At 60.5% G+C, this 54,732-nt stretch carries 62 protein-coding genes (2 of these 62 cut by a window edge); 33 read left to right on the top strand and 29 right to left on the bottom strand.

The genetic code is table 11. From position 1 onward, the window contains the following. The 3 genes in view from E0D86_RS14160 to purT are tightly spaced (at most 57 nt apart) and all read left to right on the top strand, a layout consistent with a single transcriptional unit that may run on beyond the window. Positions 1-290, top strand: partial view of a gamma carbonic anhydrase family protein gene (locus E0D86_RS14160; RefSeq protein WP_131650949.1) — the 3' portion only. Its footprint begins 235 nt before the window's first position; 290 of the gene's 525 nt are visible here — the last part of the coding sequence; the start codon falls outside the window, past its left edge; the stop codon is at positions 288-290. Beyond that, positions 287-478 (top strand): DUF1289 domain-containing protein, encoded by a 192-nt coding sequence (locus E0D86_RS14155; protein ID WP_131650675.1) that lies wholly within the window; start codon positions 287-289, stop codon positions 476-478. Before E0D86_RS14160 ends, E0D86_RS14155 begins: the two co-directional genes overlap by 4 nt. Positions 479-535: 57 nt before the next feature. Next, positions 536-1,717, top strand: a complete 1,182-nt coding sequence (purT, locus tag E0D86_RS14150) for a formate-dependent phosphoribosylglycinamide formyltransferase (RefSeq protein WP_131650674.1) — start codon at positions 536-538, stop codon at positions 1,715-1,717. A gap of 26 nt (positions 1,718-1,743) precedes the next feature. Here purT and E0D86_RS14145 read toward each other — a convergent pair whose 3' ends face one another. Together E0D86_RS14145 and E0D86_RS14140 are read right to left on the bottom strand one after the other, a co-directional pair. After that, positions 1,744-3,030 carry an HlyC/CorC family transporter gene (locus E0D86_RS14145; protein WP_131650673.1) on the bottom strand — a complete coding sequence of 429 codons (1,287 nt, stop codon included), beginning with the start codon at positions 3,028-3,030 and terminating at the stop codon, positions 1,744-1,746. A 9-nt stretch (positions 3,031-3,039) separates the two neighbouring features. Continuing rightward, complete coding sequence (locus E0D86_RS14140) at positions 3,040-3,840, bottom strand: inner membrane protein YpjD (protein WP_131650672.1); 801 nt, start codon at positions 3,838-3,840, stop codon at positions 3,040-3,042. Positions 3,841-4,082: 242 nt separating this feature from the next. Between E0D86_RS14140 and ffh the strand changes: the two genes are divergently transcribed. From ffh to thrC, 11 genes are all read left to right on the top strand, one after another. Next, complete coding sequence (gene ffh / locus E0D86_RS14135; RefSeq protein WP_131650671.1) at positions 4,083-5,459, top strand: signal recognition particle protein; 1,377 nt, start codon at positions 4,083-4,085, stop codon at positions 5,457-5,459. 187 nt (positions 5,460-5,646) lie between these two features. Further along, the gene (gene rpsP / locus E0D86_RS14130; protein WP_009867795.1) at positions 5,647-5,898 is read left to right on the top strand and encodes a 30S ribosomal protein S16; all 252 of its coding nucleotides are present in this window, start codon (positions 5,647-5,649) and stop codon (positions 5,896-5,898) included. 5 nt (positions 5,899-5,903) lie between these two features. Further along, positions 5,904-6,440: a ribosome maturation factor RimM gene (gene rimM, locus E0D86_RS14125; RefSeq protein ID WP_131650670.1), complete on the top strand. Its 537-nt coding sequence runs from the start codon at positions 5,904-5,906 to the stop codon at positions 6,438-6,440. A 5-nt stretch (positions 6,441-6,445) separates the two neighbouring features. Then, complete coding sequence (trmD, locus tag E0D86_RS14120; RefSeq protein ID WP_131650669.1) at positions 6,446-7,198, top strand: tRNA (guanosine(37)-N1)-methyltransferase TrmD; 753 nt, start codon at positions 6,446-6,448, stop codon at positions 7,196-7,198. A gap of 45 nt (positions 7,199-7,243) precedes the next feature. Continuing rightward, on the top strand, positions 7,244-7,594 hold the full coding sequence (gene rplS, locus E0D86_RS14115; protein WP_131650668.1) for a 50S ribosomal protein L19: 351 nt from the start codon (positions 7,244-7,246) through the stop codon (positions 7,592-7,594). Positions 7,595-7,764: 170 nt separating this feature from the next. Beyond that, a complete protein-coding gene (locus E0D86_RS14110; protein ID WP_131650667.1) occupies positions 7,765-8,175 on the top strand; it encodes an acyl-CoA thioesterase in 411 nt (136 codons plus the stop codon). Between the two features lie 63 nt (positions 8,176-8,238). After that, the gene (xerD, locus tag E0D86_RS14105; RefSeq protein WP_131650666.1) at positions 8,239-9,135 is read left to right on the top strand and encodes a site-specific tyrosine recombinase XerD; all 897 of its coding nucleotides are present in this window, start codon (positions 8,239-8,241) and stop codon (positions 9,133-9,135) included. Positions 9,136-9,372: 237 nt separating this feature from the next. Further along, on the top strand, positions 9,373-10,098 hold the full coding sequence (locus tag E0D86_RS14100; RefSeq protein WP_131650665.1) for a thioredoxin fold domain-containing protein: 726 nt from the start codon (positions 9,373-9,375) through the stop codon (positions 10,096-10,098). A gap of 99 nt (positions 10,099-10,197) precedes the next feature. Then, positions 10,198-10,695, top strand: coding sequence for a GFA family protein (locus E0D86_RS14095; protein ID WP_131650664.1), 498 nt, complete (start codon positions 10,198-10,200; stop codon positions 10,693-10,695). A 117-nt stretch (positions 10,696-10,812) separates the two neighbouring features. Next, positions 10,813-12,117: a homoserine dehydrogenase gene (locus tag E0D86_RS14090; protein WP_131650663.1), complete on the top strand. Its 1,305-nt coding sequence runs from the start codon at positions 10,813-10,815 to the stop codon at positions 12,115-12,117. A gap of 88 nt (positions 12,118-12,205) precedes the next feature. Then, positions 12,206-13,615, top strand: coding sequence for a threonine synthase (gene thrC / locus E0D86_RS14085; protein ID WP_131650662.1), 1,410 nt, complete (start codon positions 12,206-12,208; stop codon positions 13,613-13,615). Between the two features lie 217 nt (positions 13,616-13,832). Here thrC and rnt read toward each other — a convergent pair whose 3' ends face one another. From rnt to E0D86_RS14050, 7 genes are all read right to left on the bottom strand, one after another. Next, positions 13,833-14,507 carry a ribonuclease T gene (rnt, locus tag E0D86_RS14080; RefSeq protein WP_131650661.1) on the bottom strand — a complete coding sequence of 225 codons (675 nt, stop codon included), beginning with the start codon at positions 14,505-14,507 and terminating at the stop codon, positions 13,833-13,835. Then, positions 14,504-15,547, bottom strand: coding sequence for a dihydroorotase (pyrC, locus tag E0D86_RS14075; protein ID WP_131650660.1), 1,044 nt, complete (start codon positions 15,545-15,547; stop codon positions 14,504-14,506). The genes rnt and pyrC overlap by 4 nt, the downstream gene beginning before the upstream one ends. Before the next feature lie 117 nt (positions 15,548-15,664). Next, positions 15,665-16,282 carry a membrane integrity-associated transporter subunit PqiC gene (locus E0D86_RS14070; RefSeq protein ID WP_131650659.1) on the bottom strand — a complete coding sequence of 206 codons (618 nt, stop codon included), beginning with the start codon at positions 16,280-16,282 and terminating at the stop codon, positions 15,665-15,667. After that, positions 16,279-17,955: an intermembrane transport protein PqiB gene (locus E0D86_RS14065; RefSeq protein WP_131650658.1), complete on the bottom strand. Its 1,677-nt coding sequence runs from the start codon at positions 17,953-17,955 to the stop codon at positions 16,279-16,281. Before E0D86_RS14065 ends, E0D86_RS14070 begins: the two co-directional genes overlap by 4 nt. Then, the gene (locus E0D86_RS14060) at positions 17,945-18,562 is read right to left on the bottom strand and encodes a paraquat-inducible protein A (protein WP_131650657.1); all 618 of its coding nucleotides are present in this window, start codon (positions 18,560-18,562) and stop codon (positions 17,945-17,947) included. Before E0D86_RS14060 ends, E0D86_RS14065 begins: the two co-directional genes overlap by 11 nt. Beyond that, positions 18,559-19,167 (bottom strand): paraquat-inducible protein A, encoded by a 609-nt coding sequence (locus E0D86_RS14055; RefSeq protein ID WP_131650948.1) that lies wholly within the window; start codon positions 19,165-19,167, stop codon positions 18,559-18,561. Before E0D86_RS14055 ends, E0D86_RS14060 begins: the two co-directional genes overlap by 4 nt. Before the next feature lie 71 nt (positions 19,168-19,238). Then, positions 19,239-20,813, bottom strand: a complete 1,575-nt coding sequence (locus E0D86_RS14050) for a phospholipase D family protein (protein WP_131650656.1) — start codon at positions 20,811-20,813, stop codon at positions 19,239-19,241. A 157-nt stretch (positions 20,814-20,970) separates the two neighbouring features. Between E0D86_RS14050 and E0D86_RS14045 the strand changes: the two genes are divergently transcribed. The 3 genes from E0D86_RS14045 to gloA all read left to right on the top strand — a co-directional run bounded on the left by E0D86_RS14045 (position 20,971) and on the right by gloA (position 23,669). Then, the gene (locus E0D86_RS14045) at positions 20,971-21,864 is read left to right on the top strand and encodes an OmpA family protein (protein ID WP_131650655.1); all 894 of its coding nucleotides are present in this window, start codon (positions 20,971-20,973) and stop codon (positions 21,862-21,864) included. A gap of 85 nt (positions 21,865-21,949) precedes the next feature. After that, entirely contained in the window at positions 21,950-23,167 is a 1,218-nt protein-coding gene (locus tag E0D86_RS14040) for an argininosuccinate synthase (RefSeq protein WP_131650654.1), read from the top strand. Between the two features lie 109 nt (positions 23,168-23,276). Next, positions 23,277-23,669, top strand: coding sequence for a lactoylglutathione lyase (gene gloA, locus E0D86_RS14035; protein WP_131650653.1), 393 nt, complete (start codon positions 23,277-23,279; stop codon positions 23,667-23,669). A 50-nt stretch (positions 23,670-23,719) separates the two neighbouring features. Here the strand turns inward: gloA and E0D86_RS14030 are convergent, their stop codons facing one another. The 8 genes from E0D86_RS14030 to rsxA all read right to left on the bottom strand — a co-directional run bounded on the left by E0D86_RS14030 (position 23,720) and on the right by rsxA (position 30,672). Further along, positions 23,720-23,899 (bottom strand): PA3496 family putative envelope integrity protein, encoded by a 180-nt coding sequence (locus E0D86_RS14030; protein ID WP_131650652.1) that lies wholly within the window; start codon positions 23,897-23,899, stop codon positions 23,720-23,722. A 108-nt stretch (positions 23,900-24,007) separates the two neighbouring features. Further along, positions 24,008-24,646, bottom strand: coding sequence for an endonuclease III (gene nth, locus E0D86_RS14025; RefSeq protein ID WP_131650651.1), 639 nt, complete (start codon positions 24,644-24,646; stop codon positions 24,008-24,010). Between the two features lie 2 nt (positions 24,647-24,648). Then, a complete protein-coding gene (locus E0D86_RS14020; RefSeq protein ID WP_131650650.1) occupies positions 24,649-25,362 on the bottom strand; it encodes an electron transport complex subunit E in 714 nt (237 codons plus the stop codon). Continuing rightward, positions 25,359-26,129 (bottom strand): electron transport complex subunit RsxG, encoded by a 771-nt coding sequence (rsxG, locus tag E0D86_RS14015; RefSeq protein WP_131650947.1) that lies wholly within the window; start codon positions 26,127-26,129, stop codon positions 25,359-25,361. Before rsxG ends, E0D86_RS14020 begins: the two co-directional genes overlap by 4 nt. 2 nt (positions 26,130-26,131) lie before the next feature. Beyond that, on the bottom strand, positions 26,132-27,160 hold the full coding sequence (locus tag E0D86_RS14010; protein ID WP_131650649.1) for an RnfABCDGE type electron transport complex subunit D: 1,029 nt from the start codon (positions 27,158-27,160) through the stop codon (positions 26,132-26,134). 79 nt (positions 27,161-27,239) lie between these two features. Then, a complete protein-coding gene (gene rsxC / locus E0D86_RS14005) occupies positions 27,240-29,519 on the bottom strand; it encodes an electron transport complex subunit RsxC (protein ID WP_131650648.1) in 2,280 nt (759 codons plus the stop codon). Further along, on the bottom strand, positions 29,516-30,091 hold the full coding sequence (gene rsxB, locus E0D86_RS14000) for an electron transport complex subunit RsxB (RefSeq protein ID WP_131650647.1): 576 nt from the start codon (positions 30,089-30,091) through the stop codon (positions 29,516-29,518). Before rsxB ends, rsxC begins: the two co-directional genes overlap by 4 nt. Then, positions 30,088-30,672, bottom strand: coding sequence for an electron transport complex subunit RsxA (rsxA, locus tag E0D86_RS13995; protein ID WP_131650646.1), 585 nt, complete (start codon positions 30,670-30,672; stop codon positions 30,088-30,090). The genes rsxB and rsxA overlap by 4 nt, the downstream gene beginning before the upstream one ends. Before the next feature lie 224 nt (positions 30,673-30,896). Between rsxA and E0D86_RS13990 the strand changes: the two genes are divergently transcribed. Continuing rightward, positions 30,897-31,343 (top strand): hypothetical protein, encoded by a 447-nt coding sequence (locus E0D86_RS13990; RefSeq protein WP_256681223.1) that lies wholly within the window; start codon positions 30,897-30,899, stop codon positions 31,341-31,343. Between the two features lie 76 nt (positions 31,344-31,419). Here the strand turns inward: E0D86_RS13990 and E0D86_RS13985 are convergent, their stop codons facing one another. Together E0D86_RS13985 and E0D86_RS13980 are read right to left on the bottom strand one after the other, a co-directional pair. Then, complete coding sequence (locus E0D86_RS13985) at positions 31,420-32,241, bottom strand: enoyl-CoA hydratase (RefSeq protein ID WP_131650644.1); 822 nt, start codon at positions 32,239-32,241, stop codon at positions 31,420-31,422. A gap of 245 nt (positions 32,242-32,486) precedes the next feature. Next, positions 32,487-33,731 (bottom strand): ABC transporter substrate-binding protein, encoded by a 1,245-nt coding sequence (locus tag E0D86_RS13980; protein ID WP_131650643.1) that lies wholly within the window; start codon positions 33,729-33,731, stop codon positions 32,487-32,489. A 211-nt stretch (positions 33,732-33,942) separates the two neighbouring features. On the opposite strand from E0D86_RS13980, the gene ung reads away from it, so the two are divergent. Further along, positions 33,943-34,638, top strand: coding sequence for a uracil-DNA glycosylase (ung, locus tag E0D86_RS13975; RefSeq protein ID WP_131650642.1), 696 nt, complete (start codon positions 33,943-33,945; stop codon positions 34,636-34,638). Between the two features lie 36 nt (positions 34,639-34,674). Here ung and E0D86_RS13970 read toward each other — a convergent pair whose 3' ends face one another. From E0D86_RS13970 to E0D86_RS13960, 3 genes are all read right to left on the bottom strand, one after another. Next, complete coding sequence (locus E0D86_RS13970) at positions 34,675-35,187, bottom strand: DUF4142 domain-containing protein (protein ID WP_131650641.1); 513 nt, start codon at positions 35,185-35,187, stop codon at positions 34,675-34,677. A gap of 200 nt (positions 35,188-35,387) precedes the next feature. Next, positions 35,388-36,224, bottom strand: coding sequence for an HDOD domain-containing protein (locus tag E0D86_RS13965; protein WP_131650640.1), 837 nt, complete (start codon positions 36,222-36,224; stop codon positions 35,388-35,390). 45 nt (positions 36,225-36,269) lie between these two features. Next, the gene (locus E0D86_RS13960; RefSeq protein ID WP_131650946.1) at positions 36,270-37,217 is read right to left on the bottom strand and encodes a folate-binding protein YgfZ; all 948 of its coding nucleotides are present in this window, start codon (positions 37,215-37,217) and stop codon (positions 36,270-36,272) included. A 152-nt stretch (positions 37,218-37,369) separates the two neighbouring features. Here E0D86_RS13960 and E0D86_RS13955 point away from each other — a divergent pair, with 152 nt between their 5' ends. Together E0D86_RS13955 and E0D86_RS13950 are read left to right on the top strand one after the other, a co-directional pair. Continuing rightward, entirely contained in the window at positions 37,370-37,624 is a 255-nt protein-coding gene (locus tag E0D86_RS13955; RefSeq protein ID WP_131650639.1) for a succinate dehydrogenase assembly factor 2, read from the top strand. Beyond that, positions 37,608-38,063, top strand: a complete 456-nt coding sequence (locus tag E0D86_RS13950) for a protein YgfX (protein ID WP_131650638.1) — start codon at positions 37,608-37,610, stop codon at positions 38,061-38,063. Before E0D86_RS13955 ends, E0D86_RS13950 begins: the two co-directional genes overlap by 17 nt. On the opposite strand, the gene nadB is transcribed toward E0D86_RS13950, so the two are convergent. Then, positions 38,032-39,645: an L-aspartate oxidase gene (gene nadB / locus E0D86_RS13945; RefSeq protein ID WP_131650637.1), complete on the bottom strand. Its 1,614-nt coding sequence runs from the start codon at positions 39,643-39,645 to the stop codon at positions 38,032-38,034. The two genes, E0D86_RS13950 and nadB, sit on opposite strands and share 32 nt — an antisense overlap. 463 nt (positions 39,646-40,108) lie before the next feature. On the opposite strand from nadB, the gene rpoE reads away from it, so the two are divergent. The 12 genes from rpoE to pdxJ all read left to right on the top strand — a co-directional run bounded on the left by rpoE (position 40,109) and on the right by pdxJ (position 50,625). After that, positions 40,109-40,690: an RNA polymerase sigma factor RpoE gene (gene rpoE, locus E0D86_RS13940; RefSeq protein WP_131650636.1), complete on the top strand. Its 582-nt coding sequence runs from the start codon at positions 40,109-40,111 to the stop codon at positions 40,688-40,690. Between the two features lie 31 nt (positions 40,691-40,721). Continuing rightward, a complete protein-coding gene (locus tag E0D86_RS13935) occupies positions 40,722-41,321 on the top strand; it encodes a sigma-E factor negative regulatory protein (RefSeq protein WP_131650635.1) in 600 nt (199 codons plus the stop codon). Between the two features lie 8 nt (positions 41,322-41,329). Next, entirely contained in the window at positions 41,330-42,274 is a 945-nt protein-coding gene (locus E0D86_RS13930) for a MucB/RseB C-terminal domain-containing protein (RefSeq protein ID WP_131650634.1), read from the top strand. Continuing rightward, positions 42,271-42,777 (top strand): SoxR reducing system RseC family protein, encoded by a 507-nt coding sequence (locus E0D86_RS13925; protein ID WP_131650633.1) that lies wholly within the window; start codon positions 42,271-42,273, stop codon positions 42,775-42,777. The genes E0D86_RS13930 and E0D86_RS13925 overlap by 4 nt, the downstream gene beginning before the upstream one ends. Beyond that, positions 42,755-44,167: a DegQ family serine endoprotease gene (locus E0D86_RS13920; RefSeq protein WP_131650632.1), complete on the top strand. Its 1,413-nt coding sequence runs from the start codon at positions 42,755-42,757 to the stop codon at positions 44,165-44,167. Before E0D86_RS13925 ends, E0D86_RS13920 begins: the two co-directional genes overlap by 23 nt. A 192-nt stretch (positions 44,168-44,359) precedes the next feature. After that, positions 44,360-46,159: a translation elongation factor 4 gene (gene lepA, locus E0D86_RS13915; protein WP_131650631.1), complete on the top strand. Its 1,800-nt coding sequence runs from the start codon at positions 44,360-44,362 to the stop codon at positions 46,157-46,159. A gap of 1 nt (position 46,160) precedes the next feature. Further along, positions 46,161-47,018 carry a signal peptidase I gene (lepB, locus tag E0D86_RS13910; protein WP_131650630.1) on the top strand — a complete coding sequence of 286 codons (858 nt, stop codon included), beginning with the start codon at positions 46,161-46,163 and terminating at the stop codon, positions 47,016-47,018. A gap of 89 nt (positions 47,019-47,107) precedes the next feature. Next, a complete protein-coding gene (locus E0D86_RS13905; protein ID WP_131650629.1) occupies positions 47,108-47,485 on the top strand; it encodes a DUF4845 domain-containing protein in 378 nt (125 codons plus the stop codon). Beyond that, positions 47,482-48,171, top strand: coding sequence for a ribonuclease III (gene rnc, locus E0D86_RS13900; protein WP_131650628.1), 690 nt, complete (start codon positions 47,482-47,484; stop codon positions 48,169-48,171). Before E0D86_RS13905 ends, rnc begins: the two co-directional genes overlap by 4 nt. Further along, a complete protein-coding gene (era, locus tag E0D86_RS13895; RefSeq protein WP_131650627.1) occupies positions 48,164-49,075 on the top strand; it encodes a GTPase Era in 912 nt (303 codons plus the stop codon). Before rnc ends, era begins: the two co-directional genes overlap by 8 nt. A 109-nt stretch (positions 49,076-49,184) precedes the next feature. Continuing rightward, a complete protein-coding gene (recO, locus tag E0D86_RS13890) occupies positions 49,185-49,886 on the top strand; it encodes a DNA repair protein RecO (RefSeq protein ID WP_131650626.1) in 702 nt (233 codons plus the stop codon). Next, positions 49,879-50,625: a pyridoxine 5'-phosphate synthase gene (gene pdxJ / locus E0D86_RS13885; RefSeq protein WP_131650625.1), complete on the top strand. Its 747-nt coding sequence runs from the start codon at positions 49,879-49,881 to the stop codon at positions 50,623-50,625. The genes recO and pdxJ overlap by 8 nt, the downstream gene beginning before the upstream one ends. A gap of 41 nt (positions 50,626-50,666) precedes the next feature. On the opposite strand, the gene E0D86_RS21980 is transcribed toward pdxJ, so the two are convergent. From E0D86_RS21980 to lon, 6 genes are all read right to left on the bottom strand, one after another. Then, entirely contained in the window at positions 50,667-50,777 is a 111-nt protein-coding gene (locus E0D86_RS21980) for a DUF2905 family protein (protein WP_256681220.1), read from the bottom strand. Positions 50,778-50,900: 123 nt separating this feature from the next. Continuing rightward, positions 50,901-51,794 (bottom strand): LysR family transcriptional regulator, encoded by an 894-nt coding sequence (locus E0D86_RS13875; RefSeq protein WP_131650945.1) that lies wholly within the window; start codon positions 51,792-51,794, stop codon positions 50,901-50,903. A 467-nt stretch (positions 51,795-52,261) separates the two neighbouring features. Further along, positions 52,262-53,224 carry a tRNA 5-methoxyuridine(34)/uridine 5-oxyacetic acid(34) synthase CmoB gene (cmoB, locus tag E0D86_RS13865; protein WP_131650624.1) on the bottom strand — a complete coding sequence of 321 codons (963 nt, stop codon included), beginning with the start codon at positions 53,222-53,224 and terminating at the stop codon, positions 52,262-52,264. After that, positions 53,221-53,961 carry a carboxy-S-adenosyl-L-methionine synthase CmoA gene (cmoA, locus tag E0D86_RS13860; RefSeq protein ID WP_177493060.1) on the bottom strand — a complete coding sequence of 247 codons (741 nt, stop codon included), beginning with the start codon at positions 53,959-53,961 and terminating at the stop codon, positions 53,221-53,223. The genes cmoB and cmoA overlap by 4 nt, the downstream gene beginning before the upstream one ends. 106 nt (positions 53,962-54,067) lie before the next feature. Further along, the gene (locus E0D86_RS13855) at positions 54,068-54,460 is read right to left on the bottom strand and encodes a protease inhibitor I42 family protein (protein WP_131650622.1); all 393 of its coding nucleotides are present in this window, start codon (positions 54,458-54,460) and stop codon (positions 54,068-54,070) included. Between the two features lie 190 nt (positions 54,461-54,650). Continuing rightward, positions 54,651-54,732: the 3' portion of an endopeptidase La gene (lon, locus tag E0D86_RS13850; RefSeq protein ID WP_131650621.1), read on the bottom strand. 2,300 nt of this gene lie beyond the right edge of the window; 82 of the gene's 2,382 nt are visible here — the last part of the coding sequence; the start codon falls outside the window, past its right edge; its stop codon occupies positions 54,651-54,653.

The following is a 54,732-nucleotide window of genomic DNA, read 5'->3' as shown; positions in this document are numbered from 1 at the left end:
TTGGGCATAACGCCATGCTGCACGGGTGTACTGTCGGCGATTACAGCCTGGTCGGGATCAACGCGGTGATCCTCAACGGGGCGAAGATCGGCAAGTACTGCATCATCGGCGCCAACACATTGATTGCCGAAGGTAAGGAGATCCCCGATGGCTCGCTGGTGGTGGGGTCGCCCGGCAAAGTGGTTCGCGAGCTGACCGAACAGCAGAAGAAGATGCTCGAAGCGAGCGCTGCGCATTACGTACACAACGCCCAGCGCTACGCGCGAGATCTGGCGGAGCAAGACGATTGATTGCTGACGATAAGCCGGTTGCGTCTCCTTGCGTCAGCATCTGCGCGCTGGACGAAGACGATTTCTGCACCGGCTGCCAGCGCAGCATCGACGAAATCCGCCGCTGGAGCCAGATGGGCAATCCGGAGCGGCGGCAGGTGCTGCTGCGTTGTCACGAGCGGGCACGCGTCAGCGGGCTGCTGTTCTGACGCCGAAGCGCAACGCGTCGGCGCGACTTTATTAGTGTCTGCATAACGAGGACTTCCATGCCCCGAATAGGTACTCCGCTGTCGGCCAGCGCAACCCGTGTGCTGCTCTGTGGCTCCGGTGAGCTCGGCAAGGAGCTGGTCATCGAGCTTCAACGCCTGGGCGTGGAAGTCATTGCGGTGGACCGTTACGCCAACGCTCCGGCCATGCAGGTGGCGCATCGTCATCATGTCGTCGATATGCTCGACGGCGCTGCGCTGAGGGCGATCATCGAGCAGGAAAGACCACATTTCATCGTGCCGGAAATCGAAGCGATCGCCACCGCGACGCTGGTGGAGCTGGAGCGCGAAGGTTATACGGTCATCCCTACCGCGCGGGCCGCGCAGCTCACTATGAACCGCGAAGGTATTCGCCGCCTGGCTGCTGAGGAGCTTGGTCTGCCGACTTCGCCGTACCGTTTCGCCGACTCGCTGGAGGAATGTCGCGCGGCGGCTTCCTTGCTCGGCTTCCCCTGCCTGATCAAGCCTGTCATGAGTTCGTCCGGCAAGGGGCAATCGGTCCTGCGAAGTGAAGCCGATATCGTCACGGCCTGGGACTATGCGCAAGCTGGCGGTAGAGCCGGGAAAGGGCGGGTGATCGTCGAAGGTTTCGTCGATTTCGACTATGAAATCACGCTGCTGACCGTTCGGCATGCAGCTGGAACCGCCTTCTGCCAGCCGGTTGGGCATCGTCAGGAAAAGGGTGATTATCAGGAATCCTGGCAGCCGCAGCCGATGACTGCAGGCGCAATGGCCGAGGCTGAACGCATTGCGCTGGCGGTCACCGACGCGCTGGGTGGACGCGGTATTTTCGGTGTCGAACTTTTCATCAAGGGTGACAAGGTCTGGTTCTGCGAGGTTTCACCCAGGCCGCACGATACGGGCCTAGTGACCCTTGTCTCCCAGGATCTTTCCGAGTTTGCGCTGCATGCCCGGGCGATCCTTGGACTACCGATTCCGGCGATCCGTCAGTTTGGACCATCGGCTTCGGCCGTGGTGCTGGTGGAGGGTGAGTCCGAGCAGGTGAGCTTCGGCAATCTGGCCGCCGCGATGGTCGAGCCAGATACGGCACTGCGTCTGTTCGGCAAACCGGGCGTCAGCGGGCAGCGGCGAATGGGAGTGGCCCTGGCTCGCGACGTGTCGATCGAGGCTGCGCGTGCCAAGGCGATGCGGGTGGCCTCGGCTATCGATATCGAATTCTGAAAGGCGGGACCGGGCGACGCAACGAATTATGGCGTGTCGCTCGGTTCTTCCTGGATATCTTCGGCCACCCAAGCGCGCACGCTTTTGACGCGATTGTCTGCGGCCTGCAAGACTTCGAATCGATACTGCTTGATCTGCAGGCAGATACCGCTATCTGGAATATGCTCAAGCGCTTCGGTAATCAATCCATTAAGCGTCTTCGGCCCGTCGCAGGGTAATTGCCAGCTCAGCGCTCGGTTTACTTCGCGTAGATAGGCGGCGCCGTCTATCACCAAGGTGCCATCGTCCTGGGGGTGTATATCCGGGCTGCGCAAGGCATCCTGGTTGCTGAACTCGCCAACGATCTCTTCGAGAATATCTTCCAGGGTAACGATCCCCAGTACATCGCCATATTCATCCACCACGATGCCGATGCGGCGCTTTTGTTTTTGAAAATTGAGCAACTGGGTAGAGAGCGGGGTGTTTTCGGGGACGAAATAGGGCTCGTTGCAGGCTTCTAGCAGACTGTCCTTGGTTAGTTGGTCGTGACTGAGCAGGCGGGCGATCTGCCGCATGTGCACGATACCTTCGATCTGGTTGATGTCCTTGCGGAACACTGGCAGACGGGTGTGCGGTGTGGTGCGTAACTGGCCAACAATGGTTTCCAAGTCATCCTCAAGATCAATGCCGGCGACTTCGTTGCGCGGGATCATGATGTCGTCGACAGTCACCCGTTCGAGGTCAAGAATGCCGAGCAGCATGTTCTGTCGATTCAGCGGCAGATCGCTACCGGATTCACGCACCACGCTGCGTAGCTCTTCGGTGGACAGGCTATCGGTGCCTTTCTTGGACGGGTCCACACCGAGCAGCTTGAGCAGTCCATTGCTGATCCAGCCGAGCAGTGCGACCAGCGGATACAGCACCTTCTGCAGCAGCATCAACGGCAGGCTGACTGGATAGGCGACCACCTCTGGGCGCAGGGCCGCTAGTGTCTTGGGAGTGATCTCACCAAAGATCAACAAGATGATTGTCAGGCCGATGGTGGCAATGGCAATCCCGGCCTCGCCCCATAATTGCATCGCCAGAACTGTCGCGATCGAAGAGGCGAGGATATTGACGAAATTGTTACCTACAAGAATGGTGCCCAGCAGGCGGTCGGGCCTGGACAGCAATTCGATGGCTCGTTTGGCTCCGGAGTGACCTTCTTTTGCCTGATGGCGCAAGCGATAGCGGTTGAGGCTGAGCATTCCGGTTTCGGAACTTGAAAAAAAAGCTGAGCACAAAAGCAGGAAGACCAGCAGGCCAACCAGAAAGCCGGGATGTAGATTTTCCACGTGGTGGCCCTAGATGTGCAGGATGAATTCGCGGACCAGCTTGCTGCCGAAATAGGCCAACATCAGCAGACAGAAGCCCGCCAGCGTCCAGCGAATGGCCTTGTAGCCGCGCCAGCCAAGCTGATGGCGCCCCCACAGCAATAGGCCGAAGATTACCCAGGCGATGACTGATAGCAGTGTTTTATGCACAAGATGCTGGGCAAACAGATTGTCGAGGAACAGCCAGCCGGAAATCAGTGATGCCGATAGCAGCAGCCAGCCGGCGAGGAGGAAGCCGAACAGCAGGCTCTCCATGGTTTGTAGGGGCGGGAAGTTCTTGATCAGGCCGGACGGGTGTTTGTGCTTGAGGTGGTGGTCCTGCAGCAGCAGCAGCAGTGACTGAAAGACCGCAATCGTAAGCATCCCGTAAGCAAGAATGGAAAACAGGATATGCGCCAGTATCCCTGGCTCCTCGCTGATGGCCGGCGCGGTGCCGGACGGCGCGAACTGGGCGAAAAGCACTGTCAGACAACCGAGCGGAAAAAGAAGCAGCAGAAGATTCTCGACTGGCATGCGATGAAGCGCGAGCAGAATCAGGAGAATCACGGCTGCGGCAATCAGGCTCGAGGCCGTGAAGAAATCCAGGTGCAGTCCGCTCGGCGACAGCAGTTGGATGAACAGGCTCACCCCGTGCGCAACGAGCGCCAAGGCGCCCAGGACGATAAGCAGGCGCTTATTCGGCACGGTGCGTTGCGCCAGGCGTAGGCCTTGGTATCCGGTGACGCCAGCATAAAGGCAGGCGGCAGCTAGGCTCGGTAGCAGAGGGTGCATAGGTCTGTTAACAGGCTCGAAAGGCGCTGAGTGTGGCATAAACACTCAGCGCAAAAAAGCGTGCAGGCGAGCGGTATGGTGCCGCGTAGCTCGGTGTGTGGGCGCGTTATCGGATGATGCGGTGCCCAGTTGTTGGCGCTGGTTGGCCTGTGACGATGAAAAGCATGGTCGGCGGGGTACCGGCCCGAGGCTTGCAGCTTCTATAATCGCTGCCTTAACCACATCCAGCGTGGAAACGGCACATGTTTGAAAACCTAACCGACCGCCTCTCCCAGACGCTTCGCCATGTTACCGGCAAGGCCAAGCTGACCGAGGACAATATCAAGGACACCCTGCGTGAAGTGCGGATGGCGCTGCTCGAAGCTGACGTCGCACTGCCGGTGGTCAAGGATTTCGTCGCCAAGGTCAAGGATCGAGCTGTCGGAACGGAAGTATCAAAGAGCCTGACCCCGGGCCAGGCATTCGTGAAGATCGTCCGCGCCGAGCTGGAAGAGCTGATGGGGGCGGCCAACGAAGATCTGGCACTGAGCGTGGCGCCGCCCGCCGTAGTGCTGATGGCCGGGTTGCAGGGTGCGGGCAAGACCACTACGGTGGGCAAGCTTGCGCGATTCCTCAAAGAGCGTAAGAAGAAATCCGTACTGGTGGTGTCTGCCGACGTCTACCGTCCCGCGGCAATCAAGCAGCTCGAGACCCTGGCCGCTGAAGTCGGGGTGACCTTTTTCCCTTCCGACACCAGCCAGAAGCCGGTAGAGATCGCCCAGGCCGCGATCCGCGAAGCCAAGCTGAAGTTCATCGACGTGGTGCTGGTGGATACCGCCGGTCGCCTGGCCATCGATGCCGAGATGATGGCTGAGATCCAGGCTGTGCATGCCGCCATCAACCCGGCTGAGACGCTGTTCGTGGTCGACGCCATGACCGGTCAGGACGCCGCGAACACAGCCCGCGCCTTCGGTGAAGCATTGCCGCTCACCGGCGTGGTGCTGACCAAGGTCGATGGTGATGCTCGTGGTGGTGCCGCGTTGTCGGTGCGTCACATTACCGGCAAGCCGATCAAGTTCCTCGGCATGGGCGAGAAGAGCGATGCGCTCGAACCCTTCCATCCGGATCGCATCGCTTCGCGCATTCTCGGCATGGGCGACGTGCTCAGCCTGATCGAGCAGGCCGAGCAGACCCTCGACCGCGAGAAGGCCGAGAAACTCACCAAGAAGCTGAAGAAGGGCAAGGGGTTCGACCTCGAAGACTTCCGCGATCAACTGCAGCAGATGAAGAACATGGGTGGCCTAGGTGGGCTGATGGACAAGCTGCCCTCGATCGGTGGCATGAATCTATCCCAGATGGGTAACGCCCAGGGCGCTGCGGAAAAGCAGTTCAAACAGATGGAAGCCATCATCAACTCAATGACGCCCGTCGAGCGTCGCAACCCCGACATCATCAGCGGCTCGCGCAAGCGCCGCATCGCCATGGGGTCGGGCACGCAAGTGCAGGACATCGGGCGGCTGATCAAGCAGCACAAGCAGATGCAGAAGATGATGAAGAAGGTTACCGGCAAGGGCGGCATGGCCAAGATGATGCGCGGCATGGGCGGCATGTTCCCCGGCGGCGGGATGCCGAAATTCTGAACGACAGCTGCAAGCCCCGGGCTGTCAGGCAATGAGTAAATGATCCGGCGCGTTCGGGTTTTGCATTTACTTGTAGCTTGCGGCTTGAAGCTTGCTGCTTTTACTCGTAAAATGCGCGGCCTTTCGGGCCCAGGCCCATTTTAAGTGTGTGCCTTAAGTTAGCACCGACTACAGGAACGATGTTCACATGGTAACTATTCGTCTCGCCCGTGGCGGCTCCAAGAAGCGCCCTTTCTACCACCTGACCGTGACCAACAGCCGCAATGCGCGCGACGGTCGCTTCGTTGAGCGTATCGGTTTCTTCAACCCGATCGCTTCGGGTGCGGAAGTGAAGCTGTCTGTAAACCAGGAGCGTGCCGCTTACTGGCTGAGCCAGGGCGCACAGCCGTCTGAGCGCGTTGCTCAGCTGCTGAAGGAAGCTGCCAAGGCCGCTGCCTGAATCGCATGAACGCAACGTCTGCTCCGGCCGAAGATCTGATCGTAATCGGCAAAATCGTTTCGGTGCATGGCGTGCGTGGTGACGTAAAGGTCTATTCCTTTACCGATCCGATCGACAATCTGCTGGATTATCGTCGCTGGACGCTCAGGCGAGGTGACGAGGTCAAGCAGGTCGAGCTGGTTAGTGGGCGTCTCCAGGGCAAAATCCTGGTGGCTACGCTGAGAGGGTTGACCGATCGGGAAGTTGCGCGAACCTACGCCGACTTCGAGATCTGCATTCCTCGTAGTGAGCTTCCGCCACTGACCGGAGAGGAATACTACTGGTATCAGCTTCAGGGCCTGAAGGTCATCAACCAGCTCGGGGAAGTGCTCGGACGGGTTGACCATCTGCTCGAAACCGGTGCCAACGATGTCCTGGTGGTCAAGCCGTGTGACGGCAGCCTGGACGATCGTGAGCGGCTGCTGCCTTATACCGATCCTTGCGTGTTGAAGGTCGATCTAGAAGCAGGCGAGATGCATGTCGAATGGGACGCGGATTTCTGAGCGACATGTCCAGCTTTCGTGTTGAAGTGATCAGTCTGTTTCCAGGCATGTTCGCTGCCATCCGTGACTACGGTATTACCAGTCGCGCGGTGAAGCAGGGGTTGCTCCAGCTGCGATGCTGGAACCCGCGTGCCTATACCGAAGATCGCCACCAGACGGTGGATGATCGCCCTTTCGGTGGTGGCCCCGGCATGGTGATGAAGATCAAGCCGCTGGAGCTTGCCTTGGCAGATGCCAGGCAGACCGCCGGCGAGAAGGCGAAGGTGATCTACCTTTCGCCGCAAGGACGTCAGCTGAAACAGACCGATGTCCGTGAACTGGCGAGGGAGGAGGGGCTTATCCTCATCGCCGGGCGCTACGAAGGTATCGACGAGCGTTTTATCGAAACGCATGTCGACGAAGAATGGTCGATTGGCGATTACGTGCTGTCCGGTGGCGAACTGCCGGCCATGGTGCTGATCGATGCGGTGACCCGATTGCTTCCTGGAGCGCTGGGTCATGCTGATTCTGCCGAGGAGGATTCGTTTAGCGACGGCCTGCTCGACTGCCCGCATTACACGCGACCGGAAGTGTATGCGGATAAACGTGTTCCAGAGGTGCTGCTCAGCGGCAATCACGAACACATCCGGCGCTGGCGTTTGCAGCAGTCCCTCGGAAGGACCTGGGAACGCCGTGCCGATCTTCTGGATGGCCGCTCGCTTTCTGGAGAAGAACAGAAGCTGCTGAAGGAATACATCCATCAGCGGGACGATAGTTAACGTATCGATGGCAGGCTACAAGGGCTTGTCTCAGGAGCACACAGCATGACCAACAAGATTATCCAGGCGATCGAAGCCGAGCAGATGACCAAAGAACTGCCTCCGTTCGCCCCCGGCGACACCGTGATCGTTCAGGTCAAGGTAAAGGAAGGCGAGCGTGAGCGTCTGCAGGCCTTCGAAGGCGTCGTGATCGGCAAGCGTAACCGCGGTCTGAACAGTGCCTTCACCGTGCGCAAGATCTCCAACGGTGTGGGTGTGGAGCGTACCTTCCAGACCTACAGCCCGATGGTTGACAGTCTCAGCGTCAAGCGCCGCGGCGATGTTCGCAAGGCCAAGCTGTACTACCTCCGCGCGCTGTCCGGCAAGGCAGCCCGTATCAAGGAAAAGCTGTCCTGAGGACTGCGCTCCTTGTAAGAAAAAAGCAGCCTTCGGGCTGCTTTTTCGTTATTGCGATGTTTTTTGAAGTTTCGTTAAACCCTGATTCCGTTCCCTGCCGGCGTGCCTGGTAGCGTGACAACAAAGACAAGATTCGCAGCACGGTGGCCACACTACTTGCGAGAAGTGGCATGACCCCAAGAGATATTGAAGTTCAGCGTCGTACCGATCTGTCCGTCACGCATGTGACCAAGGCGGTGTTCCCACCGACCACCAATCATCACAACACTTTGTTCGGCGGCACCGCACTGGCCTGGCTGGACGAGGTTTCGTTCATTACTGCGACACGCTTCTGCCGGCTGCCACTGGTTACCGTGTCTTCCGATCGAATCGATTTCAATCACCCGATTCCCGCTGGCTCCATCGTCGAGCTGATTGGTCGCGTGGTTAAAGTGGGCAATACCAGCCTGAAAGTGGACGTCGAGGTGTTCGTCGAGAGCATGTATCACGACGGACGCGAGTTGGCCATCAAGGGCACCTTTAGCTTCGTCGCAGTGGGCGAAGACAACCGGCCGGTGCCGGTATTGCCTGATCACGTCTGACCACGCTGGCTGTTTGCTGGCGCCTTGTGAAACACTGCCGCGTCGAGTCTTTCGGATACTGCCATGCCTGCCTTGGATGCTCCTGTAATTGACCGTTTTCTGGATGCCTTGTGGCTGCAGAAGGGACTGTCGGACAACACGCGGGATGCCTATCGCAGTGACCTGGCGCTGTTCAACGGCTGGCTGGCCGAGCGTGACCTGAAGCTGGAAGATGCCGGGCGCGTGATCATTCTCGATCATCTCGCCTGGCGTCAGGCCAACGCCTACAAGGCGCGCTCCACCGCGCGCTTTCTATCTGGCCTACGTAGCTTTTATCATTTTCTGCTGAGCGAGGGATCGATCAGTGTCGATCCGACCTTGCAGGTCGATCTGCCGCAGCTGGGGCAACCCTTGCCCAAGACGCTGTCTGAGGCGGATGTCGAAGCGTTGTTGGCCGCCCCGGATCTTGGCGACCCTCTCGGCTTGCGTGATCGGGCGATGCTGGAAGTGCTTTATGCCTGCGGGCTGCGGGTGACCGAGCTGATTTCGCTGAGCCTCGACCAGATCAACCTGCGTCAGGGGGTGCTACGGACTCTCGGCAAGGGCAACAAAGAGCGTCTGGTGCCGCTGGGAGAAGAGGCCTTGCACTGGATCGAGCGTTACCTTCGTCAGGCTCGTGGCCTGTTGCTGGGCGACAAGCCAAGCGATGTGGTGTTTCCAAGCCAGCGTGGCACTCAGATGACTCGTCAGACCTTTTGGCACCGGATCAAACTGCATGCCTCGGTGGCAGGTATCAGCGCGGCGATATCTCCGCATACGCTGCGCCATGCGTTCGCCACGCATTTACTCAACCATGGTGCTGACCTGCGCACCGTACAGATGCTGCTGGGTCACAGCGATCTGTCGACCACCCAGATCTATACCCATGTCGCCCGTGCACGCCTGCAGGAGCTGCACGCCCGCCATCATCCGCGAGGCTGATCGGACTCGAGTAAGGGGGCAGTAGCATGCGAACATCGGTCGAATGAAGTCCCTATCTGCTGGCCGAATTGAATGTTTGAGCACAACGTGTATGCCGAGCTTGTTGAGTCAGCGGCCACTATCGAGGTGCGCTGTAGCCCACAAACCCACCATGCAAGACCGTCCCGGCAGTTGCTTGGATGGTGGCTATGATAATCTTCGCGCCCACCCCCTTGATCGATGTCGCCAGGAGTTTCCATGCGCGTGATTCGTCTGTTCGCTGCCGTGGCTTTGGGCCTGGCCAGTTCCTTTTCCATGGCTGCCGATCCGGACAAGGCGATCCGTCAGTCGTTGCAGTCCATCCAGCCCGATATGCCGATCGAGGCCATCGCCGAAAGCCCCATGCCCGGTGTCTACCAAGTGCAGCTCAAGGGCGGTCGCCAACTGTATGCCAGCGCCGATGGGCAGTTCATCATTCAGGGCTATCTGTTTCAGTTCAAGGATGGTCAGGCGCGGAATCTCACCGAACAGGCTCAGAGCCAGTCGGTCGCCGCAGCCATCGATGCGATTCCGCTCAATGAGATGGTGATCTTCGCGCCGGAAAAACCCAAGACCCACATCACGGTGTTCACCGACACCGATTGCGGCTACTGCCAGAAGCTGCATAGCGAAGTGCCGGAACTGAACCGTCTGGGAGTGGAAGTTCGATACATGGCGTTTCCGCGCCAGGGAATGGGTAGCCACGGCGCCAATACGCTGACCAGCGTCTGGTGCGCCAAGGACCCGCAAGAGGCGATGAACAAGGCCAAGGCCCGTCAGGAGCTTTCCGCAGCCACCTGTGACAATCCGATCGCCGAGCAGTACGAGCTGGGCCAGCTCATAGGTGTGCAGGGCACGCCGGCCATCGTGCTCGCCGATGGGCAGATCATTCCCGGCTACCAGCCAGCGCCCCAGTTGGCTGAAATCGCTCTCAAGGCCAAGTGATCGCACGAGGCGGCGTCTTCCTGGCGACGTCCGTCGGCCCAAACTGAACTGTCTCGCTCCCAGCGCTCAAAGTCTGCAATACCGACGGAGGGCGCGATCATGAAGCTTGAAGGTTCCTGTCACTGCAAAGCCGTGCGTTTCTCGCTGGAGTCGGCTACGCCTTACCCATTCATGCGCTGCTACTGCTCCATCTGTCGCAAGACGGCAGGTGGTGGCGGCTATGCGATCAACCTGGGCGGCGATCACCGTACGCTGAACGTCGAAGGGCGCGAGCACCTGAGCGTCTATCGGGCGCGCATGGCCGATCCGCAGTCCGGTGCAGTTCGTGTCAGCGACGGTGAGCGTCATTTCTGCAAGCACTGCGGCAGCGCGCTCTGGTTGTGGGATCCCAACTGGCCGGAGCTGGTGCACCCCCATGCATCGGCTATCGACACCGATCTTCCCACGCCCCCCGAGCATACTCACCTGATGCTTGACTCGAAGGCGAGCTGGGTCGAGCCGCAGGTGTTCGATACCGACAGGTGTTTCGCCGACTATCCAGACGAGTCGCTGGCTCAGTGGCATGAGCGCCTGGGCTTGGATGGGGCAAAGGACTAGCGCTTCGCCAACCCGCCGCTCGCGCAGCGATTTGACTAAAACCCCGCCGATTCGTAATGTGCGACTCTTTTGTTCGGCTGGTGCATCCGGCCGTTCGCTGGGAATGGGGAGTGCAGCTTGAAACCGGTGAAAGTTGGCATCTGTGGGCTGGGAACCGTCGGTGGCGGAACCTTCAATGTGCTCAAGCGCAACGCCGAGGAGATTGCCCGCCGTGCCGGGCGTGGAATCGAGGTTGCGCAGATCGCAACCCGGCAGCTCAACCCCAAGTGCGACACCGGCTCCATTTCCATTACCGACGATGTTTTCGCCGTCGCCAACAATCCTGAAATCGACATCGTCGTCGAGCTGATCGGCGGCTACACCCTGGCGCTCGAGCTGGTGCTCAAGGCCATCGAGAACGGCAAGCACGTGGTCACGGCCAACAAGGCGCTGATCGCCGTGCATGGCAACGAGATCTTCGCCCGTGCCCGCGAGCAGGGCGTCATTGTCGCCTTTGAGGCTTCAGTTGCGGGCGGCATTCCGGTAATCAAGGCGATCCGCGAAGGTCTGGCGGCCAACCGTATCAACTGGCTGGCCGGTATCATCAATGGCACCGGCAACTTCATTCTCACCGAGATGCGCGAGAAGGGCCGGGCCTTCGAGGATGTGCTCAAGGAAGCGCAGGCGCTGGGTTACGCTGAGGCCGACCCGACCTTCGACGTAGAAGGCATCGATGCCGCGCACAAGCTGACCATCCTCGCCTCCATCGCCTTCGGCATCCCACTGCAGTTCGACAAGGCTTATACCGAGGGCATTTCGCGTCTGACTACAGCCGACGTGAATTACGCTGAGGCGCTGGGCTATCGCATCAAGCACCTGGGCGTCGCGCGCCGGACCGACGCGGGTATCGAACTGCGCGTACATCCGACACTGATCCCCGCTGATCGCCTCATCGCCAACGTCAATGGCGTGATGAATGCGGTGATGGTCAATGGTGATGCGGTGGGCTCGACGCTTTATTACGGTGCAGGCGCCGGCATGGAGCCAACCGCCTCGGCAGTGGTTGCCGACCTGGTGGACGTGGCGCGAGCGCTGACCACCGACCCGAACAACCGTGTGCCGCACCTGGCGTTCCAGCCCGATTCCCTGTCGGCTCATCCGATCCTGCCGGTCACCGCCTGCGAGAGCGCCTACTATCTGCGCATCCAGGCCAAGGATCATCCAGGCGTGCTGGCCCAGGTCGCGACCATCCTGTCCGAGCGCGGCATCAATATCGAATCGATCATGCAGAAGGAAGCGGAAGTCCATGACGGGCTAGTGCCGGTCATTCTAGTGACCCATCGTGTGGTCGAGCAGCGCATCGATGAAGCCATATCGGCACTCGAGACGCTTGATGATGTGGTCGACAAGGTCGTGCGGATTCGTGTGGAACAGCTGAATTAACCAGAGCTGGAAGCTGGAAGCCGGAAGTCAGAGCGAATCGCCGGGCTTCAAGCTTCAGGCTTCAAGCTCAAATCGAAGGTTTGACGATATGCGCTACATCAGTACCCGTGGTCAGGCTCCGGCCCTGAATTTCGAAGACGTGCTGCTGGCTGGGCTGGCCAGCGACGGCGGCCTCTATGTGCCGGAAAACCTGCCGCGCTTTACTGTCGAGGAAATCGCTTCCTGGGCCGGCCTGCCATATCACGAGCTGGCATTCAAGGTGATGCGCCCGTTCGTGGCTGACAGCATTCCTGACGCCGACTTCAAGCAGATTCTCGAAGAAACCTATGGCGTATTCGCCCATAGTGCCGTGGCACCGCTGCGCCAGCTGGATGGCAACGAATGGGTGATGGAGCTGTTCCACGGCCCGACCCTGGCCTTCAAGGATTTCGCCCTGCAACTGCTCGGTCGCCTGCTCGACTACGTCCTGGCCAAGCGCGGCGAGCGCGTGGTGATCATCGGCGCCACCTCGGGTGACACCGGCTCGGCGGCCATCGAAGGTTGCCGCCGTTGCGATAACGTCGACATCTTCATCCTGCATCCGCACAACCGCGTTTCGGAAGTGCAGCGTCGGCAGATGACCACCATCTTCGGCGACAACATCCACAACATCGCCATCGAAGGCAACTTCGACGACTGCCAGGAGATGGTCAAGGACAGCTTCGCCGACCAGGGCTTTCTCAAGGGCACCCGTCTGGTGGCGGTGAACTCGATCAACTGGGCGCGGATCATGGCCCAGATCGTCTACTACTTCCATGCAGCCTTGCAGCTGGGCGGTCCGGCGCGCTCGGTGGCGTTCTCGGTGCCGACCGGCAACTTCGGCGACATCTTCGCCGGCTACCTGGCGCGCAACATGGGCCTGCCGATCAGCCAACTGGTGGTGGCCACCAACCGCAACGACATCCTGCACCGTTTCATGAGCGGCAACCGCTACGACAAGGACACCTTGCATCCCTCGTTGTCGCCGTCCATGGACATCATGGTCTCATCCAACTTCGAGCGATTGCTGTTCGACCTGCACGGCCGCAATGGCGCTTCCGTGGCCGAGCTGATGAGCGCCTTCAAGGCCAGCGGCAAGCTGTCGGTCGAGGAAGCGCGCTGGACCGAAGCACGCAAGCTGTTCGATTCCCTGGCCGTGGACGACGAGCAGACCTGCAAGACCATTGCCGAAGTGTTTGCCAAAACGGGCGAATTGCTCGACCCCCACACTGCAATTGGCGTCTACGCCGCCCGTGAATGCCGTCGCAGCCTGTCGACGCCGATGGTGACCTTGGGCACTGCACATCCGGTGAAATTCCCCGAGGCGGTGGAGAAGGCCAGTGTCGGCAAGGCGCTGGAATTGCCGGCGCACCTGGCCGATCTGTTCGAGCGTCCTGAGCGTTGCACCGTGCTGGCGAACGATCTCAAGGCCATGCAGGCTTTCGTGAGCGAACACGGCAATCGCGGCAAGCCGCTGTAAGCGGACCCCGATGCAAAAGGCCAGTCACGTGACTGGCCTTTTCGTTTGTAAGGGTAGGGTGGGCTTTAGCCCACCAAGGCGGGATAGCAACCGTGTCGACCGCGGGGTTTGGTGGGCTGAAGCCCACCCTACGGGCTGGAGGCGGGAAAGCTGGGTGAAAGGGCCGCTCCGAGTCGCTTTTTCGTCCAGCCTCACGCCTCCAGCGCTCTTGTCGGCTTCACTCGTCGAACTCTTCCCAGCCACCCATTTCCTTCCAGCGATTGACGATGCCGCAGAACAGCTCGGCGGTCTTTTCGGTGTCGTAGCGGGCCGAGTGAGCCTCTCGACCGTCGAAGTCGATGCCCGCGGCCTGGCAGGCCTTGGCCAGGACGGTCTGGCCGTAGGCGAGGCCGGCAAGCGTCGCCGTGTCGAAGCTGGAGAAGGGGTGGAAGGGGTTGCGCTTGATGTCGCAACGGGCGATCGCCGCGTTGAGGAAACCCAGGTCGAAGCTGCTGTTGTGGCCCACCAGGATGGCGCGTTTGCAGCCGGCCGATTTCACCGCCTTGCGGACGCTGCGCAGGATCTCGCCCATCGCGTGGGATTCGGCGACGGCCATGCGCAGGGGGTGATCTAGCTTGATTCCTGTGAACTCGAGCGCGGCGGCTTCGATATTGGCGCCAGCGAAGGGCTCGACCCGGAAGAACATGGTTTCCTGCGGATAGAGCAGGCCCTGTTCATCCATGCCGATGGTCACCGCAGCGATTTCCAGCAGGGCGTCGGTGGCGCAGTTGAAGCCGCCGCATTCGACGTCGACCACCACCGGCAAGAAACCGCGGAAACGCTGCGCCATGGGCGAGCGCGGTTTGCCCGAGAGGTTGTTCTCCAATTCGTCGTCGAACGAATCCTCGCTCATGCGCTTGCCTCCAGACGCCATTGCAGAGTTTCGCCCGCGCGCAGGGGCACGACGTTGTGCTCCCCGAAGGGCAGGTGGCCAGGCACGTTCCAAGGTTCGCGCACCAGCGTGATCTGCTCGGTGTTGCGTGGCAGACCGTAGAAATCGGCGCCGAAATGGCTGGCGAAGGCTTCCAGGCGATCCAGTGCGCTGCGCTGCTCGAATGCCTCGGCATAGAGCTCGATCGCCGCATAGGCGGTGTAACAGCCGGCACAGCCGCAGGCGTTTTCCTTGGCATGCTGGGCGTGAGGTGCCGAGTCCGTGCCGAGGAAGAATTTCGGGCTGCCGCTGGTTGCGGCGTCGAGCAGGGCTTCCTGATGGACGTTGCGCTTGAGGATCGGCAGGCAGAAGAAGTGCGGACGAATCCCGCCCACCAGCATGTGGTTGCGGTTGTAGAGCAGGTGATGTGCGGTGATCGTGGCGCCTACGTTGCTGCCGGCGGCCTCGACGAATTGCACCGCATCGCGCGTGGTGATGTGCTCGAACACCACCTTCAGCGTCGGGAAGCGCTCGGTGATCCGACTCAGCTGCTCTTCGATGAAGTATTTCTCGCGATCGAAGATGTCGATTTCCGAGCGAGTTACCTCGCCATGGACCAGCAGCGGCAGGCCGACCTCGGCCATGGCTTCCAGCACTGGAAAGATATTGTCGATGCGGGTCACACCGGACGCCGAGTTCGTCGTCGCGCCAGCCGGGTAGAGCTTGGCGGCATACACATAGCCGCTGGCCTTGGCTGCGCGCACGTCGTCAGGCTGCGTGCCGTCGGTCAGGTAGAGCACCATCAGCGGCTCGAAGGCGCTGCCCTTCGGACGGGCGGCTATGATTCGCTGGCGATAGCTATCGGCTTCGGCGGCGTTGCGCACCGGCGGCACGAGGTTCGGCATGATGATCGCGCGAGCGAACTGGCGCGCGGCGTCCGCCACGGTGTGCGACAGCGCTGCGCCGTCGCGCAGATGGATGTGCCAGTCGTCGGGACGAAGAAGGGTGATACGGTCGGACATGCAGATTTCCAGGCGGATCGAACGTGCGCGAATGCTACCGGAAAATCCTCTGGCCCGCTTCCGACCGGAAGACTATTAGCTCGATTGGATGGAGCGGGCCTCGGGCGGTACCGGCAGCTATGGCTGCGGGCAGCCGCTGTCGGGATTCGCTGCCCATTGGCGTGCCGTTCGGGCGATGGTAGCCGCCAGCCCGGCGATGGCACGCTGGTGGGCCAGTACCAGGCTGTCCACCTCGCTGCCGGCCTGTTCATGGATCACGCTGGCGCAGGTCAGTGCCCGGCTCTGCCGGCCGCGCTCGCTCATTTCCAGGCTCCACATTACGTCCAGGGCAGCATGCCGGCCGGGCAGCGAATCGAAGCGACGAACGTCGGTGCGCAGGCTCAACACTGGAACGTTCGTCCGGCCAGGCAGACCTGCCAGGTCACGCACGCCGAGGCGCTGTTCCAGTTCGATCGCCAGCGCATCGTGAAATTCGTCTGCAGGGGGCGAGGCCCAAAGCGCGGTTTCCAGGATCGCCAGGCGGCCATCGCTTTCGCGCACCACCAGGCTCGGCTGGTCCGTCTGTACCGGAATGCGCACCGGTAGCACCTGCAACTGGAATCCGGCCGCTTCGGCTGGCGCTTCGGTCATGTGCGGCTGGGCGGCGATGAGTGTGTGATAGCGCGTCGGGGTCGAGCTGCAGGCGCTCAGGACGAACGCGCCGGCGAGCATGAGCAGAGAGGGGCGCAGGTTCATGGCTGGTGCTCCGAATTCAGTTCTCGCGAGGTGGCTTGGCCTTTGTAGTTCGCCGGTGTTTCGTCGCCGCTGCGGCCGCGGATCAGCGATTCGGGGTGACGGCTGATGTAGTCCGACAGTGTCCGCACGGAGCGCACGGCGCGCTGGACTTCATCGAGGGTATCGCCTAGTTGTTGGCGCTGTGGCGAGTCTTCAGCAAGCGCCTGGTTGGCGTTCTGCAGGGTCTGTTCCGATCGCTCCAGGGTGCGCTGCAGTTGCGGCAGGACATCGCCGTTGACCTGCTTCAACGTTTGGCGCAGCTCGTCGAGACTGCCATTCAGGTTGTCGGCCAGCGATTCGATGGGCAGCTTGCTGAGCTTGTCGACCATGGCCTGCAGTTGCTCCTGCAGTTTGTCGAAGCTGCCGGCGATGGTCGGGATGACCATGGGCCGGGCATGCTGATCGAAGGCGACCTTGGGCGCGCGCGGGTCGAAATCCAGTGAGATGTACAACTGGCCGGTGAGCAGATTGCCGGTGCGTGCCTGCGCCCGCAGGCCGCGGTCGACGAACATTTGCATGAGGCGGGCGGTGTGTTCTTCAGTATCGCCGCCCAGGGTCTGGGACAGTTTGTCATGCGCGGCGCCCAGCCGACTGGGGTAGATCACCGCGCCGACCACCGCAGGGAAGCTTTTGTTCTTTTCGTCATAGTCGAGTTTGACTGAAACCACGCGGCCGATGGGCACGCCGAGAAACTCCACCGGCGCATCGACGTTCAGCCCGCGCAGCGTCTGGTCGAAGCGCATCTGCACATAGCGCGGCGGGCCGTCGGCGGGCGCCATCGCCTGGCGCACGTCGGCAAACAGCGTGAACTCGCTGTCCGGCGCGGCCGGGCTGGCGTCGGGGCTGTAGTTAGGGGCGCGGAAGGCGATGCCTCCGGCGAGTATGGTAGAGAGCGATTCGGCGTTAACCCGCAGGCCATCTGCAGCGACGGAAACATCTACGCCACTGGCGTTCCAGAAGCGCGTGTCGTCGGTGACGAAGCGATCGTAAGGGGCGTTGACGAATACTTGAACCTGGACGCCCTTGCCATCGTCGGCCAGCCCGAACGAGATCACCTGGCCGACCTGAAGGCGGCGGAAGTACAGCGGCGAGCCGACACCGAGCGAACCGAGATTATCGCTGCGCAGGGTGAACTGCTTGCCTTCGGCGCCGAAGGTCACCGGTGGCGGTGCTTCCAAGCCGAGGAATTCGCGACGGGTTTCCTCTGCGCGCCCGGCATCGGCCCCAATGAAGGCGCCGGACAGCAGGGTGTCGACGCCGGATACACCACTGGCGCCGATGCGCGGCCGCACCACCCAGAATTTGGTGTCTTCACGAGTGAAGGGCTCGGCGTGCTGATCCAGTTCGACCGTGGCGATGACACGGGTGTGATCCTCGCTGAGGTTGATGGCGGTGACCTGGCCGATGACCACGTTCTTGTACTTGACCTGCGTCTTGTTGGCTTCGAGCCCTTCGGCGGTCTCGAAGCTCACGGTGATTTGCGGCCCGGCAGAAAGCCAGTTCTGCATGACCATGGAAAAGCCCACCAGCGCGGCGGCGATGGGCACCAGCCAGACCAGCGAGACGCGGACCGGCCGATGCCTGATCTCGGGCGTGCCGGCAGGTGATTCGGTGTGGTGGGGGTTATCTGACATCGTCTTTCTCTGCATCCCAGATCAATCGCGGATCGAAGCTCATCGAGGCCATCATCGTCAGCACCACGACCAGGCCGAAGAACAAAATACCCAGGCGCGGCTCGATGGTGCTCAGCGCGCGGAATTGCACCAGTGCCGCGACCAGCGCGACCACCAGCACATCGAGCATCGACCAGTAGCCGATGATTTCGATGAAACGGTACAGCCGCGCGCGTTCGCGCATGGCCCAGCGGCTGCGCCGCTGGGCGCTGATCAGCAGCATGCCGAGCACGAAGAACTTCATGCAGGGCACGCCGACGCTGGCAATGAAGATCAGCAGCGCGATGTCCCAGGAGCCGTCTTTCCAGAACTCGATCACGCCGCTGAGAATGGTGTTTTCGCTGCCGTTGCCAAACATATCGGTGTACATCACCGGCAGCGTGTTGGCTGGTACATAGAGGACCAGCGCGGCGACCAGCAGCGCCCAGGTGCGCGGAATGCTGTTCGGTTTGCGTCGATGCAGTGGCGCGTCGCAGCGTGGGCAGTCGCCATCTTCCGCGCGGCATGCCAGGCCGCAGTCGTGGCACAGCTGCACGCCCAACTCCGAGGCGTAGGGAGGTTGTGTCATCGTATCGGCACCTGCAGGTCGTCCCACAGGCCGCGCACGTCGCGGCCGGCTATCAGCAGGATAAGGATGGTCAGAATGGCCATGGCCCAGAGGCCGATACCGGGATGCACGTCGAGCATGCCGCCGAGCTTGATGATGGCGACGAGAATCCCCAGCAGGCACACCTCCAGCATGCTCCAGGGCCGCAGATGTTCCAGCGCCCGCATGCAGGTTCGGAAGCCCGGTGCGATCTGGCCGCTACGTGCATGTACCAGCACCCAGGCCAGCAGGATGATCTGCAGGCCCGGCGCGAAGATGATGCTCAGGCCCGCGACCAGCGCGATGGGCGTGATCTGCCCTTGGGCTAGCGCTTCGACGGTCCCCCATAGGGTTGCTTCGTTGCTGAGTCCTTGCATGCCTATCTGCATGATGGGAAAGGCGTTGGCGAACAGGAACAGGATCGCGGCAGCCAGCGTGAGCGCCAGCAGTTGATCGGCGTTCAGATGTCGGGCTTTTTCCAGTAGCGCGCCGCAGCGCTGGCAATGGGCTGTCTGCCGGCGTGCCAGGGTAGGGCGCTGGTACACCGAATCGCAGTGTTCGCAAATGATCAGCGACGTCCCGACCAGCGCGCTCGGGCTTGGCGCCGAGACGCGTTCGGGGGCCTCGGCTGTCTGGCGGGGTGATGCGCTGTTCGGCTTCAAAGCATCCACTCGATGGGAAGAATCGACAGAAACGATACGCCAGCTCTTTTCCAGACGCTCGTTTCCGGCTCGCTATCATGGCGCAACTGCTGACCATCGCGTTGCTCCAGCCAATAAAGTTCGGCTGATTCGCTTAGCCTGACTTCATAAGAGCTGGCAGGGATGGTTTTGTCGAATGCCTGTTCGATGGCCAGCGCCATGCTCGGGCTTTCGATCACGAAGCCCAGCTCGGTGTTGAGGTTGGCCGAGCGTGGATCGAAATTGAACGAGCCCACGAATACCCTCGTCTGATCCACGGCAAAAGTCTTGGCATGCAAGCTGGAGGCGGAGCTGCCGAATGGGCCGCGGCCTTCGATGTGGTCGTTTTTCGGCGATGTGCGGCGCATCTCGTAGAGCCGAATGCCCGCTTCGAGCAGATCCTTGCGGCGCTTGGCATAACCGGCATGCACGGCCGCAACATCCGTGGCCGCCAACGAGTTGGTGAGCACGCGAATTTGCACGCCGCGATCGGCCATCTGTACGAAGGCCTCGGTACCGGCGGCGGTTGGTACGAAATAGGGCGAGACCAGTTCGATGTGCCCTTGCGGCTCGCCGAGGATTTCGCCGAGCTGGTGGGTCAGCAGCCCATCGGGTTCGCCCTGGCCGAGGCCTTTGGCCGGGTCGTCGCTGACCATCCGGGTAGCGGCCCACTCGAATGCCAGATCACCGCGTAGCATGTGCGCAATGAACGCCGAATCGCGGATCGCCCGGACATACTCGGTAGCGGCAGAGGCACTGGCCATGCTGGCGGCTGCATCGGCGAAGTGCTGTAACTGTTGCGCGCCTGCTTCGGGCAGGATCAGGTCGACCGGGTACGAGGAGTCGCTGGCCCAGTAGCGGTCGAAGTCGCTGGAGACGTCAGCGACCACCGAACCAATGGCCAGCACATCCAGATCAGCGAATAGAACGCCATCGGTCGCCCCGAAGTACTCGTCGCCGACGTTGCGCCCGCCAATGATGGTGGCCTGGTTATCAGCGGTGAACGACTTGTTGTGCATGCGGCGGTTGGCTCGCATGAAATCGGTCAGGTAACCGATCGCCTTGGGCGTGCGAATCACGAAGGGATTGAACAGCCGGATTTCGATATTGGGATGACTATCGAGCGCCGCTAGCTCGGCATCGAGCCCGGCAGTGCCGTTGTCATCGAGCAGCAGGCGGACCCGCACCCCTCGCTCCGCGGCGGCACGCAGCTCATCGAACAACAGGGTTCCGGTGATGTCGCCGCGCCAGATGTAGTACTGCACGTCCAATGTCTTTTCAGCGCTTCTGGCCAGTAACGCCCGGGCGGCGAAGGCGTCGTGCGGGTCAATCAGCGCATGAATGCCGGTCTTGCCCGGATGGGCCTGCCCGCGCGGCGATATCGCGCGGCCGAGCGCCGTATCTGCACTTTCGCTCTGGTTCAGCGCGGACGAGGCGATGCGACCGTCGAGATCAGGCAAGGTGCATCCGCCCAGGAAGCCGCTGAGCAGCACGAGCGCAAAAGCCCAGCTGATGGGGGAGCTCCTGGCGCAGATTTTCGGGCGGACGATCATTCGGCTTACTCATGTTGGTTCGGAGGTGAATGCTAACGGATGCGTGTTGCGCCGTGCGATACCACGATTTGGCCCAGCCACGTCGCCGGCCCCGGCGCCTCAAGTTTCCCCGACCCGGTCCGATACCCATGAGACTGCTTTGCCCCTGGAGTCCATCGTGCGACTGCGCCTTCTTATCCTGGCTTGCCTGTTGGCCTCGCCGGCCAATGCCCTTACTTTCCAGACCCGTCTGGAGAGGGTGGAGTGGCAGGTCGAGGGCGATCAGTTCGAATGCCGGCTGGTACAGCCGATTGCCGGTTTCGGCACCGGTGAGTTCGTCCGCCGGGCAGGCGAGCAGGCTGTTTTCCGTCTGCAGTCGCCGGATCGCTGGTTGGGCAACGGCTCGGCGACGTTGTTGGCGGCAGCGGCACCCTGGCATCCCGCACGCAGCGATATCAACCTGGGAATGGTGTCGGTGGGCGGCGGCGAGATTCCGTTCAACAGCTCGCACCTGCAAGCTGGGCAGCTGCTCAGTGGCCTGCTGGAAGGGCGTAGCCCGGTGGTGCGCCATCACACGCGTCATGGTGGTGAAGCGCTCGAGGTGCGTCTGTTGCCGGCGCGTTTCGGCAAGGCGTATGAAGACTACCGCGCTTGTACGGCCAAGTTGCTGCCGGTCAACTTCGATCAGATTCGTCAGTCGCAGGTCGGTTTCCCCACCAGCGATGTGGCGCTGGATGACGTGGGGCGTGCCAAGCTCGACATCATTCTGCAATTTCTCAAGGCCGACCCGAGCGTCAATCGCATCCAGCTTGATGGTCATTCGGACAACAGCGGCAATCGGCTCACCAACCGCGACCTTTCCCGTCGCCGTGCGCTGGCTGTCGAGGAGTATCTGATCGCCAATGGCGTGCCGAAAGAGCAGATCACGGTGCGTTTCCATGGCGAGCGCTACCCCCTGGTGGCCAACAACGGACCGGCCAATCGTGCGAAGAACCGCCGGGTGGCCTTGCGCCTCGAGCGTGCGCCGGTCACCACGACCGCAGCGGCCGAGCAGGCTACTCCGTCGTCCTGAGCCGCAGCGACGCTCGCGCCCCTATAAAACCCGCGTCGCGACCAGTAGAATTGCCGCTTTCCTTCAATCCCGGGAGTGGATGGCAATGGCCGACGTAAAGAAGGTAGTCCTGGCGTATTCCGGTGGCCTGGACACCTCGGTGATTCTCAAGTGGCTGCAAGATACCTATAACTGCGAAGTAGTGACCTTCACCGCCGATCTTGGCCAGGGCGAGGAGGTCGAACCGGCTCGCGCCAAGGCCAAGGCCATGGGCGTCGAGGAAGTCTACATTGATGACCTGCGCGAAGAGTTCGTCCGCGATTTCGTCTTCCCGATGTTCCGCGCCAACACCGTTTACGAAGGCGAGTACCTGCTGGGTACTTCCATCGCCCGTCCGCTGATCGCCAAGCGCCTGATCGAGATCGCCAACGAGACCGGTGCCGACGCCATTTCCCACGGCGCCACCGGCAAGGGCAACGACCAGGTGCGTTTCGAGCTGGGCGCCTATGCGCTGAAGCCGGGCGTGAAGGTCATCGCGCCGTGGCGCGAGTGGGATCTGCTGTCGCGCGAGAAGCTGATGGACTACGCCGAGAAGCATGCCATCCCGATCGAGCGCCACGGCAAGAACAAGTCGCCGTACTCCATGGATGCCAACCTGCTGCACATCTCCTATGAAGGCGGCGTGCTGGAAGACACCTGGACCGAGCACGAAGAAGACATGTGGCGCTGGACCAAGTCGCCGGAAGCCGCGCCGGATACACCGACCTACATCGAGCTGACCTACCGCAACGGTGACATCGTCGCCATCGACGGCAAGGAGCTGAGCCCGGCTACCGTACTGGCCGAGCTGAACTGTATTGGCGGCGAGAACGGCATCGGTCGCCTGGACATCGTGGAAAACCGCTACGTAGGCATGAAGTCCCGCGGCTGCTACGAAACTCCCGGCGGCACCATCATGCTCAAGGCCCACCGCGCCATCGAGTCCATCACCCTGGACCGCGAAGTCGCTCACCTGAAAGACGAGCTGATGCCCAAGTACGCCAGCCTGATCTACAACGGCTACTGGTGGAGCCCGGAGCGTCTGATGCTGCAGCAGATGATCGATGCTTCCCAGGCCACGGTGAACGGCGTGGTACGCCTGAAGTTGTACAAGGGCAACGTGATCGTCGCCGGTCGCAAGTCCGACGAGTCGCTGTTTGACGCCAATATCGCCACTTTCGAGGACGATGCTGGCGCGTACGACCAGGCCGACGCCGCGGGCTTCATCAAGCTCAACGCACTGCGTCTGCGCATCGCCGCCGGCAAGGGTCGTTCGCCGCTCTGAGACCTTGTAGGTGCGGGGCTGCTCGCGCCTACAGAAACACCGCAACCCCGGCCACGAGCCGGGGTTTGCGTTTAGATCGTGAACAGGTTGTTAGACGAGGAGAAACCTGATGAGACTACTCCACACCATGCTGCGCGTCGGCGATATGGACAGATCCATCGCCTTCTACACTGAAGTGCTGGGCATGACCCTGCTGCGCCGCAAGGATTACCCCGACGGCAAGTTCACCCTGGCGTTCGTTGGTTACGGTGATGAGGCACACAACAGCGTGCTGGAGCTGACCCACAACTGGGGCGTCGAGAGCTATGAGCTGGGCACCGGCTACGGGCACATCGCCCTGGAAGTGGAAGACGTCTACAAGGCGTGCGAAGACATTCGCAGCCGTGGCGGCAAGATCACTCGAGAACCGGGGCCGATGCTGCATGGCAGCAGCATCCTGGCATTCGTCGAGGATCCGGATGGCTACAAGGTCGAGCTGTTGTCGCCGACCCGCGGGGACTGACTCTTACGATCTGACCGAACGAAGAAAGCCCCGAAGTCGGGGCTTTTTGCTTACAGATCGAAGTCGAACTCGTTGAGTTGCTTCTGCAGGCGGCGTTCCTCGAGCAGATTGTCGATGATCCGGCGCTTGGTCAGGTTGGTCTTGGCCACTTCCACCGGGGCCTCAGCGGTATCGTCTTCGTCTTCACCGGCGAAGTCGTCTTCAATCTGGATATCTTCTTTCTCGGACACTTGTTCACTCCACGGCTAAGGCGCGTTGTTGGCGCACCTTATAGCGACAAAAAACAAGGCAGTAAAAAAGATTTTTTCAATCGCCCGATAGGTTTTGCACTTGCTCGCTCAATCGTCGGAAGTCTTGTGCTTGTATTCGCACAGGTCTTCGATTCGGCAGCTGCCACACTGCGGTTTGCGCGCCTTGCAGACGTAGCGCCCATGCAGGATCAGCCAGTGGTGGGCGTCGAGCAGGTAGTCCTTGGGCACGAACTTTATCAGCTTGCGTTCGACCTCCAGCACGTTGTTGCCAGGTGCGATGTTGGTGCGGTTGGATACGCGGAAGATATGGGTATCGACGGCCATGGTGAACTGCCTGAATGCCGTGTTGAGCACCACGTTGGCGGTCTTACGACCGACGCCGGGCAGGGCTTCGAGGTCTTCTCGATTATCCGGGACCTGGCTGCCGTGCTTCTCCATCAGAATGCGGCAGGTCTCGATGACGTTCTTCGCCTTGCCCCGGTACAGGCCGATGGTCTTGATGAACTCCGACAGCCCCTCGACGCCCAGCGCGTAGATCGCCTCCGGTGTGTTGGCGACCGAGTAGAGCTTGGCCGTGGCCTTGTTGACGCCGACGTCGGTGGCCTGCGCCGAGAGGATCACCGCGATCAGTAATTCGAACGGCGTGCTGTAGGCCAGCTCGGTCTTGGGCTCGGGGTTGTCCTCGTGGAAGCGACGAAAGATCTCCCGGCGTTTTTCGGCGTTCATGGTTACTCGATCACTCCGGTTACCCGCACCCGGCGGCTCTGCACTTGTACTTCCGGCTGCTGCGCCTTGGCCCGTTCGGCCAATTGGAAATCGATGCGGTTCTTCAGGGCAATCAGCAGACCGAGCACGATGAACGCGCCCGGTGGCAGGATCGCCAGCAGGAAGCCCTTGTAGTCGCTGATCACGGTGATCTGCCAGTCGGCGGCGATGGGGCCGAACAGCAGGTGCATGTTGGCGAACAGCGCACCGGTGCCGAACAGTTCGCGCAGGCCGCCCAGCACCAGCAGCACCAGAGCGAACCCCAGTCCCATGACCAGGCCGTCGAAGCTAGCGATCAGCGGATTGTGCTTGGCGGCGAAGCCGTCGGCGCGACCGAGGATCACGCAGTTGGTGGTAATCAGCGGGATGAAAATGCCGAGGATCTGGTACAGCTCGTAGGTGTATGCCTGCATCAGCAGTTCGATACAGGTGGTCAGCGCCGCGATGATCATCACGAAGGCCGGCAGGCGGACCGCCGTGTTGACCACACCGCGCACCAGCGACACGCCGAGGTTGGAGCAGGCCAGCACCAGCGCTGTGGCAAGGCCAAGGCCAAGGGCGTTGACCGCTGAGTTGCTGACCCCGAGCAGCGGGCAGAGGCCCAGCAGCTGCACCAGCGCCGGGTTGTTCTTCCACAGACCGTTGATGCTCAATTCGCGATAGCTGGGCGTGCTCATGGCGTGTCACCTGTCTGCTCGGGCTGTGGATCAGTGATCTGCATGTCATCACGGGTTGCAGCGCCGCCAGCGCGGGTATGACTGGTCGTTTCGTCGGGCTCGCTCAACTCCGGCAGCGCCTGCCCGGGCTCAACCGGGTGGGTACTGGCGCCGAGCAGTTCATCCTTGTGCGCATCGAAATACTGCAGAGCGCGGTGCACGGCGCCGACCACGGCACGCGGCGTGATGGTGGCGCCGGCGAACTGGTCGAACTCGCCCCGATCCTTCTTCACGGCCCAGCCGGATGACGCGGGGTCGGTCAGTGAGCGATTCTCGAAGCTGCGTATCCACTGACTCTTGGCCAGCTCGATCTTGTCGCCCAGGCCGGGCGTTTCGCGATGCCGGACTACTCGCACACCAGCGACGCGGCCATCGGCGAGTACGCCGACCAACAGGTGGATCGCGCCGCTGTAGCCATCCGGCGCGATGGCCTGCAGGATCACTGCGGCGGGTTCACCGTTCTTGCGGGCGATATAGGCCGCAAGCGGTTGTCGGGAACCGAGCAGCGGATGCTGGATATCGACACTGCTGTCGAGCAACTGGTTGTCGTAGCTGCCACGAGGCAGAATTTCGTTCAGCGCTCGAAGTTGCGCCGCACGCTCGGAAGCCTGGATGCGTTCGGCGGTGAACTGTTGCAGCAACGTCACCGCGCCCACGGTGACGACCGCGAACAGCCCCAGCACCAGAGCGTTCTTGAACATCGAGCGGCTGAGTTCGGGAAGGATCATTGTCATTCGCCCAGCTTGAAGCCGCGCTCGGCCTTGCGGTGGCCGTAGGTGCGCGGGCGGGTGTAGTAGTCGATGGTCGGCGCCGCCAGGTTCATCAGCAGCACGGCGAAGGCGACGCCGTCCGGATAGCCGCCCCAGGCGCGAATCACATAGACGAGGATGCCGACGCCGGCGCCGAACATCAGCCTTCCCAGGTTGCTGGTAGCGCCGCTTACCGGGTCGGTAACGATGAAAAAGGCGCCGAGCATGGTGGCGCCGCTGAGCAGGTGAAACAGCGGCGAGCCGTGGCTGTCGGAGCCCGAACCGTTCCAGAACACCAGGCTCATCACCGCCAGCGCCGCGAGCATGCCCACTGGTGCGTGCCAGCTGAACAGCCGCTTGTGCAGCAGGAACAGCCCCCCAGCGAGGAACGCCAGGTTAACCACCTCCGAGCCGATGCCGCCGAAGTGCCCGAACGCCGGGTTGGCCCAGAGCTCCTCGACGGTCAGGCTTCTGTTCAGCTTCATCACGTCCAATGCTGTGGCCTGGCTCCAGCCATCGGGCAGTGCGGCGATGCCGAGGATATGCTGCAAGCCGGCGCCCAGGCCGACGCTGTGGGGTACGGGCCAGGTGGTCATTTCCACCGGGAAAGAGATCAGCACCACCACGTAGCCGATCATCGCCGGGTTGAACGGGTTCTGCCCCAGTCCGCCATAGAGTTGCTTGCCGAAGACGATGGCGCTGCCGGTGGCGATCAGCGTCAGCCACCAGGGCGAGTAGGGCGGCAGCGCCAGTGCCAGCAGCACGGCGGTAACCAGGGCGCTGCCATCGCGCAGAAAGAACTGCACAGGACGTTGCCGAACCTTGAGCAACAGCGCTTCGAAACCCAGCGCGACGGCGCTGGCCCAGCACAGGTTGATCAGCGTGCCGGCGCCATAAAGCCAGGTGAGGACGATCACGCCGGGCAGGGTGGCAGCCAGTACCAGCAGCATGACCCGCTGGGTGCGGTTGCTGCCGGTGGCGTGCGGTGAAGTGATGCGTGGCAGGGCCATTGGCTCTCCGGTCGAATAGGTGCAGGGTGCGGTTTCACGAATGGCCGCTCCCGGATAGTTGCGCCTGGAGCGCCGCTACTTATGAGTCGGTGTATTCCTGCAATTTGCGTTCGGCCTCGTTCAGACGCTGGCGCGCGGCCTCGACACGGGTGGCGTCGCTGTCGGAGTCGCGCTCCAGCTTGCGCAGGTCGGCGCGGGCGAAGGCTACTTCGGTTTTCAGCGCGCGGGCCTGCTCGTCTATCGGGCGCTTTTCGGTACGAACCAGCTCCGGTGCGGGCTTGGAGGATTTTTCTTCGGCCGCATGCAGGGCCTGTTCGGCGCTGGCCAAGCCATCGCGCAGCTTGCTGAGCTCAGCTTCGTCGGCACCGGCTTTCTCGGCCTTCTTCAGTTCGGCGCGCTTCATCGCCAGTTCGATCTTGGCTTTCTTCAATACCTCGTCGCCGGCCGGTTTGCTCGGGGCGGTGGGTGCGCCTTGCTGCGCGCCGGCCAGTGCTTGTTCGGCTTCGGTCAGTTGGGCTTGCAGGCGGGTCAGTTCGGCCTGCTGCTCGTCATCGCGGGTTTCGAGTTTTTCCAGCTTGCGTACTTGGGCCCGCAGCATGGCGGCTTCGATCTTGGCCTTCTTGGCCGCTTCGTCGTTGGCCGGGGCGGGTGTGGCTTGCGCAGGCGGAGCGGCGGCATTGGCAGCGTCCAGCGCCTGTTGAGCGCTGCTGGCGGCGATGCGCAGTTCGGCGACCTGTGCTTCCAGCTCGGGCGTGGCATGGGCGGCGAGCTGCTTTTCGGCTTTCTTCAAGGCGACCTGGGCCATGCTGGCTTCGATCTTGAGCTTCTTCTGTTCTTCGGACAGGCCAACCTTCTGCGCCTGGACTCGGGTAACCGGGTCGTCCTGGCTGGCGGTTTGCGCCTGGGCTTCCTTGGCACGCGCGGCGCGTTCGGCGCGGGCCTTGCGATCGGCTTCCTTCTGCTCTTCTGCGCGGCGCAGACGTTCCTGGCGCAGTTCGAAACGTTGTTTGGAGTGCTCGGCTTTCTGTTGTTTCTGTTCCAGCGCGCGGATCTCACCTTTGGCGGCGCGGTAGTACTGCACCAGCGGAATGCTCGAGGGGCAGACGTAGGCGCAGGCGCCGCATTCGATGCAGTCGAACAGGTTGTAGGCCTTGAGCTGCTCGTGCTCCTGGCCCAGGGCGAAGAAATGCAGTTGTTGCGGCAGCAGGCTGGCCGGGCAGACCTCAGCACATTCGCCGCAGCGGATGCAGGGCAGGGCCGGCGGCGGTGGCGGCAGCTCGGCCAGGGTGCTGGCCAGCAGGCAGTTGGTGGTCTTGATCAGCGGCACGTCCATCGACGGCAGGGTAAAGCCCATCATCGGGCCGCCCATGATCAGGCGGTTGAGCTTGCCGCTGTCGAGGCCGGTGAAGTCCAGCAGTTCGGCCACTGGCGTGCCGATCAGCGCCTCGATGTTCATCGGCCGGACGAGCGCTTCGCCGGTCAGGGTGGTAATGCGCGAGATCAGCGGCTTGCCTAGCAGTACGGCATCGTGGACGGCGACGCAGGTGCCGACGTTCTGGCAGAGCATGCCGATATCAGCCGGCAGGCCGCCACTGGGCACTTCCTCGCCGGTGAGGATCTGGATCAGCTGCTTCTCGCCACCGGAGGGATACTTGGTGGGAAAGACCTTAACCACATAGGGTCGATTGGCGACGGCAGCGCGCACGGCGGCAATCGCCTCGGGTTTGTTGTCTTCTATGCCGATCAGCACTTCCTGCGGCTGGATCAGGTATTCGAGGATCTCGATGCCCGCGATCAGTTCGGCGGCCTTCTCGCGCATCAGCAGGTCATCGGCGGTAATGTAGGGCTCGCATTCGGTGCCGTTGATGACCAGCGTGCGAATCGTCTGCGTGGGCGGTGCGGTCAGCTTCACCGCGGTGGGGAAGCCGGCGCCGCCAAGGCCATTGATACCTGCCTGGCGGATGATGTCCAGCAGCTCGGCAGGGGGCAGCTGGCGATAATCGGTATGCGGCTGCAGCTCGATCCACTGGTCGCGGCCATCGCTGTCGATGACGATGGCCGTGGCGGTCATCCCCGAGACGTGCGGGTAGGGCTGCGGGCCGATGAAGCTGACGGTGCCCGAGGTGGGGGCATGCACCGGCGCGCTGACGAAGCCGCTGGCCTCGGCAATCTTCTGGCCTTTGAGCACCTGCTCGCCGAGCGCCACGCAGGGCTCGGCCGGGGCGCCCAGGTGCTGGGCGAGCGGTACGATCAGCCGCGCAGGCAGTGGCATCCGCTGGATCGGCGCGCGGTTGGACAGATCCTTGCACTCCGGTGGATGGATGCCGCCATGAATGTCCCAGACGTTCAGCGAGGTCATGCGGCCTGCTCCCGGTCACTGGCGATCAACTGGCCTGGTGCCAGCGGCTGGTCCCACTTCCAGCTCTGCAGGTTACTGCCCAGTTCGATCATGTCGATGCAGTCCACTGGGCAGGGCTCGACGCAGAGGTCGCAGCCGGTGCATTCAGAGACGATCACGGTGTGCATCTGCTTGGCGGCGCCGACGATGGCATCCACCGGACAGGCCTGGATGCACTTGGTGCAGCCGATGCACTCGGCCTCGCGGATGTAGGCGACGCGTGGCGGTACTTCGCCTTCCATGGCATCCAGCGGCTCCGGCTCGACATCCAGCAGGTCGGCCAGCGCCTGGATGGTGGACTCGCCGCCTGGCGGACACTTGTTGATTTTGTCACCGCCAGCGATGGCTTCGGCGTAGGGCTTGCAGCCCGGATAGCCGCACTGGCCGCACTGGGTCTGCGGCAGCAGGGCGTTGATCTGCTCGGCGATCGGGTCGCCTTCGACGCGGAAGCGCACCGCCGCAAACCCCAGGATCGCACCGCACACCAGGCACAGTGCCAATAACGCCAGCACGGCGATCAGAACCAGGCTCATAGCTTGATCAACCCGGTGAAGCCCATGAACGCCAGCGACATCAGGCCGGCGGTGACCATGCCGATGGCCGCGCCCTGGAACGACTTGGGAACGTCGGCGATGGCGATGCGCTCACGCATGGCGGCGAACAGCACCAGCACTAGGGAAAAGCCCAGGCCGGCGGCAAAGCCATTGGCGGTCGCGGTGATGAAGGTGAATTCGGACTTGTTGGCATTGAGCAGGGCGACACCGAGCACGATGCAGTTGGTGGTGATCAGCGGCAGAAAGATGCCCAGCACGCGGTATAGAAGAGGACTGGTCTTGTTCACCACCATTTCGGTGAACTGCACCACCACGGCGATCACCAGGATGAAGCTGATGGTGCGCAGGAACTCCAGGTCCAAAGGCTTGAGTACGTACTGCTGCACCAGATAGCTGCACATCGCGGCCAATGTCAGCACGAAGGTAGTGGCCAACGACAGGCCGATGGCGGTTTCGATCTTTTTCGAGACGCCCATGAACGGGCACAGGCCGAGAAACTGTACCAGCACGAAATTGTTGACCAGGATGGCGCTAACCATGATCAGGGCGAGTTCGGTCATGCGGGTTCCTGTGGTGCTCTGCACGAGCCCGAGCTAAAAGGCCGCTATTATCGGGAAGCGATGGCGGCCATACAAGGCCGCGACTGCCCGGACCCCGCTCGAACCGGGGCCATGACATATATGGAAATGCGCCAGCTGTCAGGTCACTCGTCAGCCGTTCCTCTGCTGTGGTCTGATGTGACATGGTCGCAACGTTCAAGCAGAGCGGCTGCTGGAGGTATTCGATGAAGATTCCATTGGTGATCTTGCTGCTTGGTCTGGGCTTCGGGACCCAGGCATGCGCGCAATCACGAGGTGGCGTGTGGGTGTATCAGCCGGATGGCGGCAGCTATCGCGTCGAAAACCGCGCCTACCAGTACGACCCGCGCAGCCCGTACTCGCAGCACCGGCAATATCCGCAGAATTTGCCGCCGCGCTATCAGGGTCAGCTACCGCCGCAGTATTACGATCGACATCGGGGAACGGACCGGCAGCGCTGGAGCCATGAGCGCCGCGGTGAGATTCATCGGCCGCAACGTTGGAATGATGGACGCAAGTCAGGGTTCGACCGTCCTCAACGTTGGCATCGCGAACACCCCCAACGCTTTGGTCGGTCTCCGATGATTCGTGACGGGCGTGACTACCGGATGCATCAGCGTCGTGATTTCAACGGCCGGCATCATCGGCGTTGAGAGGTTGACCCGCTTTTTCGGCACGCTCGGGTGCGCCCAAGCCTGGGCGTGACCGAGCCGTTGCGGTGATAACGGGCTAACGATTTCTCCAGCGCGGTTCGCGCTTCTCAAGAAAGGCGTTGACGCCCTCCAGGGTATCTTCGGCTTCGAACAGATCGACGAAGGCTTCGCGTTCGGCAGCTGCGAGCATTACTGGTCCGCGGCTGCGCATGGAATCTATCAGTGGTTTGATCTTGCGTATGGCCACAGGGCTCTGACTTGCCACGCGGGAGGCTAGCAGCAGCGCATGCCCGCGAGCCTCGCCAGGTTCCACCACTTGTTCTACCAGACCGATACGCATCGCCGTTTCCGCTGTTATCCGTTCACCACAAAGAATCATCCGCTTGGCCCAACCTTCACCCACCAGCCAGGCAAGCGCCTGTGTGCCTCCGGCGCATGGCAACAGGCCGACCGAGGCTTCCGGTAAACCGAGTTGTACGTGCTGTTCGGCAATGCGGATATCGCAGGCCAGTGCACATTCCAGCCCACCGCCGAGAGCGAAGCCGTTGATGGCGGCTATCGATACCCCGCGAAATTCGCGTAGAGCCTCGAAAGCCTCACCGAAGCGTCTCGCCATTTCTCGAGCGCGGGTTCGATCGCCATCAGCGAAGAGTTTGAGGTCGGCGCCAGCGCTGAAGAATTTCTCACCCTGCCCGCAAATGACGAGCGCGTACACGTCGTCGTCATGATTCAGGTGTTCGACGACCTGTTTGAGGCCGATCAGTGATTCGCGGTCCCAGGTATTGGCGGGTGGGTGGTTGATGGTGATCAGTGCGGTATGCCCATGCTTTTCTACGGTCAGCTTGTGGGTCAGATCGAAGACCCCAGACTTGTAAGGTTCAACTGCGGTGCTGCTCATGATGGACGTCCTCGTCGGAATCAACTACGTGCGACTTGTCTGCATCAGATACGCGATTGAGCCGCGTGTTGCAGAACGATGGTCATGACGGAAACCGTTAGATGAAGTCTAGGCGCGATCCGTCCAGGTATGACCAGAACGATTGGAATAGCCGCTGAGACCAAATAGGACAGTGCGCGCTCTGATGCGCGCAAGGAGAGAACGTCGGAGCGGCTTGGGCTGGACAGCGCCGCTCCGGCTTCAAGCTATTGCAGCGCCAGCGTCTGATTGCCAGAGCGGCGTTCGGCCTGCCATTCGGCAAGGGTTGGCGCAGCCTGCTCTCCGGTCAGGCGATGAACGATTTCGAAGTAGTCCTGCTTGAAGCGGTCCTTGAGCACTTCCTCGCGCGGCTTGACCTTCACCGCGTACACCGTCTGAGCGTTCTGATGATCGAAGGCCCGCCATTGCTGCTCGTCCTTGAGCAGGGTGTAACGATGACCTTCGAGCGCCGCGATGATTCGCTCGCTGTCGAGGCTGCGTGCGCGATTCGCGGCGTCGGCCCACTGGTAAACGATGCTGTAGGCCGAGGCTGCGGAACTGGATGGATGGGTCTGGTAACGCTCGTCGAAACTTTTGACGAACTGCTTGCCAGCGACCGACCCCTCCAGCTCTGGTACGCGCCAGGTCCACGGCTCTGTGCCCAAAACGCCGCGCATGATGTCCGGCCCGGCCGTTTCGACCATGCTCAGCGTCAGGTTGGGCACCGCGACCTGCATTCTCTTGTTCAGGCCGAGTTCATCGGCGATCCGCATCGCGCGGACCAAGTCTTCCCCGAACAGCACCAGCACGAGTACCTCGGCCTCGCTTTTGGCTACTTCGGTCAGGGCGGCACGATAGTCGGAAAGGCGTGCGCCGGGAAAAGCCGTGCTGATGCTGGGATGTCGGCTGCTGTCCTGCGTGCCGGTTGCCTGGCGCAGAGAGCTTTCGCTGGTATGGCCCCAGGTGTAGTCGGAGGTGATGTAGAAGTAGCGCTTGTTGGGCAGGTGCTGGTTCAGATACTGGCCCAGCACCTTTGCGCTCATCCAGGCGTTGTTGCACTCGCGGAACATGTAGCGATGGGCATCCTTCCCGGTCGTGTCGTTGGAATAGGTGAGGGTGCCGAAATAGAGCAAACCGCGTTCCTTGGCACGCTTTCCGGCGGCAATGGCGACAGCACTCGAAGCGCCACCAAACAGCATGGCAGCCCCCTCGTCGGCTAGCTTGTCGACGTTGGCTACGGCTTTTTCCGGGCGCGACGCGGAGTTGCGGGTGGACAGCTTCAATGGGCGGCCCAGTACGCCGCCGTTGGCGTTGATTTCATCGATGGCCAGCAGTGCGCCGCGCATCTGCGAGAGGCCTTCCTCTTTGTAACTGCCGGTGCGGGGGTAGTTGAGGCCGAGAGTGATCGGATCGGCAGCTTCGGCAGCCAGGCAGAACCCTAGCCCCAGAGCCAGGAGCGTAATCCGTTTCATTGCAGAGTCCTTATTGTATTTGTTGTTGGTGAGAGGCTTTTTACTGTGCCCTGCGGCTTTTCGTCACGCATTCATTGGTCGTATACGGGGGAACCTTTATGTAAGTGTGCGGTAGGCAACATTTCGCGAAACGAATGCTTGGGCGGCCTCGCGCGTTGACTCCCCGCAATCCTTTGCTTAGGGTTCAGCGCCTCGCAATCAGGGCAGCGCTATGAGTCAGGTTGATCGCGTCAAACTCGAAGAAAGCTGGAAGGCCGCGTTACAGAACGAGTTCGAGCAGCCTTACATGAAGGAGCTGGGTGCGTTTCTGCGCAGCGAAAAAGCGGCTGGAAAGATCATCTATCCGCCGGGACCGTTGATCTTCAATGCATTGAATTCCACCCCTGTCGATCAGGTCCGGGCGGTCATTCTGGGGCAGGATCCCTACCACGGCGCCGGGCAGGCACACGGCTTGTGCTTTTCGGTACAGCCAGGCGTGGCGCCGCCGCCGTCGCTGCAGAACATTTTCAAAGAGCTCAAGCGCGACCTGAATCTGGACATCCCTCGCCATGGCTATCTGCAGCACTGGGCGGATCAGGGCGTTCTGATGCTCAACACCTCATTGACGGTCGAGCAGGGGATGGCAGGGTCCCACGCGAAGAAGGGTTGGCAGCGCCTGACGGACAGAATCATCGAAGTGGTAAGCGAGCGATGCTCGAATGTGGTGTTCATGCTCTGGGGCGCGCATGCTCAGAGCAAGGCAAAGCTGATCGATCCGACCAAGCATTTGCTGCTCAAATCGGTACATCCGTCGCCGCTATCGGCTCACAGAGGGTTCATCGGTAACGGACACTTCAGTCGCGCCAACCAGTTCCTCAAACAACAAGGTAAGGAGCCGATCGACTGGCGACTCCCTAGCGACGTCTGAAGCGTGGCGCCGCGTCTGCGGCGCCAATCGACAGTCTTACTGGTTACCACCGTGGGCAGCGGCCAGTTCCTGGGCGTGCTGCAGGTGCTGCTCCAGCTCCTTCAGCGTCGTTTCGGCAAACTGCTTGAGTTCGGCGTTTTCACCGTTCTTTGCATATTCGCGATACAGCTCGATGGTTTGTTCGTGGGCCATGACCTGATTGTTGGCATAGGCTTGGTCGAAATTCTCACCTTCACGCAGCTTGAGGATCATGGCTTTGGCCTTATCCATGAGAGCCGCTTCGTCCGACATTTCCAGATCGTCGTGCTGGCCGGCAATCTCGGCAAGCTTCTGATTCGATTTGGTGTGGTCGTCGATCATCTTCTGCGCGAACGTCTTGACGTCTTCAGCAGTGCCTTTGTCCAGCGCCAGCTTGGCGGTTTCGATTTCCGCCATGCCTTTTGCGGACGCTTCGTCGACGAAATTTTCACCTTCCGCCGCTAATGCAAAGTTTGCCGCCACACCGAATAGCACTGCTGCAGCACCAGAAAAGAACGCTTTAGGGGTCATTTTTGTTCTCCTTCATCTACCTGACAGACAGGTGCGGCCGAGACGTGACCGGCGCACCAGCGTGATACGGCAAGTACGCCGTTAATCTTGTGACTTGGCGCGGCGGTAGCGGTTCATTGCATGCGGCCAACGGTCAGCAACCTGAGTCCAGGCGCGGCAGGCGAGAAGGATTGCGGGTGCCAGGCAGCACCCGCGAGGGGTTACTGCAACATGCTCATCGCCGCATCCATCGCGGCGGACAGATCTTCGTCCTCCTGTAGCAGCGTATTCGGGTTGAGTCCCAGCTTGCTGAATGCGGGAATCTGGTTCCAGTCGAGCTGGGTGTAAGGATGAGAGGTTCCGATGTAACTCTGCAAGGTAGCGACCTGAACGATGTCGACGTAATCCACCTTGTCCGAGATGCGAGAGAAATTCAGATGCTGGCCGGGAACCGCTGCGATTGGCTCGGGGAATTCCCAAGCGCGCAGAATCTTTTCCCCAATGACCGGATGGATTCGATCGATGACATGATTAAGGCTTATGGAGTCGCTGAGCAGGGCGCTATGTTCTTCTGCGTACGTCAGGATCGGTAGAACGCCGATCTGATGAATCAACCCCGCCAACGTCGCCTGATCAGCCGGAAGCCGCGTGAAATTACGGCACAGAACATGGCTAATGGCGGCTATTTCGGTGCTCTTGTTCCAGACCTCTCGCATTTTGCGATCGACCACGTCCGTCGTCGCCTGGAACATCTGCTCCATGGCAAGGCCGGTCGCCAGGTTCGAGGTGTAATTGATGCCAAGACGGCTTATCGCCATTTGCAGGTCGTTGATCTCCCGGTTGGTGCGCAGCAGGGGGCTGTTCACGACCTTGATGATGCGCGCCGTAAGAGCAGTGTCGTTGCCGATCACCTTGGCCAGGGTCGGAATGCTCACGTCGGGATCTTCCGCAGCTTCACGGACTCGCAGTGCCACTTCCGGTAGCGTCGGCAGGACCAGCTCGTCACTTTCGATCGCTTGCATCAGTTCCTGCAGAACTTTATCGGCAAGAGTACTCATGTCTCTCCTTAATGGGTGATTCTGTGTTGGGCATGGCAAGTAAGGCTAACGCTGGATTTCGCGGTCCGCGTTCAGGGTGTACGGCAGGTCGCGCAAGGTCAGCGGAATACCATCGGGTGAGCCGAGGAATATTCGCCCGTCGGCTGCGGCGTCTTCCTGCAGAACTGCTAGCAGTTCCAGCCCGCCCGCAGCACTTGCCGCCAACACCACTTCCCCAACGCTGGAACCATGGACTGGTGAATACAGTTCGACACCCGGTTCCGGCACCGTGGTATCGGCGTTTTCAGCGGCAAGCCGATGCAAACGGCGCTTCAGCTTGCCGAGATATTGCATCCGCGCAACGATTTCCTGGCCGGTATAGCAGCCCTTCTTGAAGCTGACCCCGCCCAGTGCCTGGAGGTTGATCATTTGTGGGATGAAAAGCTCCTGGGTGGCAGCTACGACCTGGCCAATACCTGCACGAATTTGCGCCAGCAACCAGGAATCGATCGATGCTTCGGAAAGCTGGGCGGCGAGCCGCAGGCGTGTGGTTTCGGCATCCTTCGCGCGCGTCCATAGTTCGGCGCGGCCATCGGCAAGGCGGACGGCGATCAATCCGTGGGTGGAAACCACTTGATCCGCGTTCGCGGAAAGATCCAGGCCGAGACTGACCAAGGCGCCGTCCCCGGCGCTGAGGCCGAAACGAACCCATTCGTCGCTTTCGTCATACAGCTTGGATTTCGAGAACGCTGCGTATTTGGTGAGCTCGGCAAGCTGCGTTTGCACCAGGGCGCGATCCATCGCCAACAGATACCCATCGCCTTCCACCAGAATGCGGAAGCTAGATTGCATACGCCCTTTAGGCGTGCAACGCGCACCGAGACTCGAATGTTGCGCGTCGAGGTAATTCAGGTTGCAGGTCAGCTGTCCCTGCAGAAACTTGTTCGCGTCCGGGCCGCGTACGGCCAGGACACCTTCGTGCGACAGGACGCAGAAAAAAGCAGTATCGGTCATGACGGGACGCCGTGGAGAATCAGGACCGGCATCATAGCAGGACGCCGACAAAACACAGTGTGCACCAGCTGCCACTCCGCATCGGACGTCAACAGGGCGCCGGCCGTTGCGCCAGTCGGTATAATGCTGGCCCTTCACTCAGGAGTATTTGCATGGTCGAACAATCCGAACTCAATCGCCTGTTCTGGCAGAGCCGTCGCGGCATGCTCGAACTGGACGTTTTGCTGGTGCCCTTCGTCAAGGAGGTTTATCCAGAGTTGAACGAAGAGGATCAGCGCCGCTACCGTAAGCTGCTGAGTTGCGAGGATCAGGACATGTTCGGCTGGTTCATGGAACGTGCCGAGCCGGACGATGAAGATTTGCGCTACATGGTTCGCATGATCCTAGATCGTGTCCAGCCCAAGTAGCCACCTGTTCGAATGCCGCTGGCAGAGATCTGGCGTGCTGCTGGCGCTCTATATCGCAGTACTCTCGTTGGCAATCGTTATCCTGCTGGTGATGCCGGTTCCGTTCTGGCTGTGGTTGCTCGGCTTGTTACTATGCCTATTGCATGCCGCCTGGATCGTACCGTCGCATATCCTGCTGGTTCGTGATTCTTCCTGGCTCGGTCTGCGTCACGACCAGCAGGGCTGGTCGCTCTGGAGCCGCCGCGCCGGCTGGCAACCCGTCCAGTTGCGGCCCGACAGCATCGCGCTGCCCCTGGTAGTGGTGTTGCGCTTCAAGGTGCCGGGCGACTGGTTCGTTCGGAGCGTCTGCATTCCGCGAGATGCAATGTTGCAGGCACAACATCGGCGTCTGCGGGTCAGGCTGAAGTTCAGTCGCCGTAGGTGGGCGGCGCCAGAATAGTGTCCTGCGCTCCCGGAAGTTGCTCGGGATAATCCAGCGTGAAATGCAAGCCTCTGCTTTCCTTGCGCTGTATCGCCGAACGGATCATCAGTTCCGCCACCAGCGCCAGATTTCGCAACTCGATAAGATCGCGGCTGACTTTATAGTTGCTGTAGAACTCGTCGATCTCGCCCAGCAACAGGCGCACTCGGTGCTGCGCGCGCACAAGACGCTTGCTGGTCCGCACGATGCCAACGTAGTCCCACATGAAGCGCCGCAACTCATCCCAGTTGTGCGCAATGATGACGTCCTCGTCCGAGTCGGTAACCTGGCTTGCATCCCAGGTTGGCAGGGAGTTTGGCGCCTGCACCGATGGCAGCTCGCGAAGAATGTCCTGAGCGGCGGCTTGGGCGTAGACGAAACACTCCAGAAGTGAATTGCTCGCCATGCGATTGGCGCCGTGCAGGCCGGTGAAACTGGTTTCACCAATGGCATAGAGTCCCGGAATGTCGGTTCTTCCTGCCCGGTCGACTACGACGCCACCGCAGGTGTAGTGCGCTGCCGGTACCACTGGAATTGGTTCACGGGTGATGTCGATACCGAACGTCAGGCAGCGCTCATAGACGGTAGGGAAATGTGCCTTGATGAATTCCGTGGGCTTATGACTGATATCCAGGTAGACGCAATCGATACCTAGGCGCTTCATTTCATGGTCTATCGCCCGAGCCACGATGTCGCGTGGTGCCAGTTCGGCGCGGGCGTCGAAGCGCGGCATGAAGCGCTCGCCGTTCGGCAATTTGAGAATCGCGCCCTCGCCGCGCAATGCTTCGGTGATCAGAAAACTTTTGGCTCTGGGGTGGTACAGGCAGGTGGGGTGAAACTGATTGAACTCCAGATTGCCGACTCGGCATCCGGCGCGCCAGGCCATGGCGATGCCATCGCCGCAGGCACCATCCGGGTTACTGGTATAGAGGTAGACTTTCGCGGCACCGCCTGTCGCAAGCACGACGAACCTTGCGTGGAAGGTATCCACCTCGCCGCTCGCTCGATCCAGCACATAGGCGCCGAGACAGCGCTTGCCGTTCAGGCCCAGCTTGCGCTCGGTGATCAGATCGACGGCGACGCGCTGGTGCAGCAGGTCGATGTTGTCTCTGTCTTGGGTGCGGGCAAGCAGAGTATTGAAAATGGCTGCGCCAGTCGCGTCAGCGGCATGAATGATGCGGCGGTGACTGTGTCCGCCTTCCCGCGTGAGGTGATATTCAAAGCTGCCATGCTCGCGATCGGCTTCATCCCTGGTGAAGGGAACGCCTTGCTCGATCAGCCAGTGGATGGCTTCGCGGCTGTGTTCGACCGTGAATCGTACGGCTTCCTCCTTGCACAGCCCGCCGCCGGCGATGAGAGTATCGGCAACGTGAGATTCGATCGTGTCGGTATCATCCAGCACGGCCGCAACGCCACCCTGGGCCCAGTATGTCGAGCCATTAGCCAGGTCGCCCTTGCTCAATACCGCGACACGAAGCGTGGTAGGCAAATTGAGCGCAAGCGTCAAACCGGCGGCGCCGCTACCTATGACAAGAACGTCGTACTGATGATGTTGGCTCATTTCGAATCTCATGTCTGAGGGGCTGCGGCACTACAAACGCCATGCGCTCTGCCGGGAATTGCCAAGGCTGCGTTCCGCGCCTGTCCGGCTTCATTTTCGGCGGCAACGCGACTCGCAGCGAAACGGAAATAGGCCCTAGTATATAGAGGTGCATCCCCGGCAAAATAGCGGCCCGTTTTTATGTGGCTGATGCTTTGGAACTTTTCTTGCAAGCCTGTCTCTATAGACAGTTGTGTAGGCGACCCGACTGGCCATCGTTCAAGGGGCGGTTGGATTTTGCTGCGAATACTAAGAGGGCGTTATCAGGGCGATCCGTCCTGACGCGTCGCTCGCCAATGCCGTTAGGTGTGTTGCAGAAAAGCTTGCTTGAAGGGGGAGAACTTTTGTGTAAAGCCCGGGTCTATTCTGGCAGGTCAGCTCGCAGGCGGGCGCAGCACCCCTTCCAGGTCAGGGAGGAGTGTTTATGCTAACGCAGGAGCAGGACCAGCAACTGGTCGAGCGAGTGCAGCGGGGAGATAAGCGGGCTTTTGATCTGTTGGTACTGAAGTATCAGCATAAGATCCTTGGGTTGATCGTGCGCTTCGTACATGATTCCCATGAGGCGCAGGATGTTGCGCAGGAAGCCTTTATCAAAGCCTATCGCGCGCTTGCGAATTTTCGCGGGGACAGCGCCTTTTATACCTGGCTGTACCGCATTGCTATCAACACGGCAAAAAATCATCTAGTGGCGCGAGGAAGGCGGCCACCTGACAGTGATGTCAGTTCCGAAGACGCTGAATTTTATGAAGGCGACCACGCTCTCAAAGACATCGAGTCGCCGGAAAGAGCGCTTCTCAGGGATGAAATAGAGGACACAGTTCATAAAACCATACAGCAACTTCCAGAAGATTTACGCACGGCTCTAACACTGCGTGAATTTGATGGTCTTAGTTATGAAGACATTGCAAACGTGATGCAGTGTCCGGTGGGTACAGTCCGCTCGCGGATATTCCGAGCGCGGGAAGCCATCGATAAATCTTTGCAACCCCTGTTGCATGAATCCTGAGACAGCGGCGATAGCCAAGAGAGGAACCGCCATGAGTCGTGAAGCCCTGCATGAATCGCTGTCCGCGGTGATGGATAACGAAGCGGACGAGTTGGAATTACGTCGAGTGCTCGCCGCCGATGGCGACACCGAAATGCGATCGACCTGGTCGCGTTATCAGATTGCTCGTGCCGCAATGCACAAGGAGCTGATTGAGCCACGCCTGGACATCGCTTCGGCGGTATCTGCCGCACTAGCTGACGAGCCGGCCATCACAGTGGCCAAGCCACAGCGTTTTGCCTGGCGCAACATGGGGCGTATTGCTGTTGCAGCTTCGGTAACCGTAGCAGTACTAGCCGGAGTACGCCTGTACAATCAGAGCGAAGTTGCTGGTCCACAGATTGCTCAACAGGCTGCGCAGCCGAGCATCGCCGTGCCGCAGGCCAACCAAGGGCCAGCGGTATTGGCGGGCTACAGTGAAGGCGCAGGCGCACCGGAAGCTCAAGCAGCAGCTGCTGAGGGCTCTTCGGAAGGCTGGCATGAAAAGCGGTTGCCGGCGTATGTTCGTCAGCATGCTCAGCAGGCCGCTTTCGGTAGCGGTTCTGAAGGTGCACTGCCATATGCGCGTGCCGCCAGTATGGAAGAACGTTAAGGAACAACATGCGTGTAATACCGCTATGTGTGGTGCTTGGAGGCTGGCTATCGATGCCGGCCTTCGCTGCTGATGCCAGTACGTGGATGCAGCGCCTTGCGGTGGCTGAGGAGAAGCAAAGCTATCAAGGGACTTTCGTTTACGAGCGCAACGGCAGTTTTTCCAGTCATGCCGTCTGGCAGTTGGTGGAAGGGGAAGAGCTGCACGAGCGCCTCTTGCAGCTTGACGGTCCGCCGGTCGAAGTTTCATTGGTGGACGGCCAGGTCAAGTGCGCCAGCGAAGATCTAGCGTCTCAAATACGAGATGCCAAGCCATGGCGCCAGCAGCAGTTCGACCCCAAAAAGCTTTCCGATTGGTATACCTTCCAGGTAATAGGTGAGTCCCGGGTGGCTGGGCGTCCGACGGTGGCGCTGGCAATACGACCGCAGGATCAGCACCGCTACGGTTTTGAGTTGCATCTCGATCGAGAGACAGCGCTGCCGCTCAAGTCCCTGTTGCTTGATGAAAGCGGCCAATTGCTGGAGCGCTTTCAGTTCGTCCAGTTTTCGCCCTCGTCTGTCGAGCACGCGGACATAGAAGCCGGATCGGCCTGTGAGCCAGTCTCTGTGATTGCCGCGCAGGAGTCGACACCGAGCAAATGGCGATCGGATTGGCTTCCGTCCGGGTTTCAGCTTCTCGATTCGAACGTTCGCTCAAGTCCCGCGTCCGGTGAGCCCGTAGCCTGGCTGTCCTATGGCGACGGGCTTGCTCGTTTCTCGGTATTTCTCGAGCGGCTCGAGGGCGCTGTCGTCGAAGATGCGCGCAGTCAGATGGGACCGACCGTGGCGGTATCCAAGCGTATTTCAACTACCACTGGCGACGTCATGGTGACGGTTGTTGGTGAGATTCCTCTAGGCACCGCCGAACGAGTGGCACTGTCGATGCGATCCGGGTCCGATCAGGCGACGCAATGATTGAGGAGCCCGGCCGCGTAATTGCAGTGGAGCCTGGCGCGGTCTGGGTTGAGACACGGCGTAGTAGCACCTGCTCCGGCTGTTCCGCCAAAAACGGGTGTGGCCAAGGCCTGATGGATAAACTTGGCGTTCACCAGCAGCGTGGGCTGATCCGGGCGTTGTCCGATTTCCATTTGGACGTAGGCGATTCGGTTATTGTCGGCATCCGTGAAAGCGTATTGCTACGCGGCGCCCTTCTTGTCTATCTTTTTCCGCTGATTGCGCTGCTGGCGCCTGCCCTCATTGCTTCTGAGCTTTCGGCTGCCGAGCCATATGTAGTGCTCTCGGGAGTTGGCGGTTTCCTTGCTTCCTGGCTGATCGTACGCAAGCGCAGTCAGCGAGCTGCCGATGATCCGGGGTTGCAGCCCATTGTGTTGCGCGCAATGCTGGCAACCACTGAAGGGTACGGTCAGGCCGGTTTGTTTTCGTCAAGGGAGAATGATGTTGAAGGTTCTACGCAATAGCGGCTTCGCTTTTTTCGCTGTGTTGTTTTTCTTGGGACAGGCTTCGGTGGCTAATGCACAGCTGCCGGATTTCACTCCATTGGTGGAAAATGCTTCGCCTGCAGTAGTCAATATCAGCACCAAGCAGAAGGTACCGGCTCGTGGTGCGAATCCGCACATGCCAGATCTGGAAGGGCTGCCGCCTATTTTTCGCGAGTTCTTCGAACACAGCATTCCGCGCATGCCGGGTGGCGGACAGCAGCGTGAGGCTCAGTCGCTTGGGTCTGGATTCATCATCTCCGCTGACGGTTATGTGTTGACCAATAATCACGTGGTTGCCGATGCGGACGAAATAATCGTTCGCTTGCCGGATCGCAGTGAGCTGGAAGCCAAGCTTGTCGGTGCCGACCCTCGTACCGACGTGGCTTTGCTCAAAGTCGAGGCGACAGGGCTGCCAACTGTCAAGCTGGGTCAATCCAGTTCGCTCAAGGTCGGCGAGTGGGTGCTGGCGATTGGTTCGCCCTTCGGCTTCGATCACACGGTTACGGCTGGCATCGTCAGTGCGACGGGCCGCAACTTGCCCAACGAAAGCTATGTACCCTTCATTCAGACGGATGTCGCAATCAATCCAGGCAATTCTGGTGGGCCGTTATTCAATTTGCAGGGCGAAGTGATCGGCATCAATTCGCAGATATTCACCCGCTCCGGCGGTTTCATGGGACTGTCGTTCGCCATTCCTATCGATGTGGCTATGGATGTTTCCGATCAGTTGCGTGCGGACGGCAAGGTCAGTCGTGGTTGGCTGGGCGTAGTGATACAGGAGGTCAACCGAGATCTGGCCGAGTCCTTTGGTCTGGAGCGCCCAGCCGGTGCGCTGGTGGCGCAGGTGATGGACGGAGGGCCGGCAGCCAAGGGTGGTCTACGGGTCGGTGATGTGATTCTCAGCGTTGACGGCAAAGACATCGATATGTCCGCCGACTTGCCACACATGATTGGTACGATCAAGCCGAACACCAGAGCGAAGCTAGGTATCGTTCGTGATGGCGAGCGCGAGACGCTTACCGTCACCATCGGAGCTTTGCCAGAAGAAGGCGAAGGAGTGGCGGCAGCCGATAGTCGTACAGGAAAAAGCAGCAATCGACTTGGCGTCAAAGTGTCTGAATTAAGCGCCGAGCAGAAGCGCAGCCTTGATTTGCCTGGTGGAGTGGTCGTGAGTGAAGTGCTGAACGGTCCTGCCGCAATGATCGGTTTGCGTCCAGGTGACGTGATTACCCATCTGAACAATCAGGCCATCGACTCCGCGTCGACCTTTGGCCGCGTTGCAGAACAGCTGCCGAAGAACCGCTCGGTCTCCATGCGGGTGCTGCGCCAGGGTCGAGCAAGCTTCATCACATTCAAGCTCGCCGAGTAGATCGATAGACGAAGAAAAAAACGGCCTCCGGGCCGTTTTTTTGTGATCGGAAGGGTTTTTTCGAGCGTGGCGCTACATTTGCAGAGCCGGGAAGTGTTCCAGGGTCCGGCGTGGCGCTGAATAGACCTATCAGGTACACTTTGCGGCTATTTTCGGCGGGCAATCAGCCCGCGGCATATTGGGTGTTGAGCTGTGAGCGACCTGAGTCATATCCGCAATTTTTCCATCATCGCGCACATCGACCATGGCAAGTCGACCCTGGCCGACCGTTTCATTCAGATGTGTGGCGGTCTGACCGAGCGTGAGATGAACGCTCAGGTACTTGATTCGATGGACCTCGAGCGCGAACGAGGCATCACCATCAAGGCGCACAGCGTTACGCTTTACTACAAGGCTCGGGACGGCAAGACCTACCAGCTGAATTTCATCGACACCCCCGGACACGTTGACTTCACTTATGAGGTGAGCCGTTCGCTGGCGGCCTGCGAGGGTGCGCTGCTGGTCGTCGATGCGGGCCAGGGCGTCGAAGCGCAATCGGTTGCCAATTGCTATACGGCAATCGAACAGGGCCTGGAGGTCATGCCGGTACTGAACAAGATGGACCTGCCGCAGGCGGACCCGGAAAAGGTCAAGGGTGAGATCGAGCACATCATTGGTATCGATGCGACCGACGCTGTCGCTTGCAGTGCCAAGAGCGGCATGGGTGTAGATGATGTCCTGGAGCGTCTGGTCGAGGTCATTCCGCCACCGACTGGAGAGCTCGACGCACCTTTGCAGGCGCTGATCATCGATTCTTGGTTCGACAACTATCTGGGCGTCGTCTCGCTCGTGCGGGTGCGCCATGGTCGGATCAAGAAAGGCGACAAGGTACTGGTCAAATCCACCGGCAAGGTGCATCAGGTCGATAGCGTCGGAGTCTTCAACCCCAAGCACACCAGCACTGCTGATCTGAAAGCGGGCGAAGTGGGCTTCATCATTGCTGGCATCAAGGACATCCACGGCGCGCCGGTCGGCGACACGCTGACGCTGTCCAACACGCCGGACGTCGAGGTGCTACCTGGCTTCAAGCGCGTCAAGCCGCAGGTCTATGCCGGCCTGTTCCCGGTCAGCTCGGATGATTTCGAGGATTTCCGCGAGGCGCTGCAGAAGCTCACCTTGAACGACGCCGCACTGCAGTACGAACCTGAAAGTTCCGATGCGCTGGGCTTCGGTTTCCGTATCGGCTTCCTCGGCATGTTGCACATGGAAATCATCCAGGAGCGGCTCGAACGTGAGTACGATCTGGACCTGATCACCACCGCGCCCACGGTGGTTTACGAATTGGCGCTCAAGAATGGTGAGACCCTCTACGTCGATAGCCCGTCCAAGCTGCCGGATCTGTCGTCGATCGAGGACATGCGCGAGCCAATCGTAAGGGCCAATATCCTTGTGCCCCAGGAGCATCTGGGAAGCGTCATTACCCTCTGTATCGAGAAGCGCGGTGTGCAGCGGGATCTGCAGTTCCTCGGGTCGCAAGTGCAGGTGCGCTACGACCTGCCCATGAGTGAAGTGGTGCTGGATTTCTTCGATCGTCTGAAATCAGTCAGTCGTGGCTATGCCTCGCTGGATTACAGCTTCGAGTGTTTTCAGTCGGCGAACTTGACCCGTTTGGATATTTTGATCAACGGCGACAAGGTCGATGCGCTGGCGCTGATCGTGCACCGTGACAATGCTCATTACAAAGGGCGCATCCTAGTAGAGAAGATGAAAGAGCTTATCCCTCGGCAGATGTTCGACGTGGCGATCCAGGCGGCAATTGGCGGTCAGATCGTTGCTCGGAGCACCGTCAAGGCGTTGCGCAAGAACGTTCTGGCCAAATGCTATGGCGGTGACGTGAGTCGTAAACGCAAGCTTCTGGAAAAGCAGAAGGCCGGCAAAAAGCGTATGAAACAGGTCGGCAACGTAGAAATCCCGCAAGAAGCGTTTCTTGCGGTGCTGAAGGTAGATAGCTGATATGTCGATCAATTTCCCGCTGTTGCTGGTGATTGCCGTTGCAGTATGCGGTTTTCTGTCGCTGCTCGACCTAATGTTCTTTGCGCCGCGTCGTCGCGCTGCGATAGCGAACTATGAAGGTCGCACCGCTGGCCAGCCTGATCAGTCGACACTGGACGCCCTGAGCAAGGAACCGGTGCTGATCGAGTACGGCAAATCCTTCTTTCCAGTGCTGGCGATCGTCTTGGTGCTTCGCTCGTTTCTGATCGAGCCGTTTCAGATTCCATCGGGTTCGATGATACCGACGCTCGAGGTCGGCGATTTTATTCTGGTCAACAAGTTTGCCTACGGCATTCGCCTGCCGGTGGTGGACACTAAGATCATCGACGTCAGCGATCCAAAGCGTGGCGATGTGATGGTCTTCCGCTATCCGAGTGACCCGAACATCAACTACATCAAGCGAGTCGTTGGCCTGCCGGGAGATATCGTCCAATACAGCAGCGACAAGCGGCTCACCATAAACGGCAAGCCGGTCCCCGAAGTGCTGATCGGCGAAGAGCCGGGCAGCCTGGGTAGCGCCAAGCTGTACCGGGAGCAGCTGGGCGAGGTCGAGCATCAGATCCGCAAGGAGATGGGTCGCTACCGAGTCGAGCCCAATCGCGAGTGGCGCGTCCCTGAAGGTCATTACTTCATGATGGGCGACAACCGCGACAACTCCAACGACAGCCGCTATTGGCAAGATGCAGCGATTCCCGCTGAGTTTGCCGGCATGGTTCCGGACCGCAATATCGTCGGTAAGGCGTTCGCCGTGTGGATGAGTTGGCCGGATCCGAAGTTCAGCAATCTGCCACACTTCTCCCGAGTCGGTTTGATTCACTGAGTCTGTGATTCAGGGCCGGGTTCCCCTGGCCCGGCTCGCTATATTTGAGCAGCCCCGATTGGTGGGTAACGTACGACATAGAGGTCGACATGAGTTTTGCTCGTTCGCAAAAAGGGCTGTCCATGCTGAGCTGGATCATGATGCTTGCGCTGGTGGCGTTCGTGGCCAGCACTGCTTTCAAGATGCTGCCGCACTATTTCGACTATATGTCCATGGACAAGATCATCAGCGGAGTCGAAAGTGACAAAACGATGGAAGTCCGCACCGTTCGGGACTTTTACAGCCATGTCCGCAAGGGGATGGATGTAAATGGCATTCGCGACCTCGATCTGGAGGAAGCAATGAAAGTCGTCATCGAGAACAATGAATTCAAGGTCCATCTGGATTACGAAAAACGCGAGCCCCTGATCCGTAACCTCGATCTTGTGGCGAACTTCGATAAAGAATATCGCCTAAGGATGCCGTGAGCACTTCGTTAGCCCGTCTCGAGCGCAAGCTCGGTTATCAATTCAAAGACCAGGAGCTGATGCTGCTGGCCCTGACGCATCGCAGCTATGCCGGACGCAACAATGAGCGTCTGGAGTTTCTCGGTGACGCCATTCTCAACTTCATCGCTGGCGAGGCACTGTTCAGCCACTTCCCACAGGCCAAGGAAGGGCAGCTGTCCCGCCTGCGCGCGCGGCTGGTCAAGGGCGAGACCCTCGCGGTGCTCGCACGAGGTTTCGAACTCGGTGACTATTTGCGCCTCGGTTCGGGTGAGCTCAAGAGCGGTGGATATCGCCGTGAGTCCATCCTGGCCGACACGCTCGAAGCCTTGATTGGTGCAATCTATCTGGACGCCGGCATCGAGGCCGCACGCGACCGCGTGCTCGCCTGGCTTGCCAACGAACTGCAAGGACTGACGCTGGTCGACACCAACAAGGACCCTAAAACCCGCTTGCAGGAGTTTCTGCAGTCGCGCGCCTGTGAATTACCGAAGTACGAAGTGGTGGCGATTCAGGGAGAACCGCATTGCCGCACGTTCTTCGTCGAGTGCCAGGTGTCACTGCTCAACGAGAAGACACAAGGGCAGGGCGCCAGCCGGCGCATTGCCGAACAGGTTGCCGCCGCCTCGGCATTGATCGCCCTTGGCGTGGAGAATGGCCATGACTGATGAACATCTGCAGGACGATGCGGTAAGCCGCTGTGGTTATGTCGCAATCGTTGGTCGTCCCAATGTTGGTAAGTCGACGTTGCTCAATCATGTGCTCGGGCAGAAGCTCGCAATAACTTCACGCAAGCCGCAGACCACGCGCCACAACATGCTCGGGATCAAGACCGAAGGTGCTGTCCAGGCCGTCTACGTCGATACGCCCGGACTGCATAAGAACGGCGAGACCGCTCTTAATCGCTACATGAACCGTACTGCCTCTTCGGCATTGAAGGATGTCGATGTGGTGGTGTTCGTCGTCGACCGCACGCGCTGGACCGATGAGGATCAGCTAGTGCTGGAGCGCGTTCAATATGTCGAAGGGCCGGTGATCGTCGCGGTGAACAAGACCGATCGCGTCGAGGACAAGGGCGAGCTGCTTCCGCATTTCGAGTGGCTGGCACAGCAACTGCCGAGAGCCGAGATCGTGCCGATTTCCGCTCAGCACGGGCAGAACCTGGATGTGTTCGAGAAGCTGGTGGCGTCGCACCTGCCGGAAGGCGAGCACTTCTTTCCGGAAGATCAGATTACGGACCGCAGTAGCCGCTTCCTCGCCGCTGAGCTGGTGCGCGAGAAGATTATGCGTCAGCTGGGCGCCGAAGTGCCTTACCAAATCACCGTCGAGATCGAGGATTTCAAGCAGCAGGGGCATGTTCTCCATATCCATGCGCTGATCCTCGTCGAGCGCGACGGACAGAAGAAAATCATCATTGGTGACAAAGGCGAGCGGATCAAACGCATCGGTCAGGAAGCGCGCAAAGACATGGAAGTGCTGTTTGATTCCAAGGTCATGCTCAATCTCTGGGTGAAAGTGAAGAGCGGTTGGTCCGATGACGAGCGAGCCCTGCATTCGCTGGGCTACCAGTAAGCGATAAGACGAGAAGAGAGGCTCGGGGCGAGCGACTGAAAGCTTGAACCGATTGCAGGTATGGGCCAAGGGATTGGCCCAAGTTTTCCAGCTTCCAAGCGCTTAGCCCATGGACTCCATGCTTCCCCAGACCGCCTTCGTCCTGCATAGCCGTCCCTATCGCGAGAGCAGTGCTTTGGTGGACTTCTTCACGCCTGAAGGACGACTACGAGCCGTGCTTCGCGGGGCGCGTGGGAAAGCAGGGACGTTGGCGCGGCCGTTCGTGCCGCTCGAGGTGGAATTCCGTGGGCGTGGCGAGCTGAAGAATGTCGGGCGGCTGGAAAGCGTCAGCCAAGCCTACTGGCTCGACGGCAACGCACTGTTCAGCGGCATGTATCTCAACGAATTGCTGATTCGCCTGCTTCCCGCTGAAGATGCTCACCCGGCCATGTTCGATCACTACGCCGCGACATTGCCTGCGCTGGCGGCCAAGCGCCCGCTCGAACCCATACTTCGTGCTTTCGAATGGCGATTGCTGACCGAGCTCGGCTATGGGTTCGCCCTCGATCAAGATATCGCTGGGCAGCCGATCGTCAGCTCCGGGCTTTATCGATTGTTGCCGGATACCGGCCTCGAGCCTGTCGGTCAGTTTCAGCCCGGGTTATTCAAAGGCGCGGAACTCCTGGCCATGGCCGAGGCCGATTGGGAAGTGCCAGGCGCTCTAGCCGCAGCGAAGCGATTGATGCGCCAGGCGCTGGCGCCACATCTGGGTGGTCGACCTCTGGTCAGCCGTGAATTGTTCATGAACATAAAGGAGGTCCCGCGTGACTGAAGCCAATCGAATTCTGTTGGGCGTCAATGTCGATCATGTTGCGACGCTGCGTCAGGCGCGCGGCACGCGTTACCCAGACCCGGTCAAGGCGGCGCTGGACGCCGAAGAGGCGGGAGCCGATGGCATTACCGTGCATCTGCGCGAAGACCGTCGGCACATCCAGGAGCGCGACGTGCTGATGATGAAGGACGCGCTGCAGACCCGGATGAATTTCGAAATGGGCGTGACCGAGGCGATGCTGGCTTTCGCCGAGCAGTTGCGTCCGGAACATGTCTGCCTGGTGCCGGAAACGCGTCAGGAGCTCACCACCGAGGGTGGCCTCGACGTCGCTGGCCAGGAGTCGCGCATTCGTGATGCCATTGCTCGCCTGGCCGCCTGCGGTGCGGAGGTCTCGTTGTTCATCGACGCTGATCCGCGGCAGATCGAAGCGGCAGCGTGCATAGGCGCTCCGGCTATCGAGCTGCATACTGGGCGTTACGCAGATGCCCATAGCGTGTCTGAACGGGCTTGCGAGCTGGCGAGAATTCGCGAGGGTGTCGAGCTCGGTCTGAGCCACGGATTGATCGTCAATGCGGGCCACGGCCTGCACTATCACAACGCCGAGCCCATCGCGGCGATCCGCGGTGTCAACGAGCTGAACATTGGCCATGCGATCGTTGCCCATGCGTTGTTCGTCGGCTTCAAGCAGGCCGTCAAGGAAATGAAGCACCTAATCCTCACCGCCGCAGCACGAGGCTGATGAGTGCGGCGGTCCTGCGTTACGGTCGCCTCGACAGCCTGTCAGCGCCGAAACAGATTCAGCAGAATTGTCAGCAATACGCTCAGAATGATCATCGACGTAATGGGAATGAAGGTGCGGCTGCGCTCCGACTCGAGGCGGATGTCACCCAAACCAGCTCAGCAGCCCGGGTACGTAGTGCAGCAGCACACCGAGCAGAAGCAACAACAGACCTGCGCCAATCAACCATTTCGCCATACCGCCTCTCGTTCTCCTGTCGTACCCGATCAGACCGACTACTTGTGATACGCCATAAAGGCCGCAATGACATGCCGCGAGAGCACATCCACCGGCTCGCTGCAGTCTGCGGCGCGTAGCAGTTTTATCTGGTAGTCGCCGAGTTTCGGCAGGCTGCTGCTTTCTTCCAGACGTTTCAGCGGATGCCTGATCAGGCTCAACGGATAGGGCGCGACCGCCAGGTCGGCCATCATGGCTGCTTCCTGTCCGGCGCATTGCTCGCTGGAATAGGCGATGCGATAAGAACGGCCTGCACGGTCGAGCGCATCCAATGCCTGACGTCGCCATGAGCACCCGGGACTCGCCAGCGCCAGCGGCAAAGGGGTGCGCTCGACCGCGACGCCGCCCGCTCGACCAGCCCAGACCAATGGTTCGCTGTGAATGGTCTCGCCACGCGAGTCGTCCTGGCCAAGGTTGCCGACACTAATGAGTGCGACATCCAGTTCGCCGGCATCGATGCGTTGGATCATGTCCAGGCTACGACCCACAGATACATCGACCTCGATTCCCGGATGAGTGCGTGCGAACAGTGACAGCAGGCCCGGCAGGATATGCGTGCCGAGGTCGCCCGGCGTACCGAACCGAACCCGCCCGACCAGCCTCGGCGCAATGAAGGCGTTGACCGTTTCCTCGTTGAGTTTGAGCAACCGCCGGGCATAGCCCAACAAGCGCTCGCCATCGGCCGTCAGTGCGATGCGTCGGGCCTCGCGAACGAACAGCGTGCAGCCAAGCATGGTCTCCAGCCGTTTGATTTGCATGCTGACGGCCGAGGTGGTGCGAAAGATCTGTCCGGCTGCTCGTGTGAAGCTGCCGCTTTCTGCAATCGAGACGAAGGTACGCAGCACATCGATTTCAAGCAGCGGCATGGCGGATTGGGGAAGTTCTTCGGGCATACCTGGCATGGGATGGCCTTCAATTTTCTTGAACCTGAAGTTTTATTGTAGTCGTTTGTCTGAATCGTCAAGGGCGCTCAATCTGATTCTGCCGATCGCGAATGACGGTCGGTTGGTATCGGGTGCGCCCATGCGCCCTCTTAGCAGGAGGATGCAATGCGAGATTTAGAACGTCAGCCAGAACGGCAGCACAAACGTGACGTGATTGGCGATCGGGATCGGCCAGCAGTGCCGGAGTTCTATATGCCGGCCATGTGGCCAGTCGAACTTCAGCAATTATTGACCGATTGGTTCGTGGCCTGGCGGAAACGGCGCTTGTACCGGTGCCTGCTCAGGCTCAGCGACCAACAACTGGACAGGCGTGATCTGAGCCGCTCGCGGCTCGTCGAGAGGGAGCGCATGCCGTTAAGGCATATAGTGGCGGAGCAGCGTTGCCGACGCGGGTGCCAGGAAGCGAACTCGTAAGCCTATGGCTTGCGTGCGATCAGCACGGCACGCATCGGCGCCGGTAACCCTTCGATGGTCTTGCTGTGATCCTGGGGGTTGAGAAATTCCGGCAGCGACTGATAGCGCATCCAGTCGGTGCTGCGCTGTTCCTGGACGCTGGTGATGCTGACGTCGACGCAACGCACATCCACGAAGCCTGCACGGCGCAGCCAGCATTCCAGCGCCGCCACCGAGGGCAGGAACCAGACGTTGCGCATCTGCGCATAGCGGTCTTCGGGGACCAGCGCGGTGTGTTCGTCGCCTTCGACCACCAGGGTTTCCAGCACCAGTTCGCCGCCTTTGAGCAGGCAATCTTTCAGGTCGAGGAGATGATCGACGGGTGAGCGGCGGTGGTAGAGCACGCCCATGGAGAACACGGTGTCGAAGCCTTCGAGCTTGGCCGGCAGCTCTTCCAGAGCCATCGGCAAGTGCCAGACCGGCAGTTCTTCGAGGTAGCGCTTCATCGCGTGGAACTGGCAGAAGAACAGCCAGTTTGGGTCGATACCCACCACCGAGTCGGCGCCAGCACCGAGCATGCGCCACATGTAGTAGCCGTTGCCGCAGCCGACATCGAGGATGCGCTTGCCGGCAAGATCGAGATGCGGCGACACGCGATCCCATTTCCAATCGGATCGCCACTCGGTGTCGACGTGCACGCCGAACACATCGAACGGCCCTTTGCGCCATGGCGACAGACCGAACAGCGCATCATGGGTGACGGCGCGGGTGGCGTCGTTGCACTCGGCCTCCAGACGGAAAGCATCGCGCAGTTCGACAGCGCTGGGATGAATGTCAGGCAGCGCATCGACGGCACGACGCCAGCGCGGCAGATCGCCGTGGCCGATGGCGAGCTTGGCGTCGAGTTGCTGTTGCAGGCCATTGGCCCATGCGGCCAGCGGGGTGCCGGCCAGGCGCCAGGCGAGGGGAGTCAGATCGAGGTTCATGGCAGGGCGATCAACGAGGCGAAATTCAGGCACTGGAACCACGGCACCACCTTGGAGAATCCGGCGTCCAGCAGGCGCTGGCGGTGGGTTTCCAGGCTGTCGGGCTTCATCACGTTCTCGATGGCGCTGCGCTTCTGGGCAATTTCCAGTTCGCTGTAGCCATTGGCGCGCTTGAACGCGATGTGCAAGTCGGTCAGTAGCGCGTGCTCCTGCTCGTCTTCGAAGCGCAGTTTTTCCGAGAGAATTAGCGCGCCGCCTGGTACCAGCGCTTGGCGAATGGCGCCGAGCAGAGCCGGACGCTGTTCTCGCGGGATGAACTGCAGGGTGAAGTTGAGCGCCACCAGCGAAGTCGGTTGGTACTGCAGCGCCAGAACATCGGCCTCGATCACCTCGACGGGCAGCAATTCCTGAAACATCGAGTCCTGCGCATGCAGGTATTCGCGGCAGCGCTCGACCATCGCCGATGAGTTGTCGACTGCAACGACTTGGCAATTTTCGGTTTTCACGTGCCGGCGCAGCGCCTGGCTGACCGCGCCCAGCGAACAGCCGAGATCGTAGAGGCAGGTATTCGGCTGGGCGAATTGCGCCGCCAGCACGCCGATGTTCTCGACGATGGTCGGGTAACCCGGCACCGAGCGCTTGATCATGTCAGGGAACACGCGCACCACGTCTTCGTTGAACGCGAAGTCCTGGGGTTGGGCGAGGGGCTGGGCGAACAGGCGGTCTGGGTCGTGGATCACGGCGGTGTCTGGGCAGGCTGAAAAACAGGGGCGGCATTGTAGCGGAAAGCCGCTCGTGTCGCCGTTGCCGACTGGACGATCGGCACGGATAAGGCAGTCGCGGTTACTGCACTTCGATACGGCAGTCGAACAGGCCTGCGGGCTCGTCCTCGGTCTCCCATGGGCGCTGATAGGTCAGGTACAGCCGACCTGCGCCGGCCTGTTCGGCCTGGAAACGCCAGGTGGAAATACCATCGCCGCCGATCAGATCGTTTTTCGCCGAGCTGAACACCTCGGGGCCGAGGCTCTTCAACTGTTCGGACGAAACTTCACGAAGATGCCAGCGATAACCGGTGGCCGGGTTGCTGGGCAGGCTGAGGATCAAGATCTGGCCACGCTGCAACGACAACGGGCAGGCCGCGTCTTCATTCAGCGCGACACTGCCGGAGGGCTTACTGGCGCAGCCGGCAAGCAGCAGCACGGAGGCGAATGACAGCAGGCGGGGCAGTGTAGACATGGGCGAACGGGGCTCTATATAGGCGGGCTTGCGTCGAACCATAAGGCGCCTGCGGCCAATCGTAAAGGCTGTGCTTTTACCAAGAAGCAGGTTGCTGGCGATGCCTGGGCACGGATCGCCAGCAAACTCGGTGGTCAAGATTGCGGCTATCGGAGCCTGAATGGAAGGGCTCCGACACTGCACTGGATCGTCAGAACAGCACCTTGACCACATCACTGAAGCGCTTGGCGAAATGCATCGTCAGGCCTTCCTTCAGATAGTCCGGTAGCTCC

Source organism: Pseudomonas sp. IC_126, from assembly GCF_004331835.1.
Lineage (GTDB): Bacteria > Pseudomonadota > Gammaproteobacteria > Pseudomonadales > Pseudomonadaceae > Stutzerimonas.
The sequence above is the reverse complement of the archived record's forward strand: the minus strand, read 5'-3'. Positions and strand labels throughout refer to the sequence as shown.

Bases quoted from the DNA above. Each gene is read 5' to 3' on its own strand.
- lepB (WP_131650630.1), top strand. From the start codon at position 46,161: ATGTCGATCAATTTCCCGCTGTTGCTGGTGATTGCCGTTGCAGTATGC.
- E0D86_RS13960 (WP_131650946.1), bottom strand. From the start codon at position 37,217: ATGACCGATACTGCTTTTTTCTGCGTCCTGTCGCACGAAGGTGTCCTG.
- E0D86_RS13905 (WP_131650629.1), top strand. From the start codon at position 47,108: ATGAGTTTTGCTCGTTCGCAAAAAGGGCTGTCCATGCTGAGCTGGATC.
- rpoE (WP_131650636.1), top strand. From the start codon at position 40,109: ATGCTAACGCAGGAGCAGGACCAGCAACTGGTCGAGCGAGTGCAGCGG.
- rimM (WP_131650670.1), top strand. From the start codon at position 5,904: ATGAACGCAACGTCTGCTCCGGCCGAAGATCTGATCGTAATCGGCAAA.
- E0D86_RS14095 (WP_131650664.1), top strand. From the start codon at position 10,198: ATGAAGCTTGAAGGTTCCTGTCACTGCAAAGCCGTGCGTTTCTCGCTG.
- E0D86_RS14140 (WP_131650672.1), bottom strand. From the start codon at position 3,840: ATGCACCCTCTGCTACCGAGCCTAGCTGCCGCCTGCCTTTATGCTGGC.
- E0D86_RS13925 (WP_131650633.1), top strand. From the start codon at position 42,271: ATGATTGAGGAGCCCGGCCGCGTAATTGCAGTGGAGCCTGGCGCGGTC.
- E0D86_RS14065 (WP_131650658.1), bottom strand. From the start codon at position 17,955: ATGTCAGATAACCCCCACCACACCGAATCACCTGCCGGCACGCCCGAG.
- E0D86_RS13965 (WP_131650640.1), bottom strand. From the start codon at position 36,224: ATGAGTACTCTTGCCGATAAAGTTCTGCAGGAACTGATGCAAGCGATC.
- recO (WP_131650626.1), top strand. From the start codon at position 49,185: ATGGACTCCATGCTTCCCCAGACCGCCTTCGTCCTGCATAGCCGTCCC.
- E0D86_RS14040 (WP_131650654.1), top strand. From the start codon at position 21,950: ATGGCCGACGTAAAGAAGGTAGTCCTGGCGTATTCCGGTGGCCTGGAC.
- xerD (WP_131650666.1), top strand. From the start codon at position 8,239: ATGCCTGCCTTGGATGCTCCTGTAATTGACCGTTTTCTGGATGCCTTG.
- rsxB (WP_131650647.1), bottom strand. From the start codon at position 30,091: ATGAGCCTGGTTCTGATCGCCGTGCTGGCGTTATTGGCACTGTGCCTG.
- rsxC (WP_131650648.1), bottom strand. From the start codon at position 29,519: ATGACCTCGCTGAACGTCTGGGACATTCATGGCGGCATCCATCCACCG.
- E0D86_RS13990 (WP_256681223.1), top strand. From the start codon at position 30,897: ATGAAGATTCCATTGGTGATCTTGCTGCTTGGTCTGGGCTTCGGGACC.
- purT (WP_131650674.1), top strand. From the start codon at position 536: ATGCCCCGAATAGGTACTCCGCTGTCGGCCAGCGCAACCCGTGTGCTG.
- rplS (WP_131650668.1), top strand. From the start codon at position 7,244: ATGACCAACAAGATTATCCAGGCGATCGAAGCCGAGCAGATGACCAAA.
- rnt (WP_131650661.1), bottom strand. From the start codon at position 14,507: ATGAGCGAGGATTCGTTCGACGACGAATTGGAGAACAACCTCTCGGGC.
- E0D86_RS13875 (WP_131650945.1), bottom strand. From the start codon at position 51,794: ATGCCCGAAGAACTTCCCCAATCCGCCATGCCGCTGCTTGAAATCGAT.
- rpsP (WP_009867795.1), top strand. From the start codon at position 5,647: ATGGTAACTATTCGTCTCGCCCGTGGCGGCTCCAAGAAGCGCCCTTTC.
- rsxG (WP_131650947.1), bottom strand. From the start codon at position 26,129: ATGATCCTTCCCGAACTCAGCCGCTCGATGTTCAAGAACGCTCTGGTG.
- E0D86_RS13970 (WP_131650641.1), bottom strand. From the start codon at position 35,187: ATGACCCCTAAAGCGTTCTTTTCTGGTGCTGCAGCAGTGCTATTCGGT.
- E0D86_RS13855 (WP_131650622.1), bottom strand. From the start codon at position 54,460: ATGTCTACACTGCCCCGCCTGCTGTCATTCGCCTCCGTGCTGCTGCTT.
- E0D86_RS14050 (WP_131650656.1), bottom strand. From the start codon at position 20,813: ATGATCGTCCGCCCGAAAATCTGCGCCAGGAGCTCCCCCATCAGCTGG.
- E0D86_RS14010 (WP_131650649.1), bottom strand. From the start codon at position 27,160: ATGGCCCTGCCACGCATCACTTCACCGCACGCCACCGGCAGCAACCGC.
- E0D86_RS14070 (WP_131650659.1), bottom strand. From the start codon at position 16,282: ATGAACCTGCGCCCCTCTCTGCTCATGCTCGCCGGCGCGTTCGTCCTG.
- E0D86_RS14060 (WP_131650657.1), bottom strand. From the start codon at position 18,562: ATGACACAACCTCCCTACGCCTCGGAGTTGGGCGTGCAGCTGTGCCAC.
- E0D86_RS13935 (WP_131650635.1), top strand. From the start codon at position 40,722: ATGAGTCGTGAAGCCCTGCATGAATCGCTGTCCGCGGTGATGGATAAC.
- thrC (WP_131650662.1), top strand. From the start codon at position 12,206: ATGCGCTACATCAGTACCCGTGGTCAGGCTCCGGCCCTGAATTTCGAA.
- gloA (WP_131650653.1), top strand. From the start codon at position 23,277: ATGAGACTACTCCACACCATGCTGCGCGTCGGCGATATGGACAGATCC.
- ffh (WP_131650671.1), top strand. From the start codon at position 4,083: ATGTTTGAAAACCTAACCGACCGCCTCTCCCAGACGCTTCGCCATGTT.
- nadB (WP_131650637.1), bottom strand. From the start codon at position 39,645: ATGAGCCAACATCATCAGTACGACGTTCTTGTCATAGGTAGCGGCGCC.
- ung (WP_131650642.1), top strand. From the start codon at position 33,943: ATGAGTCAGGTTGATCGCGTCAAACTCGAAGAAAGCTGGAAGGCCGCG.
- rsxA (WP_131650646.1), bottom strand. From the start codon at position 30,672: ATGACCGAACTCGCCCTGATCATGGTTAGCGCCATCCTGGTCAACAAT.
- E0D86_RS14110 (WP_131650667.1), top strand. From the start codon at position 7,765: ATGACCCCAAGAGATATTGAAGTTCAGCGTCGTACCGATCTGTCCGTC.
- pyrC (WP_131650660.1), bottom strand. From the start codon at position 15,547: ATGTCCGACCGTATCACCCTTCTTCGTCCCGACGACTGGCACATCCAT.
- cmoB (WP_131650624.1), bottom strand. From the start codon at position 53,224: ATGAACCTCGATCTGACTCCCCTCGCCTGGCGCCTGGCCGGCACCCCG.
- trmD (WP_131650669.1), top strand. From the start codon at position 6,446: ATGTCCAGCTTTCGTGTTGAAGTGATCAGTCTGTTTCCAGGCATGTTC.
- era (WP_131650627.1), top strand. From the start codon at position 48,164: ATGACTGATGAACATCTGCAGGACGATGCGGTAAGCCGCTGTGGTTAT.
- nth (WP_131650651.1), bottom strand. From the start codon at position 24,646: ATGAACGCCGAAAAACGCCGGGAGATCTTTCGTCGCTTCCACGAGGAC.
- E0D86_RS13920 (WP_131650632.1), top strand. From the start codon at position 42,755: ATGTTGAAGGTTCTACGCAATAGCGGCTTCGCTTTTTTCGCTGTGTTG.
- E0D86_RS14020 (WP_131650650.1), bottom strand. From the start codon at position 25,362: ATGAGCACGCCCAGCTATCGCGAATTGAGCATCAACGGTCTGTGGAAG.
- E0D86_RS13955 (WP_131650639.1), top strand. From the start codon at position 37,370: ATGGTCGAACAATCCGAACTCAATCGCCTGTTCTGGCAGAGCCGTCGC.
- E0D86_RS14100 (WP_131650665.1), top strand. From the start codon at position 9,373: ATGCGCGTGATTCGTCTGTTCGCTGCCGTGGCTTTGGGCCTGGCCAGT.
- E0D86_RS13985 (WP_131650644.1), bottom strand. From the start codon at position 32,241: ATGAGCAGCACCGCAGTTGAACCTTACAAGTCTGGGGTCTTCGATCTG.
- E0D86_RS13980 (WP_131650643.1), bottom strand. From the start codon at position 33,731: ATGAAACGGATTACGCTCCTGGCTCTGGGGCTAGGGTTCTGCCTGGCT.
- E0D86_RS13930 (WP_131650634.1), top strand. From the start codon at position 41,330: ATGCGTGTAATACCGCTATGTGTGGTGCTTGGAGGCTGGCTATCGATG.